Annotated in this window: 50 protein-coding genes (1 of these 50 running past the window's edge); 27 read left to right on the forward strand and 23 right to left on the reverse strand. The window is 72.4% G+C overall.

The genetic code is table 11. From position 1 onward, the window contains the following. Positions 1 to 382 precede the first annotated feature (382 nt). Positions 383 to 2227 (reverse strand): DNA helicase RecQ, encoded by a 1845-nt coding sequence (gene recQ / locus DEJ32_RS09515; protein ID WP_110901092.1) that lies wholly within the window; start codon positions 2225 to 2227, stop codon positions 383 to 385. 9 nt (positions 2228 to 2236) lie between these two features. Continuing rightward, a complete protein-coding gene (locus DEJ32_RS09520) occupies positions 2237 to 3451 on the reverse strand; it encodes a CPBP family intramembrane glutamic endopeptidase (RefSeq protein ID WP_146234121.1) in 1215 nt (404 codons plus the stop codon). Between the two features lie 36 nt (positions 3452 to 3487). On the opposite strand from DEJ32_RS09520, the gene DEJ32_RS16240 reads away from it, so the two are divergent. Further along, a complete protein-coding gene (locus DEJ32_RS16240) occupies positions 3488 to 4408 on the forward strand; it encodes an EamA/RhaT family transporter (RefSeq protein ID WP_181420635.1) in 921 nt (306 codons plus the stop codon). An 18-nt stretch (positions 4409 to 4426) separates the two neighbouring features. Here the strand turns inward: DEJ32_RS16240 and DEJ32_RS09530 are convergent, their stop codons facing one another. After that, on the reverse strand, positions 4427 to 4918 hold the full coding sequence (locus tag DEJ32_RS09530) for a GNAT family acetyltransferase (protein ID WP_110901094.1): 492 nt from the start codon (positions 4916 to 4918) through the stop codon (positions 4427 to 4429). A 103-nt stretch (positions 4919 to 5021) separates the two neighbouring features. Between DEJ32_RS09530 and DEJ32_RS09535 the strand changes: the two genes are divergently transcribed. Both DEJ32_RS09535 and DEJ32_RS16245 read left to right on the forward strand, forming a co-directional pair. Beyond that, positions 5022 to 5828 carry a class E sortase gene (locus DEJ32_RS09535; RefSeq protein WP_258368321.1) on the forward strand — a complete coding sequence of 269 codons (807 nt, stop codon included), beginning with the start codon at positions 5022 to 5024 and terminating at the stop codon, positions 5826 to 5828. Further along, positions 5825 to 6001: a hypothetical protein gene (locus DEJ32_RS16245; protein WP_181419450.1), complete on the forward strand. Its 177-nt coding sequence runs from the start codon at positions 5825 to 5827 to the stop codon at positions 5999 to 6001. The genes DEJ32_RS09535 and DEJ32_RS16245 overlap by 4 nt, the downstream gene beginning before the upstream one ends. Before the next feature lie 200 nt (positions 6002 to 6201). On the opposite strand, the gene DEJ32_RS09540 is transcribed toward DEJ32_RS16245, so the two are convergent. Both DEJ32_RS09540 and DEJ32_RS09545 read right to left on the reverse strand, forming a co-directional pair. Further along, a complete protein-coding gene (locus DEJ32_RS09540; protein ID WP_110901095.1) occupies positions 6202 to 9255 on the reverse strand; it encodes an AAA family ATPase in 3054 nt (1017 codons plus the stop codon). After that, entirely contained in the window at positions 9255 to 10424 is a 1170-nt protein-coding gene (locus DEJ32_RS09545; RefSeq protein WP_110901096.1) for an exonuclease SbcCD subunit D, read from the reverse strand. The genes DEJ32_RS09540 and DEJ32_RS09545 overlap by 1 nt, the downstream gene beginning before the upstream one ends. A gap of 110 nt (positions 10425 to 10534) precedes the next feature. Here DEJ32_RS09545 and DEJ32_RS09550 point away from each other — a divergent pair, with 110 nt between their 5' ends. After that, complete coding sequence (locus tag DEJ32_RS09550; RefSeq protein WP_110901183.1) at positions 10535 to 11047, forward strand: DinB family protein; 513 nt, start codon at positions 10535 to 10537, stop codon at positions 11045 to 11047. Between the two features lie 98 nt (positions 11048 to 11145). Here DEJ32_RS09550 and DEJ32_RS09555 read toward each other — a convergent pair whose 3' ends face one another. Further along, positions 11146 to 13299: a DEAD/DEAH box helicase gene (locus DEJ32_RS09555; protein ID WP_110901097.1), complete on the reverse strand. Its 2154-nt coding sequence runs from the start codon at positions 13297 to 13299 to the stop codon at positions 11146 to 11148. A gap of 259 nt (positions 13300 to 13558) precedes the next feature. Further along, positions 13559 to 14413 carry a PPK2 family polyphosphate kinase gene (locus DEJ32_RS09560; RefSeq protein WP_258368969.1) on the reverse strand — a complete coding sequence of 285 codons (855 nt, stop codon included), beginning with the start codon at positions 14411 to 14413 and terminating at the stop codon, positions 13559 to 13561. 64 nt (positions 14414 to 14477) lie between these two features. On the opposite strand from DEJ32_RS09560, the gene DEJ32_RS09565 reads away from it, so the two are divergent. Together DEJ32_RS09565 and DEJ32_RS09570 are read left to right on the forward strand one after the other, a co-directional pair. After that, positions 14478 to 15485, forward strand: a complete 1008-nt coding sequence (locus tag DEJ32_RS09565) for an alpha/beta hydrolase (protein WP_110901099.1) — start codon at positions 14478 to 14480, stop codon at positions 15483 to 15485. A gap of 154 nt (positions 15486 to 15639) precedes the next feature. After that, positions 15640 to 15897 (forward strand): hypothetical protein, encoded by a 258-nt coding sequence (locus tag DEJ32_RS09570; RefSeq protein WP_110901100.1) that lies wholly within the window; start codon positions 15640 to 15642, stop codon positions 15895 to 15897. Between the two features lie 88 nt (positions 15898 to 15985). On the opposite strand, the gene DEJ32_RS09575 is transcribed toward DEJ32_RS09570, so the two are convergent. From DEJ32_RS09575 to DEJ32_RS09585, 3 genes are all read right to left on the reverse strand, one after another. After that, the gene (locus tag DEJ32_RS09575) at positions 15986 to 19351 is read right to left on the reverse strand and encodes an efflux RND transporter permease subunit (RefSeq protein ID WP_110901101.1); all 3366 of its coding nucleotides are present in this window, start codon (positions 19349 to 19351) and stop codon (positions 15986 to 15988) included. A gap of 97 nt (positions 19352 to 19448) precedes the next feature. Beyond that, positions 19449 to 20147: a DUF6518 family protein gene (locus tag DEJ32_RS09580; RefSeq protein WP_110901102.1), complete on the reverse strand. Its 699-nt coding sequence runs from the start codon at positions 20145 to 20147 to the stop codon at positions 19449 to 19451. Positions 20148 to 20328: 181 nt separating this feature from the next. Further along, positions 20329 to 21768 (reverse strand): PLP-dependent aminotransferase family protein, encoded by a 1440-nt coding sequence (locus DEJ32_RS09585; protein ID WP_110901184.1) that lies wholly within the window; start codon positions 21766 to 21768, stop codon positions 20329 to 20331. A 61-nt stretch (positions 21769 to 21829) separates the two neighbouring features. Between DEJ32_RS09585 and DEJ32_RS09590 the strand changes: the two genes are divergently transcribed. The 6 genes from DEJ32_RS09590 to DEJ32_RS09615 all read left to right on the forward strand — a co-directional run bounded on the left by DEJ32_RS09590 (position 21830) and on the right by DEJ32_RS09615 (position 27778). Further along, entirely contained in the window at positions 21830 to 22495 is a 666-nt protein-coding gene (locus tag DEJ32_RS09590; protein WP_110901103.1) for a YitT family protein, read from the forward strand. An 82-nt stretch (positions 22496 to 22577) separates the two neighbouring features. Beyond that, a complete protein-coding gene (locus tag DEJ32_RS09595; protein WP_110823517.1) occupies positions 22578 to 23432 on the forward strand; it encodes a DUF4097 family beta strand repeat-containing protein in 855 nt (284 codons plus the stop codon). Next, positions 23429 to 24022 (forward strand): PadR family transcriptional regulator, encoded by a 594-nt coding sequence (locus DEJ32_RS09600; protein WP_110901104.1) that lies wholly within the window; start codon positions 23429 to 23431, stop codon positions 24020 to 24022. Before DEJ32_RS09595 ends, DEJ32_RS09600 begins: the two co-directional genes overlap by 4 nt. A gap of 238 nt (positions 24023 to 24260) precedes the next feature. Continuing rightward, positions 24261 to 26504 (forward strand): APC family permease, encoded by a 2244-nt coding sequence (locus DEJ32_RS09605; protein WP_258368972.1) that lies wholly within the window; start codon positions 24261 to 24263, stop codon positions 26502 to 26504. Positions 26505 to 26563: 59 nt separating this feature from the next. After that, the gene (locus tag DEJ32_RS09610; protein ID WP_110901105.1) at positions 26564 to 27388 is read left to right on the forward strand and encodes a hypothetical protein; all 825 of its coding nucleotides are present in this window, start codon (positions 26564 to 26566) and stop codon (positions 27386 to 27388) included. Positions 27389 to 27532: 144 nt separating this feature from the next. Continuing rightward, positions 27533 to 27778 carry a DUF3072 domain-containing protein gene (locus DEJ32_RS09615; RefSeq protein ID WP_110823514.1) on the forward strand — a complete coding sequence of 82 codons (246 nt, stop codon included), beginning with the start codon at positions 27533 to 27535 and terminating at the stop codon, positions 27776 to 27778. 155 nt (positions 27779 to 27933) lie between these two features. Here the strand turns inward: DEJ32_RS09615 and DEJ32_RS09620 are convergent, their stop codons facing one another. Then, positions 27934 to 29082: an NAD(P)-binding domain-containing protein gene (locus tag DEJ32_RS09620; protein ID WP_110901106.1), complete on the reverse strand. Its 1149-nt coding sequence runs from the start codon at positions 29080 to 29082 to the stop codon at positions 27934 to 27936. 162 nt (positions 29083 to 29244) lie between these two features. Between DEJ32_RS09620 and DEJ32_RS09625 the strand changes: the two genes are divergently transcribed. Beyond that, positions 29245 to 29451, forward strand: coding sequence for a DUF3073 domain-containing protein (locus DEJ32_RS09625; RefSeq protein WP_110823512.1), 207 nt, complete (start codon positions 29245 to 29247; stop codon positions 29449 to 29451). Between the two features lie 509 nt (positions 29452 to 29960). On the opposite strand, the gene purM is transcribed toward DEJ32_RS09625, so the two are convergent. Next, complete coding sequence (gene purM, locus DEJ32_RS09635) at positions 29961 to 31055, reverse strand: phosphoribosylformylglycinamidine cyclo-ligase (protein ID WP_110823511.1); 1095 nt, start codon at positions 31053 to 31055, stop codon at positions 29961 to 29963. 71 nt (positions 31056 to 31126) lie between these two features. On the opposite strand from purM, the gene purF reads away from it, so the two are divergent. After that, positions 31127 to 32584 (forward strand): amidophosphoribosyltransferase, encoded by a 1458-nt coding sequence (purF, locus tag DEJ32_RS09640; RefSeq protein WP_110823510.1) that lies wholly within the window; start codon positions 31127 to 31129, stop codon positions 32582 to 32584. An 89-nt stretch (positions 32585 to 32673) separates the two neighbouring features. On the opposite strand, the gene DEJ32_RS09645 is transcribed toward purF, so the two are convergent. Continuing rightward, positions 32674 to 33135, reverse strand: coding sequence for a hypothetical protein (locus DEJ32_RS09645; RefSeq protein WP_110901108.1), 462 nt, complete (start codon positions 33133 to 33135; stop codon positions 32674 to 32676). A 104-nt stretch (positions 33136 to 33239) separates the two neighbouring features. Here DEJ32_RS09645 and DEJ32_RS09650 point away from each other — a divergent pair, with 104 nt between their 5' ends. After that, on the forward strand, positions 33240 to 35816 hold the full coding sequence (locus DEJ32_RS09650; protein WP_110901109.1) for a LuxR C-terminal-related transcriptional regulator: 2577 nt from the start codon (positions 33240 to 33242) through the stop codon (positions 35814 to 35816). A 331-nt stretch (positions 35817 to 36147) separates the two neighbouring features. Here DEJ32_RS09650 and DEJ32_RS09655 read toward each other — a convergent pair whose 3' ends face one another. Continuing rightward, entirely contained in the window at positions 36148 to 36507 is a 360-nt protein-coding gene (locus DEJ32_RS09655) for a sterol carrier family protein (protein WP_110823507.1), read from the reverse strand. 57 nt (positions 36508 to 36564) lie between these two features. Here DEJ32_RS09655 and purD point away from each other — a divergent pair, with 57 nt between their 5' ends. Together purD and DEJ32_RS09665 are read left to right on the forward strand one after the other, a co-directional pair. Then, on the forward strand, positions 36565 to 37833 hold the full coding sequence (purD, locus tag DEJ32_RS09660; protein ID WP_110890732.1) for a phosphoribosylamine--glycine ligase: 1269 nt from the start codon (positions 36565 to 36567) through the stop codon (positions 37831 to 37833). Then, on the forward strand, positions 37830 to 38708 hold the full coding sequence (locus DEJ32_RS09665; protein ID WP_110901110.1) for a phosphoribosylaminoimidazolesuccinocarboxamide synthase: 879 nt from the start codon (positions 37830 to 37832) through the stop codon (positions 38706 to 38708). Before purD ends, DEJ32_RS09665 begins: the two co-directional genes overlap by 4 nt. Positions 38709 to 38824: 116 nt before the next feature. Here the strand turns inward: DEJ32_RS09665 and DEJ32_RS09670 are convergent, their stop codons facing one another. The 3 genes from DEJ32_RS09670 to DEJ32_RS09680 form a co-directional block, all read right to left on the reverse strand. Beyond that, the gene (locus DEJ32_RS09670) at positions 38825 to 40027 is read right to left on the reverse strand and encodes a GAF domain-containing SpoIIE family protein phosphatase (RefSeq protein WP_110901111.1); all 1203 of its coding nucleotides are present in this window, start codon (positions 40025 to 40027) and stop codon (positions 38825 to 38827) included. Positions 40028 to 40152: 125 nt separating this feature from the next. After that, positions 40153 to 40785, reverse strand: coding sequence for a signal peptidase I (gene lepB, locus DEJ32_RS09675; RefSeq protein ID WP_110901112.1), 633 nt, complete (start codon positions 40783 to 40785; stop codon positions 40153 to 40155). After that, a complete protein-coding gene (locus DEJ32_RS09680) occupies positions 40782 to 41312 on the reverse strand; it encodes a hypothetical protein (protein ID WP_110890736.1) in 531 nt (176 codons plus the stop codon). Before DEJ32_RS09680 ends, lepB begins: the two co-directional genes overlap by 4 nt. Positions 41313 to 41418: 106 nt before the next feature. On the opposite strand from DEJ32_RS09680, the gene DEJ32_RS09685 reads away from it, so the two are divergent. The 3 genes from DEJ32_RS09685 to DEJ32_RS09695 all read left to right on the forward strand — a co-directional run bounded on the left by DEJ32_RS09685 (position 41419) and on the right by DEJ32_RS09695 (position 43775). Then, a complete protein-coding gene (locus DEJ32_RS09685; protein ID WP_110901186.1) occupies positions 41419 to 42198 on the forward strand; it encodes an SDR family oxidoreductase in 780 nt (259 codons plus the stop codon). A 44-nt stretch (positions 42199 to 42242) separates the two neighbouring features. Then, positions 42243 to 43142 carry a VOC family protein gene (locus DEJ32_RS09690; protein WP_110901113.1) on the forward strand — a complete coding sequence of 300 codons (900 nt, stop codon included), beginning with the start codon at positions 42243 to 42245 and terminating at the stop codon, positions 43140 to 43142. Between the two features lie 66 nt (positions 43143 to 43208). Further along, a complete protein-coding gene (locus DEJ32_RS09695) occupies positions 43209 to 43775 on the forward strand; it encodes a GNAT family N-acetyltransferase (RefSeq protein WP_110901114.1) in 567 nt (188 codons plus the stop codon). A gap of 148 nt (positions 43776 to 43923) precedes the next feature. On the opposite strand, the gene DEJ32_RS09700 is transcribed toward DEJ32_RS09695, so the two are convergent. After that, complete coding sequence (locus DEJ32_RS09700) at positions 43924 to 45429, reverse strand: catalase (RefSeq protein WP_110901115.1); 1506 nt, start codon at positions 45427 to 45429, stop codon at positions 43924 to 43926. A gap of 121 nt (positions 45430 to 45550) precedes the next feature. After that, complete coding sequence (locus tag DEJ32_RS09705; protein WP_110901116.1) at positions 45551 to 46075, reverse strand: Fur family transcriptional regulator; 525 nt, start codon at positions 46073 to 46075, stop codon at positions 45551 to 45553. Between the two features lie 165 nt (positions 46076 to 46240). On the opposite strand from DEJ32_RS09705, the gene DEJ32_RS09710 reads away from it, so the two are divergent. Together DEJ32_RS09710 and DEJ32_RS09715 are read left to right on the forward strand one after the other, a co-directional pair. Next, on the forward strand, positions 46241 to 47581 hold the full coding sequence (locus DEJ32_RS09710) for an acyltransferase (RefSeq protein ID WP_110901117.1): 1341 nt from the start codon (positions 46241 to 46243) through the stop codon (positions 47579 to 47581). A 138-nt stretch (positions 47582 to 47719) separates the two neighbouring features. Next, the gene (locus DEJ32_RS09715; RefSeq protein ID WP_110901118.1) at positions 47720 to 48538 is read left to right on the forward strand and encodes a cytochrome c oxidase assembly protein; all 819 of its coding nucleotides are present in this window, start codon (positions 47720 to 47722) and stop codon (positions 48536 to 48538) included. A 242-nt stretch (positions 48539 to 48780) separates the two neighbouring features. Here DEJ32_RS09715 and DEJ32_RS09720 read toward each other — a convergent pair whose 3' ends face one another. Then, positions 48781 to 50478, reverse strand: coding sequence for a DHA2 family efflux MFS transporter permease subunit (locus DEJ32_RS09720; RefSeq protein ID WP_375342316.1), 1698 nt, complete (start codon positions 50476 to 50478; stop codon positions 48781 to 48783). Continuing rightward, on the reverse strand, positions 50475 to 51083 hold the full coding sequence (locus DEJ32_RS09725) for a PadR family transcriptional regulator (protein ID WP_258368977.1): 609 nt from the start codon (positions 51081 to 51083) through the stop codon (positions 50475 to 50477). Before DEJ32_RS09725 ends, DEJ32_RS09720 begins: the two co-directional genes overlap by 4 nt. 138 nt (positions 51084 to 51221) lie before the next feature. Between DEJ32_RS09725 and purS the strand changes: the two genes are divergently transcribed. From purS to DEJ32_RS09745, 4 genes are read left to right on the forward strand one after another with little or no spacing between them, the layout of a single operon-like run. Then, positions 51222 to 51470, forward strand: a complete 249-nt coding sequence (gene purS, locus DEJ32_RS09730; protein ID WP_110823495.1) for a phosphoribosylformylglycinamidine synthase subunit PurS — start codon at positions 51222 to 51224, stop codon at positions 51468 to 51470. A gap of 2 nt (positions 51471 to 51472) precedes the next feature. Then, complete coding sequence (purQ, locus tag DEJ32_RS09735) at positions 51473 to 52168, forward strand: phosphoribosylformylglycinamidine synthase subunit PurQ (RefSeq protein WP_110823494.1); 696 nt, start codon at positions 51473 to 51475, stop codon at positions 52166 to 52168. A 47-nt stretch (positions 52169 to 52215) separates the two neighbouring features. Continuing rightward, the gene (gene purL, locus DEJ32_RS09740) at positions 52216 to 54597 is read left to right on the forward strand and encodes a phosphoribosylformylglycinamidine synthase subunit PurL (protein ID WP_258368979.1); all 2382 of its coding nucleotides are present in this window, start codon (positions 52216 to 52218) and stop codon (positions 54595 to 54597) included. 5 nt (positions 54598 to 54602) lie between these two features. Beyond that, complete coding sequence (locus DEJ32_RS09745) at positions 54603 to 55538, forward strand: 2-hydroxyacid dehydrogenase (protein ID WP_258368980.1); 936 nt, start codon at positions 54603 to 54605, stop codon at positions 55536 to 55538. 187 nt (positions 55539 to 55725) lie between these two features. Here DEJ32_RS09745 and DEJ32_RS09750 read toward each other — a convergent pair whose 3' ends face one another. Beyond that, the gene (locus tag DEJ32_RS09750) at positions 55726 to 56886 is read right to left on the reverse strand and encodes a beta-propeller fold lactonase family protein (protein ID WP_110901122.1); all 1161 of its coding nucleotides are present in this window, start codon (positions 56884 to 56886) and stop codon (positions 55726 to 55728) included. Further along, positions 56883 to 57200 (reverse strand): chorismate mutase, encoded by a 318-nt coding sequence (locus DEJ32_RS09755; RefSeq protein WP_110823490.1) that lies wholly within the window; start codon positions 57198 to 57200, stop codon positions 56883 to 56885. Before DEJ32_RS09755 ends, DEJ32_RS09750 begins: the two co-directional genes overlap by 4 nt. A 78-nt stretch (positions 57201 to 57278) precedes the next feature. Between DEJ32_RS09755 and DEJ32_RS09760 the strand changes: the two genes are divergently transcribed. Further along, on the forward strand, positions 57279 to 57671 hold the 5' portion of the coding sequence (locus DEJ32_RS09760) for a DUF1304 domain-containing protein (protein ID WP_220032815.1). Its footprint extends 12 nt past the window's final position; only the first 393 of its 405 coding nucleotides appear in the window; it begins with the start codon at positions 57279 to 57281; the stop codon falls past the right edge of the window.

Here is a 57671-nt window from a genome sequence, read left to right on the forward strand (position 1 = left end):
GAGATGTCTCGTGGGCTCGGCGGGCGCGGTGAGCACTGCAGGGTCCGTGAGCACTGCGGGGTCCGTGAGCACTGCGCGGTCCGTGAGCACTGCGGGGTCCGACGTGCTCGGACCGGCCAGTCCAGCGGGGGCATCGAGTCGGACCGGAGCGGCCGGTGCACCAGGTACGCCCGGTGCGGACACTGCACCGCCGGACGGACGACCGGCAGCGGGGGTGACGCCAGCCGCGGCCGTTCGCCTGGCGATCGCGTCGAAGAGCGGCGTGGAGGACACAGCGGACCTTTCCCGAGGAGGAGTCGGATGTCCCGCCGATGTCGGTGCCGGCGAGTGGGACCGAGCATAGTGCGCGTATTTCACATCTGCAATACCCGACGCCCGCGACTCACCCGGCGGCGACCACGTCCAGGACCGCACGCCCGTAGGACTCGAGCTTGGCCGCACCGACTCCGGAGATCTCGGACAGCTCGTCGAGGTCGGACGGTCGTACCGCGGCGATCCCGCGCAGGGTGGCGTCGTTGAACACGACGTACGCCGGGACCCCCTGCTCGCGTGCCTGTCCGGCTCGCCACTGTCGCAACGACTCGAACAGCGGCATGGCCTCCTGCGGCATGTCCGACACGACGGCTCGGCGGGAGCGACCGGCACGCGGCGCCTTCACCGGGTCGCGACGCATCCGGACCTCGACCCGCCCGGCCAGGACGTCGGCGCTGGTCGGGCTGAGGACGAGCGTGCCGTACCCGTCGCCGGAGACCGCCACGTACCCCTGCGCCAGGAGCTGGCGTGCGACGGCCTTCCAGTCGGCGTCGGACAGGTCCTGGCCGATGCCGAACGTCGCGAGGGTGTCGTGCCGGAGTTCCTGCACGCGCGGCGACTGCTTGCCGGTGAGGATGTCCACGAGGTGCGCCACCCCGTACCGCTGCCCGCGCTCACGGTCGAGCCGCACGATCGTCGACAGCAGCTTCTGTGCGGGCACGGTGCCGTCCCAGGACTCCGGCGGCGCGAGGCACGTGTCGCAGTTGCCGCACGGCGTGGACTCCTGCCCGAAGTAGGCGAGCAGGCGCACCCGTCGGCACTCGACCGTCTCGCACAGGGCGAGCATGGCGTCCAGGTGCGCGCTGAGCTGCCGGCGGTGTGCGGCGTCGCCCTCGGACTGGTCGATCATCCGGCGCTGCTGCACGACGTCGTTCAGGCCGTACGCCAACCACGCCGTCGAGGGCAGTCCGTCGCGGCCGGCACGACCGGTCTCCTGGTAGTAGCCCTCGACCGACTTCGGCAGGTCGAGGTGCGCGACGAAACGGACGTCCGGCTTGTCGATGCCCATGCCGAACGCGATCGTGGCGACCATGACGATGCCGTCCTCGCGCAGGAACCGGGACTGGTTGCGCTCACGCACCCGGGCGTCGAGGCCGGCGTGGTACGGCAACGCGGCGATCCCCTGGTCGACCAGGGCGGCAGCGGTCCGCTCGACCGAGTTGCGGGAGAGGCAGTAGACGATGCCGGCGTCCCCGCTGTGCTCGGTGCGGATGAACGTCAGGAGCTGCTGCAGGGCGCCGGTCTTCGGCTCGATGCGGTACTGGATGTTCGGCCGGTCGAAGTCGGCGACGAAGTGGGCGGCGTCGTCGAGTCCGAGCCGGGCGGAGATCTCGCGGTGGGTCTGCGGCGTCGCGGTGGCGGTCAGGGCGATGCGCGGGACGGTCGGCCAGCGCTCGTGCAGGATGCTCAGCTCGAGGTAGTCCGGCCGGAAGTCGTGCCCCCACTGGGCGACACAGTGTGCTTCGTCGATGGCGAAGAGCGCGATACGGGCCCGGTCCAGGAGCGCGCGCGTCGACTCGATCCTCAGGCGCTCCGGAGCGAGGTAGAGCATGTCGACCTCGCCGGCGACGATCGCGCGCTCGACCCGAGCACGTTCGTCCGGCGCCTGCGTGGAATTGAGGAACGCGGCCCGGACGCCGTTCGCGGCGAGGGCGTCGACCTGGTCCTGCATGAGGGCGATGAGCGGCGAGACGACGACGCCGACGCCGTCGCGCACGAGCGAGGGCACCTGGTAGCACAGCGACTTGCCGCCGCCGGTGGGCATGAGGACGAGGGCGTCCCCGCCGGCGACGACACGGTCGATGATCGCGGCCTGCTCCCCGCGGAAGGCGTCGTACCCCCAGACCCGGTGCAGCACGTCGAGGGCGGCGGAGCGGGTGCCCGCCGACTCGGGCGCGGGCGCGGTGGGACTCATGCGACGAGCCTACGGCCGGGGGCCGACACCACCGGACTTCTCCACAGTCACCGCTGCGGACGCGGCGTGACCGGCATCGGCGGACGCACCGTGACCCGCGTCTGCGTCCGCGGCGGCACCGGCGCCGACCGGCAGGGGCTCCCGCACCGGGTCGCCGGGGGTGACCGACCCGTCACCGAGCGCCGGCGCACCGGCCCAGCCCGGGCCTCCCGGCCGGAGCCACTGCCGCCCGCCCGCCCAGGGCGGCACCGGCCCGCGGAACCGCGGGGCCTCCTGTCCCGGGAAGCGACGGTCCAGCTTCCGCCAGTGGGCCACGAGCTCGACGAGTCCCCAGTACCCGAGGGACGACGCCAGCGTGACGACGAAGCCCTGCCACGAGCCCTGCGAGCCCTCGCCGGTCAGGTCGATCTCCGACCAGCCCGGCGCCTGCAGCACGAAGATCATGATGTTGTTCAGCGCGTGCTGGAGGACCGTCGCCTCGAGCCCGCCGGTCCGGAGCACGATGACCGCCGCGACGAGCCCGAACGAGCCGACGTCGAGGATGCCCCAGATGTTGTACCCGTTCGGGACGTGCAGGACGGCGAACAGCAGCGTCGAGACCCCGACGGCGACCACGGTGCTGACGACCCGCACCGGGATCCACGAGCCGATGGTCTGCATGAGGAACCCGCGGAAGACGTACTCCTCGGCCGCCGCCTGGAACGGCACGAGCAGGACGACCAGCAGGATCGTCACCGTCAGCGTCTGCAACGACACGGTGGACTGACCGATCGCGGCGGTGTTCCAGTGCAGCCCGCCGTCGAAGGCGAACATGCCCCACGACTGGAGCAGGAACATCACGATCCCGAGCACCAGCAGCGGCAGCAGGCACCATCCGAGCCAGCCCCACCGGATCCGTAGCCGGATCGAGGACAGCAGCCCGTACGGACCGAGCCGCGCGATCCTCATCGACAGCATGATCGCCGGCAGGAGCACCACGAGGGACACGAGCGACATCGACAACACGAGCGGGTCTGTCGGGTCGAGCGCCCCCTCGGACAGCTTCGCCAGCAAGTCGTTCAGCCCCTCCGGGCCGCGCTGCACCCCGATCGGGACGAAGTAGGCGATCGCGATGACGATCTGCGACAGCACGTAGAAGCCGAGGAAGACCGCCAGGGCCACGAGCGGACGCCACCACCGCCAAGCCGCATCGACACGGGGCAACCGGTGGTAGGGAACGCTCACGCCGAGCAGGGTACCGGTCCGGGCAGGATGGGACCCGTGATCACCGTGCTGCTCGGCCTCGCCGGCGCCGTCGTCTACGGCGCCGCGGACTTCCTCGGCGGCCTCGCGTCCCGCCGGGCACGGGCGGTGTCCGTGACGGCGGTCGCCGCCGCCGTCGGTCTCGCGCCCCTCCTGGTCGGACTCGCCCTGCTCGGCGGTCGCTTCGGCGGCGAGGCCGTCCGATGGGGCGTGGTGGCCGGGGTCTCCGGCGGCGTCGGCGTGCTCCTCCTGTACGCGGCGCTCGCGACCGGACCGATGAGTGTCCTGTCGCCGCTGACGGCGGTCTTCACCGCGGTCGTGCCGGTCGCGGTCGCCCTCCTCCGCGGCACGGTGCTCTCCCCGCTCGGGGTGGTCGCGCTCGTCGTGGCGGGCGTCGCCGTCGTCCTCGTGGCGGCGGTGCCGGACAGCGGTGGTGCCCGCCTGACCGCGCGCGGGGTCGTCACGGCAGCGGCGGCGGGGTGCGGGCTCGGCGGGATCGTCCTGGCGTACGACGCATCACCGCCGGACGCGGGCGTCGCGACGCTCGTGGTGGCGCGGGTCGTGCAGGCGGTCCTGCTCGGTGCGGCGGCGCTCGTGGTCGTGCGGCTCCGGCCGGGAGGCCCGCCACACGACGCAGGGCCGGCCGGCGGCCCTGCCGGCGCCGGGTCCGGTGCCGTGCGGTCCGGACCGGGCCGGGCGCTCGTGCTCGCGGTGGTCGGGTGCGGGGTCCTCGACGCCGTCGCCAACCTGTTCATCCAGGCGGGCCTGCACTCGAGTGACGACCCGTCGACCCTGCCGGTGATGAGCGTGCTCAACGCGCTCTACCCGATCGGGACGGTCCTCCTCGCCGGGCTCGTGCTCCGTGAACGGCTCACCGCGGTGCAGGCGACGGGCATCGTGCTGGCGTTCGCCGCATCCGTCGGGCTCGCCCTGTCCTGAGAAGACTGCGAGGAATCGTCAGACTCCGGCCGCGTTCGCTCGCTCGACTCCGGCCGCATCCGGCCCCGGACCCGCATCGTCGACGACGAGCCGCTTGCCCAGCGAGACCGCCTGGTCCGGCGCGTACCCGAGGGTCTCGTAGAAGGCGATCACCTGCTCGTTCCCGGCGCGGACCTGCAGGTTCAGCTTCGGGCACCCCATGTCCGTGAGCAGCCGCTCGAACTCGGCCATCATCGCCCGTCCGAGCCCGCCGCCCTGCAGGTCCGGGCGCACCGCGAGGTAGTTCACCCAGCCCCGGTGCCCGTCGAAACCGGCCATGCCCGCGGCGACGACCTCCGGGGCACCCCCGGCAGCGCCCTCCGCGACCAGGAACAGCTCGGGCTGCACGGTGAGCTTGCGTGCGATGTCCCGACGGGGGTCGTTCCACGGTCGGACGAGCCCGCAGGACTCCCACAGCGCGACGACGGCATCGGTGTCCTCGGGACGGAACGGGCGGATGAGGTGCTCCATCTCCACCACGGTAGCGGTGGACCGCCCTGTGGATGATCCCCGCAGCGAGCCGTCGCCGTGGTCTGATAGACCTACTGCGCCGTCCACACGAACCGGAGCCCCAGTGACCTCTCACGACACGCTGCCGACGCGACGCGACGCCCGCGACGCGGCCGATGCCGAGCGGCCCCGGCGACGACGCCCCCGCCAGACCGTCTTCGGCGCGCTCGTCGCACTGCTCGCGGAGCTCCTCATCATCGCGGGAGCGGGCACGGGCCTCTACGTGGTGTGGACCGCCTGGTGGACGGACGTCGTCGCCGTGAACGAGCAGAGCGCCCTCGTGGAGACGCTCAAGCAGCCGGAGACCAAGAAGGCCGTCGGTACGGAGCACCGGGACGAGGCACCCGTGCTGTCGGAGCCGCCGGGGATGTCGACCGTGTTTGGCACCATGCAGATCCCCCGCTTCGGCGCGGACTACACGCGTCCGATCGGGGAGGGCACGGACCGCGAGCAGGTCCTCAACACGATCGGGCTCGGGCACTACCAGGACACCGCGATGCCCGGGGCCGAGGGCAACTTCGCCGTCGCCGGTCACCGTGTCACCTACGGCAAGCCGCTCAACCAGATCGCCGAGATGCAGGACGGTGACTCGATCGTCGTCCGTGTCACGGACGCGGAGAAGGAGTTCGACGTCTGGTACGTCTACAAGGTGACCGACAGCCAGATCGTCACGCCGGACAAGATCGAGACCATCGCTCCGGTGCCGAACAAGCCCGGGGTCGAGCCGGGCGCCGAGGACCGCTGGCTCACCCTGACGGCCTGCCACCCGATGTGGTCCGCGGCCGAGCGGTACATCGTGCACGCGAAGATGGACTACTGGATGCAGGCGTCGGACGGCACGCCGAAGGAACTCTCGGAGACGGCCAAGTGATCTTCCCCCTCGTGTGGCGCCTCCTGCCCGGCCCGACTGCGCTCAAGGTGCTCGAGCTGCTCGTGCTCCTGGTCGCGATCGTGTTCGTCCTCTTCACGTGGGTGTTCCCGTGGATCGCGGCCGACATCCTGCCGCCGCCCGACGGCACCGTGGACGCGCCCCACTCCCCCTGACCGGCGGACGATCACCGGGCGGACGGCTGACTGGTGAGCAATGACCGGCCGGCGCTGACTGGCCGGCGCTGACTGGTGAGTCTTGACCGGCCGGCGCCGACCGGCCGACGCTGGACGGCTGGCGCTCACAACGGCTGGCGCTCAACGGCTGATGTTGAGCGGCCGGGGCTGACCGCGTTGCCCGACAGGGGTCCGGCCGGTCAGACGGTGGTGGTGACGCGGGAGCCGCCTCCGGGCGTGCGTCGGACGGCGATCCGCTCGGGGATCCGCTGCTTGAGCTCCTCGACGTGACTCACGATGCCGACCTGACGTCCGCCCGCGGTCAGCCGGGACAGCTGTCCGATGACGTCGTCCAGGGTCTCCGGGTCGAGGGTGCCGAACCCCTCGTCGACGAACAGCGTGCCGAGCGACACCCCGCCCGCCTCCGCCTGCACGACGTCGGCGAGCCCGAGCGCCAGGCACAGCGAGAACGTGAAGGTCTCACCACCGGACAGGCTCCTCGGGTCCCGGGTGCTGTCCGTCAGATGGTCGCGGACCGCCAGTGCCAGGCCGGTCCGCCGGGCTCGGGTTCCGGTCTCCCGTTCGTCCGACGTCTCGAGTGCGAACCGTCCGGCGAGCATCGCCCGCAGCCGGTCGTTGGCTGCTGCGACGACGTCCTCGAACCGCCGCATGAGCACGTAGGTCCCGAGCGTGATGCCGGTCGGGTTCGCGGTCGGTGCCGCGGTGGCGATGTCGGCGAGACGGACCACCGCGCGGCTCTCGGCGCTCGTGGTGTCCCGTGATCGGACGGCCCGTGCGAGGTCGGCGGCGCACCGCTTCGCAGCGGCGGCACGCCCGGCCGCGGCTGCTGCGGCTCGGGTGGCGTCGTCGAGGGCGGCGGCAGCGGCATCCCGGGCGCTCCGGGCGGCGTCGAGGTCGAGCACGACGCTGCCCTCGCCGTCCTCGCGCGCCGTCGTGGCCGCCAGGTCCTCCGCTGCGGCGACGACCGCCGGCTCCGCGAGTCCGGCCTCGACCACGGCCAGCTCCCGGTCCGCGGCGGCCACGAGCCCGCGGAGTCGATCCGCCTCGGTGCGGTCGAGGGCGGCGGCCCGTGCGGAGCCGACGTCGGTGAAGCCCTGCGCCTGGACGGCGGCGTCGACCTCGGCCTTGCGGTCGGCGACGTCCCGCTCGGCGGCGGTCACGCGGTCGTCCAGGTCCGCCACGGTACGGAGCACGGCGGCCACGGCCTCGACCCGTCCGACCAGGTCGGCCAGGGTCTCGTCGACGCCGGGGTCGATGGCGGTCCTCGCTTCCGACCCGGCACCTGCTGACTCGGCCTCGATGGCGACCGCGAGCACGGCCTGTCTCGCCGCCTGCACGCGCTGCTCGTCGTCGGCGATGCGAGTGCGGTCTCCCTCGATGCGGTCGGCGAGGACCCGACTGCGCGTGACGAGGTCGTGGTGGTCCTCCTCGAGCGACCGGGTCGCCCGGTCGTGGGCCTGCAACCGACGCTCGTGCTCCTCGACGGCGTCGGCCGCGGCACGGGCTGCGTCGAGGCGGGCCTCCGCGTCGCTGCGCTGCCGAGCCACGGACGCGTCGTCGTGGTCACCGACGGCGTCGGTGAGACGGACGAGCTCGGCACTGGCGACGGCGTGCTCGGCCGTCGCGGCGGCGAGGGCACGCTCGGCGTCAGCGCGGGCCGCAGCGGCGCGGTCGATCTGATCGGCGCTCGGGTGGTCCTCCTGCGGCTGCGCCACGGCCGGGTGCTCGACCGCACCGCAGACGGGGCAGGCGTCGCCCGGGGTCAGCGCCGCGCCGAGTTCACCGGCCAGGCCGGCGATGCGGCGAGCCCGGAGGTCGTTCTCGACCGAGAGTGCGCCGGACGCGGTGGCGGCCGCCTCGGTGACGGCGGCTGCGGTGTGCGCTGCGGTGTCGGCAGCGGCGGCCCGTGCGGCGAGCAGACGCGCGAGTTCCCGTGCGGTCGCGACCGCGCGTGCAGCAGCATCGGCATCGGCCGCGGTGTCGGCTGCCTGGCTCGCCGCGAGGACGATCGCGGCGCGTTCGTCCGGTCGGGCAGCGAGCGCCTCCGCGGCGGCACCGATCCGGGTGCGCGTCCGTTCGAGCTCCTCGACCGCGGTCCCGACCACGACCGTCCGGTCGGCGAGGGTCCGCTCGAGCTCGACGAGGTGCCGGACGTCGGCGAGGACCGCCGCGAGCCGGTCGTGGGTCGCCCGGGGTGCCGGATCGGTGACCTCGTGCCGGTCGCGGACCGTCGAGCGCTCGCCCACCAGCGCGGTGAGGCGGTCCTCCGCCGACGCGGCGCCGTCCGCGACCGCGACGACCACGGCGGCGTGGTCGGCGAGGACGAGGGCGGTCCGGTGCTCGGCGACGGCCTGCGCTCCGGCGGCGACGGCGTCCTGGCGGGCGAGCAGGTCACGGCGCCGGTCGACGGCCACCTGGCGCGCGGTCAGGTCCTGCAAGTAGGCGACGGTGTGCTGTGCGGTGGCCGCGGCGCGTGCGCGGGCGTCCTCGTGCGCGGCCGCGGTCCGGTGCAGCACGGCCACGACGTCGCCGGCGGTCGACTCGTCGGCGTCGTCGTCCCCGGAGGCCTGGCTGAACCGGCCGAGCGCGTCGCGCACCCGGGCGTCCGCCGCCTCGACCTCGGCGACCGCAGCTCGTCGCCGCGCCGCGAGTTCGTCGGCGGTCCGGTCGTAGACAGCGGTCCCGAAGAGCGACTGCAGGAGCTTCCGACGGTCCTCGCCGGGAGCGCGGAGGAACTTCGCGAACTCCCCCTGGGGCAGCACGACGGTCTGCAGGAACTGGTCGCGGTTCAGTCCGACGACGCGGGCGACCTCGGCGCCGATCTCCGGCGCCCGGTGGGACAGCGGTTCGCCGACCAGGTCCGACGGGTCGGCGAGTCGCCAGAGCTGCGCGGACGCCTGCTGCCGGATCGTGCCGCTCCCCCGTTGCTTCGGACGGTCGTAGGGCGGCGTGCGACGGACGCGGTACACGCCCGCACCCGTCTCGAACACCAGGTCCACGAAGGGCTCGACGGCGGGGTCGGCGTGCTGGCTGTGCAGTCGATCGGCACTGGCGTCGCTGCCGGCGAGTCCGCCGAAGAGCGCGTACACGACCGCGTCGATGATCGTGGACTTCCCGGATCCGGTGGGGCCCTCGAGCAGGAACACCCCGGACGCGGCGAGCGAGGCGAAGTCGATCGAGACGAGGTCCGGGTACGGGCCGACGGCGCGGAGGTCGAGGCGGTGCAGGTACATCAGCGTGCTCCCTGCTCGGCCAGGGCGGCCGCGGCGGACTCGTAGGCGTCCCGCAGGATCCCGAGCTCCACGTCGTCCGGACGGCCGCCGGTGGCGTAGGTCACGAAGTCCGCGGCGACCTCGACCGGGTCGGACGTCGCGCTGACGGCTCGCGCCGGTGTCCGGTCGGGGACGCCTGCGGGCTCGTGCGTGATGGCGAGGGCGTGCGGGAAGCGGTCCTTCACCCGGGCGTAGAGACGCTCCGGGTGCACGGTGTCCGTCACCGCGACCCGCACCCATGCGTCAGCGTGCTCCGCGAACACCCCGGACTCGATCTGGGCGATGCTGCCGCGCACGTCGAGGAGCCGGCGCGGTACGGGCGTCGGGAGGAGGTCGACCGTCACGGCCCCGTCGGCCGCGAGGTCGACGAGCGTCACGGACTTGGTGTGGTTCCGCTCGCCGAACGAGAAGGCCAGGGGGGATCCGGCGTACCGGATACGGTCGCCTGCACCGACGCGCTGTGGCCCGTGCAGGTGTCCGAGGGCGACGTAGTCCACGCCGTCGAAGGTGGACTCGGCGACCCGGTCGACGCCCCCGACGCGGATGTCCTGCTCGCTGTCGCTCGGCAGCGCGCCGCCGACGAAGGCGTGCGCGACGACCACCGACCGGGTGCCGGGGCGTTCCGCGAGGTCGCGCCGCACCCGGTCCATCGCTGCGCCGACGACGGCCTGATGCGAGCGGGCGAGCGGCTCGTCGGGCACGGGCGCGAGGGCGTACCGCACCATGTCGGGCTGGAGGTAGGGGATGCCGTACACCGCGACCGGACCGCCGCCGTCGTCGGTGTCGACCAGCACCGGCTCCGCGAGCCGGGACGGCTCGGCGAGGATCCGGACCCGGTCGCTCATGACGCCCGCACCGAATCCGAGTCGGACCGCGGAGTCGTGGTTGCCCGGGGTCACGACGACGGTCGCCGTCTCCGCGAGGTGTTCGAGGACGTGGGAGAGCATGCGGACCGCCTCGACCGGCGGGATCGCCCGGTCGTAGACGTCCCCCGCGACCACCACGAGGTCGACCGACCGCTCGCGGACGACCTGCACGAGGTGGTCGAGGAACGCCGCCTGGTGCTCCAGCAGGTCCGCACCGAGGAGGGTGCGCCCGAGGTGCCAGTCGCCGGTGTGCAGGATCCGCATGTGAGCCACGGTAACGGCCGCCGGGGACATCCCGGACGCCCACGCTGACCCTGTGGAGGACCGGACGACCGCGGGCACCGGTGGACGACCGGCGGCGTACGGTCGGACACATGACCACTCCCGCCGAACTCCTCGTCGAAGCGTTCTCCCGCGTGCCCGAGACCGTCGGACGCGCCGTCGACGGCCTGTCGGAGGACCAGCTCGCGTCCCGACCGGCCGCCGGGGCGAACACGCTCGCCTGGCTCGCCTGGCACATCGCCCGCGGTCAGGACGCCCAGATCGCCGCCCTCGCCGGTAGTGAACAGGTGTGGACGGCGGACGGCTGGGTCGAACGCTTCGGTCTGCCCTTCCCCGCCGAGGCGCTCGGGTACGGCATGTCCCGCGACGACGTCGGTCGCGTCCGCGCGTCGGCGGCACTCCTCACCGGCTACCTCGACGCGGTGCACGCGCGCACGGTCGCGTACCTGCAGACGCTCTCGCCGGAGGACCTCGAGACCGTCGTCGACGACTCGTACGACCCGCCCGTGACCGTCGGTGTGCGGCTCGTGAGCATCCTCGACGACTGCGTCCAGCACGCCGGCCAGGCCGGCTACGCCCGGGGCGTGCTCTTCTTCAACCGCTGACGCGCTGCGTCGTCGCCCGCGTCGCGCTTCGCGCACGGACGACGGACGGGAGGCCCGGTACCAGCTGGTACCGGGCCTCCCGCCAGCTCGTGGTCGCGTCAGCGCGCGGCGAGTTCCGCGATGATGCGGTCGCCGGGGCCGCTCTCGACGAGGTCCGCCTCGATCTCCGCGTGCTCGAGGATGCCCTCGATCTTGCGGCGACGGCCGCGCGGGACGATCGTGACGACGGTGCCCTCCTTGCCGGCACGACCCGTACGGCCGGACCGGTGCATGTACGCCTTGTAGTCGTCCGGGGCGTCGGCCTGCACGACGAGCGAGACGTCGTCGACATGGATGCCCCGGGCCGCCACGTCGGTGGCGACGAGCACGTTCACGCGGCCACTGGTGAGCAGCTGCAGGTTGCGGGTGCGTCGCGACTGGTTGAGGTCGCCGTGCAGCGAGGTCGCGCGGATGCCGGCGTCCTCGAACTGGTCGGCGAGACGCTCGGCGTAGGCGCGGGTCCGGGCGAAGACGATGGTCTTGCCCTCGCCGGCGACGAGCTCCTCGAGGACGCGGTCCTTGTCGCGCTGCTCGACCACGAGCACGCGGTGGTCGATGGTCGAGGACGCCTGGTCCTCACCCGCGACCTCGTGCACGCTCGGCTCGTGCAGGAACTCCTCCACGAGCGCCGCCACCTGGGTGTCGAGCGTCGCGCTGAACAGGAGCTTCTGCGCGCGGTTGCCCTGCGGGGTGACCTCGGCCGTCGCGGAGAGGATCTCCTGGACGGGCTCGAGGAACCCGAGGTCGCACATGTGGTCCGCCTCGTCGAGGACGGAGATGATGACCTCGCTGAGGTCGAGCGTCCCCTTCTTCATGAGGTCCTGGACACGGCCCGGGGTGCCGACGATGATGTCGACGCCACGCTGGAGGGCACCCTCCTGGCGGCCGTAGGGCACACCGCCGTAGATCTGCGTCGTGAACAGGCCGACCGACCGGGCGATCGGCTGCACCGTGCGGTCGATCTGCAGGGCGAGCTCGCGCGTCGGGGCGAGGATGAGCGCACGGGGGGCGCGGCCCATCTTGCGCTTCGTGCCGCCGCCGTGCTCCATGAGCTTCTCGACCAGCGGCGCACCGAACGCGATCGTCTTGCCCGACCCGGTGCGGCCTCGGCCGAGGACGTCCTTGCCGGCCAGGACGTCGGGGATCGTCGCCGCCTGGATCGGGAACGGGCTGCTCGCACCGAGTTCGGCCAGCGCGCGGGAGATGTTGCCGCCGATGCCGAGGTCGCCGAAGGTCACGCCCTCGACGTCCGCGGCCACGATCGACTCGGCCTGGAGCTTCTCGAGCTTGACGTCGTCGGCCGGGACGAAGTGGCCGCGGGGAGCGTCGTCACGACGCGGGGCGCGGTCGCGGTCGTCACGGTCGAAACGACGGGGCGCACGCTCATCGCTGTCACGACGCGGGGCGCGATCGTCACGGTCGAAGCGACGCGGAGCACGCTCATCGCTGTCACGACGCGGGGCGCGGTCGTTGCGGTCGAACGATCGCGGCGCACGGTCGTCACGGTCGAAGCGACGCGGAGCACGCTCGTCACGGTCGAAGCGACGCGGAGCACGCTCGTCGCTGTCACGACGCGGCGCACGGTCGTCACGGTTGAAGCTGCGCGGCGCACGGTCGTCACGGTTGAAGCTGCGCGGCGCACGCTCGTCGCTGCCACGACGCGGAGCACGCTCGTCACGGTTGAAGCTGCGCGGCGCACGCTCGTCGCTGCCACGACGCGGCGCACGATCATCACGGTCGAAGCGACGCGGAGCACGCTCGTCGCTGTCACGGCGCGGCGCGCGGTCGTCACGGTTGAAGCTGCGCGGTGCGCGGTCATCGCGATCGAAGCGACGGGGGCCGTGGTCATCGGCGTCACGACGCGGAGCACGGTCGTCACGGTTGAAGCTGCGCGGGGCGCGGTCATCACGGTCGAACCGACGCGGCGCACGCTCGTCGCGGTCCGAACCGCGCGCGGGGCGGCCCGCACCGCGCGGCTCCCACGCAGGGCGGCTGCCGCGGCTGTCGCGCGGCTCCCAGTTCGGGCGCTCGCCCGAGGACGGACGGGAACGACGCTCGTCGGCGTCCCAGCGCTGCTTCTGGCGGGGAGCCGTCGGCTCGGCAGCGCGGAAGCCGCGGTGCTTGGCGCTGCGAGCGGCAGGGGTGCCGTTCGGGTGACGCGTGCGGTCGGTGCGGTCGGCGCGGGAGTTCGCGCCCTTGTCGTACGGGGCCATGTGTTCTTTCCGGGGTGCAGACGTACCACGCAGCCCGGCAGCGACATCGGCGGGGGCGGCTCGTGGAGAGGTGGTTCATCGCAACGTCGATCGACGCGATTCCAGCCCTCGAACTACACAACACCCAAACACGTCCGCGGCTCGCGGCCGCGGTGTCGAAGGCCGACCGATCGAGCATACGCGACCCGGCCCCGTCAGACCAGCCCCGTCGACCGGTGGGATCGGAGGCGGAGGTGGGACGGGCCTCCCGGCGGTTGGGTCAGGACTCGGCGAGCCGCTGGCGCTGCTCGGCCACGTCGAAGTCCGCCGCGGGCCACGAGAGGTGCATGTCCTCGAGGGCGCGCAGCAGGAGCTGCTGGACGGCGAGACGGGCGTACCACTTGCGGTTCGCCGGCACGACGTACCAGGGAGCCTCCGGTGTCGAGGTGCGGTCGAAGACCACCTGGTACGCGTCCTGGTAGTCGTCCCAGAGCAGGCGGTCGTCGATGTCGCCCGGGTTGAACTTCCAGTGCTTGTCCGGCCGGTCGAGGCGGTCGCCGAGTCGTTCGCGCTGCTCGTCCTTGGAGATGTGCAGCATCACCTTGACGACCGTCGTGCCCTGCTCGGTGAGCCGGCGCTCGAAGTCGACGATCGCGCCGTAGCGTCGCTCGACCTCGTCCGGCTCCGCCGAGTGCCGGACACGCTGGACCAGCACGTCCTCGTAGTGGGAGCGGTCGAAGACGCCGAGCTGTCCCGCGTCCGGCAGATGCCGTTCGATGCGCCAGAGGAAGTCGTGCTCGCGCTCCTCGGCGGTGGGCGCCTTGAAGCCCGCGTAGCGCACGCCGTTCGGGTCGACCGCGCCGACCACGTGCGAGACGATGCCGCCCTTGCCCGCGGTGTCCATCGCCTGCAGGACGAGCAGCACCCGGCGCTGGTCCGCCGCCGTCGCCGCTGCCCAGAGCCGTTCCTGCAGGGCCGCCAGGCGGGAGGCGCCCGCGGCGAGCGCTTCCAGCCCGTCGATCTTGCGGCCGGGGAACCCCGGTGTCGCGTCCGGGTCGACGGTGTCGAGCCGGAACCCGGGGCCGACGCGGAGGAGCGACTCGGGGTCGGCGTTCCAGGACTTCTGACGGCTCACGGGTCCTCCTGTGGATCTCGTGCCCATCCTGGCACCCCGACCTGCCCATGTACCGTGGCTGGCGATGAAGTCCGGCCGCCGTACCCTGCTCGCGCTCGTCGCCGCGGCCGCGGTCGTCGGCGCAGCGGCGTCGTGCACCGTCGACGGGACCGGGGACGGGAACAGCACCGTCACCGCCGACCCCGTCATCTACCCGCTGTCGCTGGAGTACCACGGCATCGACGTCGTGCCGGACGTGCCGTACGGGCAGGATCCCCTGCAGCAGCTCGACGTGTGCCTGCCGGCCGACAGTCCGCCCGAGAGCACCTCGACGCCCACCCCGACGCCGACCGCCCGGGCCGCCGAGGAGCCGGACCGCGTCGAGGTCGGTTCCCGCCCTGCGGTGATGATGATCCACGGCGGCAGCTGGTCCCACGGCGACAAGGCCACGGCGGCGTACCGGTCGGTCTGTCAGTTCCTGGCGTCCGAGGGGTTCGTGACGTTCAACGTCGACTACCGCCTCGCACCGACCGACCCGTTCCCGGCCGGTCTCGACGACGTCCGTCGCGCGCTCGACTTCGTCTTCCGGCCGACCACCCTGCAGACGTACGACGTCGACCCGGACCGGGTCGGGGTGTTCGGTGGCAGCGCCGGCGGCAACCTGGCCGCGCTCCTGGCCGTCGAGGACCACGAGTCGAGCGCGTACGCCGACGGCTCCCGCATCCGGGCGGTCGTCGACCTGAGCGGGCCGACCGACCTCACCGTCCGGTCCACCGGGGCGGACGGGGTCGCTGCCTCGTTCCAGCGGAAGCAGTTGCTGTACCTCGGGTGCGAGTCGTACCGGTCGTGCCCGGCGGCCGGACGAGCGTCGCCGATGTACCAGGTGACGCAGGAAACCGCGCCGTTCTTCATCGGGCACTCCACCGACGAGTTCATCCCGCTGTGGGAGTCGCAGCGCTTCGCGACGACCCTGCGCGACCACGGCGTCCCGGTGACGTTCGTCGCTGTGCAGGGGTCGGCGCACTCGATCGCGCAGCTCGACCGGGCGATGAGCCGCCGGGTGACGGCGTTCCTGCGCGACAACCTGAGCTGACGCTGACGCTGACGCTGACGCCGACGCCGACGCTGACGCCGTCCGGCCCCCCTGACCGTTCCCCGGGGTGACGTGCTCCGGGGTGACGTGCCCCGCACGGGTGGCACCCGGAGCGGGACTGTCGATGATGTCGACGGATCGTCAGGCTTGGCGGGTGACGCACACCTCGATCTCCGCCCCGGCCGCCCCCGCCGTGCGTGCCCGCACCGGCAGCTGGACGTCGGTCCGCACGGCCGCGGAACTCCTGCTGGGGCTCTCCTTCTTCGTCACGGTGGCGTCCGGTTGGTACGGCGCCGCCGTCGGGCAGGCAACCGTGGTCACACCGGTCGCGGCGGTCGTGTTCCTCGTCACCGTGACGTGCGTGCTGGTGTCCTGGTTCCGCGAGCTCGACCAGGACTCCGACGGCCGCTGACACCGTCTGCATGCCGTCGGCCGCACGGTCGCACGACCCGATGCACGCAGGGGCACGCCGCCGCATGAGCGGCGACGCGCCCCGCTGATCACGCCTCGGCGCGAGCCGCCTTCCGCTGCGCCCGACGCTCACGAGCACCCTCGACCAGGGCGTACAACGCCGGCAGCACGACGAGCGTCAGCAGCGTCGACGACACCAGACCACCGATCACGACGAGGGCCAGCGGCTGGGAGATGAACCCCGACTTGCCGGTGAGCCCGATCGCCATCGGCAGCAGCGCGAAGATCGTCGCCAGCGCGGTCATCAGGATCGGTCGGAGGCGTCGGGTCGCGCCCTCGAGCAGGGCTTCCCGCACCGGCAGTCCTCGTCGCCGGTACTGGTTCACCAGGTCGATGAGGACGATCGCGTTCGTCACGACGATGCCGACGAGCATGAGCAGCCCGATGAGCGACGCGACACCGATCGGGACGCCCGAGATGACCTGCAGCAGGATCGCACCGGTCGCGGCGAACGGCACCGAGACCAGGAGCATGAGCGGCTGGAGCAGGCTCCGGAACGTGGCGACCATGATCACGTAGACGATCAGCACGGCGACCACGACGGCGAGGCCGAGCTGCGAGAACGCCGACGACTGGCTCGCGGCGACACCGCCGATGGAGGCGCTCGCACCGCGCGGCAGGTCGAGTTCGTCGACCGCCTTCGTGACGGACTGCACGGCCGCCCCGAGGTTCGTCGCGTCCGGTGTGACGGTGATCGTGGCGGTCCGGGCGGCGTTCGTCGTCGTGACCGTCGTGGGCCCCTCGGACTGCTCGACCGTCGCGACGTCCGTCAGCGGCACGGTGCCGGTGCTCGTCGGCACGTCGAGTGAGCGCAGTGCCGCGACGGTCGTCGGCGGGTCCGGGTTCGCGATGTACACGTCGAGCGTGGCGTCGTCGATCTCGATGCTGCCGGTGTCACGTGGCGACACCGCGGCGGCCACGAGTCCACCGACCTGGGTCTCGGTGAGTCCGAGGTCGGCGGCCTTCGCCCGGTCCACCCGGACGGCGAGGAAGGGCTCCGCCGCGGACAGGTTGCTCGTCGCGCCGGTGGTGCCCTCGACCGAACGCATGGTCGCGAGGACCTTGCGTGAGGCGGTCTCGAGCTGCGCCTGCGTCGGGGCGGTGACGTCCACCTCGATGTCGCTGCTGCCGCCGAACCCACCACCGGACGAGGCGATGGTGATCTCGCCCACGCCGTCGATGGCGTCGAGCCGCTTCCGGGCGTCGGCCTGGATCGTCGGCTGGTCGGCTTCCGCGTCGGTGGTGACCGCGTACTGCACGGAAGCCGATCCGCCGCCGCCGAACGCGGCCTGGATGGACTGCCCGCTCGTGCCGATGGTGGTCTGGACGGTCTCGACGCCGCGGACGTCCTGCAGTTCCCGCTCCACCTGTCGTGCGGAGTCGGACTGGACGTCGAGGCTCGAACCGGCCTTCAGGTCCTGGGTCACGGTGAAGGTGTTCTGCCCGGAGTCCCCGAGGTAGTTCGTGGTGACCAACGGCAGCGCGGCGGCCGTGCCACCCAGGACGACGACGGCGAGCAGGACCACGACGACCGGCGCCCGGACGGCCCAGCGGAGCACCGGGAGGTACACGCGACGGAGACGGTCCGAGGTGCCGGCGTCGTGCAGGTCCGCGGCGGACGCGAGCGCGGCCTCGGACGTCGGACGGACGGCGGGCTCGTCGGCACGCCCCACGGCGTGCGCGGTCTGCTCGTCCCGCTCCGCTGTGGCCTGTTCGACTGTGACCTGCTCCGCTGTGGCCTGCTTCGCCTTCTTCGGGCGCAGCCACCAGTACGCGAGCACCGGGACGATCGTGAGCGACACGAGCAGCGAGGCCACGAGCGCCAGGGTGACGGTCACCGCGAACGGCCGGAAGAGCTCCCCGACGAGTTCCGCGACGAAGGCCACGGGGAGGAACACCGCGACGGTCGTGAGTGTCGACGCGGTGACGGCGCCGGCGACCTCGCGGACGGCGTCGAGCACGGCCTGCGCTCGGTCGACGCCGGGGCGCATGTGCCGCTTGATGTTCTCGATGACGACGATGGAGTCGTCCACCACACGGCCGATCGCGATGGTGAGCGCGGCCAGCGTGATGATGTTGAGCGAGTAGCCCGCTGCCTGCATGCCGATCGCCGCGAGGAGCACCGACGTCGGGATCGAGACCGCCGTCACGAGGGTGGACCGCACCGAGAGCAGGAACACCAGGATGACGACGACCGCGAAGGCCAGGCCGAGCAGTCCCTCCTCGGCCAGGGAGTCGATCGACTGCTGGATGTAGGGCGCCTGGTCGAAGACGACGGTGAAGCGCGGGTCGCCCTCGATCTTGGCCTCGATGCCGGGCAGCGCGTCACCGACGACGGTCGACACGTCGACGGTGTTGGCCTCCTGCGTCTTCGTGATCGAGATCGTCAGGGCCTGCTCGCCGTCGACGCGGCTGATCGACGTCCGCGGCGACTCCTTGATCGCGACCTCGGCGACGTCGCCGAGGGTGGTGTCGGTCGGGGTCGCGGCAGGGGTCGCGGCCGCGTCGGTGGGTGCGGCGTCGGTCGCGCCACCGGTCGTCGTCCCACCCGGGGTCGTCGCACCGGCAGCGGGCCCACCGGCGGCGGGTGCACCGGCGCCGGGTGCGCCGGTCGTGTCGGTCGACGTGGTGTCCGCCGCGTCCGATCCGCCCGAGCCGGACGAGTTGGTGAGGGGCAACGCGCGGATGTCCTCGAGCGACGCGATCCGCTCACCGGTCTGCACCGAGAGGGTCGACCCGTCCTCGGTGATCGTGCCACCCGGGATCAGCGCGCCGTTGTCGTCGAGGGCGTCCGAGATCGCCGTCTGGCTGAGCCCCCGGGCCGCGAGCTCGTCCTCGTCCGGTGTGATGACGACGCGACGCCCGGGGTTGCCGAACACGTCGGCCTGTCGGACCCCGTCGAGCTTCTCGAGGTCGGGGATCGCGGTCGCCTGCAGCCGGTCGACCAGCTCCTCCTGGTTGCCGGACGACGAGACCGCGACCTGCAGCACCGGCAGGTCGTCGAAGGACCCGGTGATGATCTGCGTCTGTACGGAGTCGGGGAGCGAGAGGGCGTTGACCGCGGTCTGGATCTTGTCCTCGGCGCTGGCCAGGTTCGAGCCGTAGTCGAACGAGGCGGAGACGACGCTCTGCCCGGTGGACGACGTCGCACTCGTCGACTCGAGGTCGGGCACGACCTGGATCGCCTGCTCGATCTTCGTCGAGACGTCGTTCGACACGACCTCCGGCGTGGCCCCCGGGTAGGCGCTGACGATGGCGACCTGCGGGAACTCGACGCTCGGGATGAGTTCCTGCTTGAGGCTCGACAGGGCGACGCCACCGAAGACGGCCACCACGATCGTCACGAGGGCGATGAGGGCGCGGTTCCGGAGACTGAAGACGGAGAGGAGGTGCACGCCCTGATCCTCGCAGCCCGGTCCTGCATCCACCCAGCCGAAGTGCATCCTGGGGATGAACGTGCAGGTACCCGGACGTGTGGCGGGGACCTCCCGGTCAGGCGGCGCCGAGCAGGGAGTACACGGCGAGCACGCCGACCGAGCCGACGACGCCGACCCCGAGCGCGACCGCACGGCCGATCGGCGACCGGGCCAGCGCGATGCCGGCGACGAGGACGCCGACCCCGACCACGATCTGGACGACCCACGTGGCGGTCCCCGTGGTCGCGGCGACCTGCAGCAGGGCGCGGGCGCCCTCGCCGATGAGGACCGCAGCGGTCACACCGGCGGCGGCACCCCGCCAGCGGCCGTCCGGAGACCGGAGCGCGACGGCGACGGCACCGGCGAGCAGCCCGGCGGGCAGTGCCATCACGACCCAGAAGTTGGTGATCGACAGCGAGTCCGGGTAGCCGCGGAGGTTCGTCGTCGCCCAGTAGCCGATGTGCATGAGCTCGAGCAGCACGACGCCGAGCGCCATCGCGAGCGCGGTCCGCAGCCGCGGTCGGACACTCCCCCGAGCGACCCCGGCGGCGAGCACGAGCAGCACGGCGACGACGAACCACGGCCCGGCCGCGTTGGAGATGGACGCCAGCCCGGGCACCGCCTGCCCGAAGCTCGTCGCGACGCCGGCGAGCACGGCCCCGGTCACCGCCATGGTGAGTCGGGCGACCGGCGGCACGGCACTGCCGCTCGGGTGCCCGGGAGCGGACGGCGACGCGGCCCGGGCGACACCGGGAGAGGACAGGGTGCTGTTCATGGTCTCGATGCTGGCGTGCCCGTCCGCTCGTCACATCACCCGGGAGGGGCATGGGCATCCTCCGCAGGAGTGACGCGGCCGACCGCGGACCACGGACGCGGACGTCCGTGCACCACGGACGCGGCCGACCGCACACCGCAGACCGCAGACCACAGACCACAGACCACAGACGCGTGCGTCCTCAGACCACCGCCGCCGACGACCCCCGCGCGCCCACGGTCGCCCCGCCCACCCGTGACCAGGACCGCGCGAGGGCGTCGACCACGCGCTCCCGTTCCTCCGCGGTCAGGGTGAACGGCACGCGCAGCGACCGCTCGAACCCGCCGTCCGGCCCGAACACGCCCCCGGACGCGAGCACGACCCCCTCGGACCGCGCCGCGAGGACCAGCGCGGTCGACACCGGACGCCCGAGCCCCACCCACGTGGTCAACCCGCCGGCCGGCGACGGGACGTCCCACTCCGGCAGCCGTTCCCGCAACGCGGCGACGAGGCCGTCGCGACCCGCGCGCAGGGCCGGACGCCGGGCCTCCAGGACGGCCGCCGTCTGCGGGACCAGTTCACGCGCGACGAGTTGGTCCAGCGTCGGCGTCCCGAGGTCGCCCGTCGGCCGCGCGAGGAGCAGGCGGTGCAGGAGCTCCGGAGCAGCCCGGATCCAGCCGATCCGCAGCCCGCCCCAGAACACCTTGTCCGCCGAACCGACCATCACGACCTCACCCGGCGCCCCGGCGGCCAGCGGGGGCGCGGACGGGCCGTCGATGCGGAGCTCCCCCATCGTCTCGTCGGCCACGACGACGGTGCCGACGGCCGCGGCGGCCTCGAGCAGGACGCTCCGCGTGGACGTCGGCATGGTCGCGCCCGTCGGGTTGTGCAGCTCGGGCATGACGTAGGCCATCGTCGGCGCCGAGCGGCGCAGGGTCGCGTCGAGCACGCCCTCGTCCCACCCGCCGCGTGGGTCGACGGGGACCGACACCAGCCGACCACCGGCAGCGCGGAGGGCCTCGTGCGCGTGCGGGTAGGTCGGCGACTCGACGAGCACCGGGTCACCGCGCCCGACGAGCACCCGCGCCAGCAGCGCGATCGCGTGTTGGGCGCCGACGGTGACGATCACCTCGGAGGGCGAGGTCGGCAGCCCCCGGGCCGTGTACCGCTCCGCGATCGCCGCGCGGAGGCCCGGGTCCCCGACGGTGTCGAACCCGATCCCGGCGAGCGCCGCCGGCAGGTGCCGCATCGCGCGTTCGACGGCCTCGGCCACGACCGGGGCGCTCCGCAGGGCGGCCTTCCGCAGGTCGAGCACGTCCGCGGGCACGACGCCGCCGAACTCCTCGGGGTCCGGGCGCCCCTCGAGCGGCAGGCGGACGACGCTGCCCGACCCGCGGAGGGACGTCAGGAAGCCGTCGACGCGGAGTCGTGCGTACGCGTTCGCGACGGTGGTGCGGGAGACGCCGAGTGCGGCCGCGAGCCCGCGTTCGGCGGGCAGGCGAGCGCCGTGCGGGATGCGCCCGTCGATGACGAGGACCCGCACGGCGTCGGCGAGCGCCTCGTACGCCGGGGCGTCGGAGCCGGCACGCCAGTGCGTCAGGAGTACGGCGGCGGAGCGGGCACTGAGGAGGACGGGGGTCACGGGGTCCACAGTAGGACGATTGGCTCTCGACCAGCAGGCCAATCTGTTCCAAGCTCGAACCGTGTCCCGCTCCTCCACCGTGTCCCTCCGTCTCGTCCAACTCCTCGTCGGCCTGTTCCTCTACGGCGCCTCGGTCGCACTGCAGGTCCGCGCGGTCGTCGGCGTCTCGTCGTGGACCGTCCTCACGCAGGGCCTGGAGAACGTCCTGCCGTGGTCGTTCGGCGTCATCACGGTCGTGTCCAGCCTGGTGATCCTGCTGTTCTGGATCCCGCTCCGGCAACGACCGGGGATCGGCACGCTGCTCAACGCCCTCGCGATCGGTCCGGCGGCCGACCTGGTCCTCTGGCTGGTCCCCGAACCGGCCGGCCTGGTCGATCGCGTCCTGCTGTTCGTCGGGAGCATCGCCCTGCTCGCGGTCGCGACGGCGTGCTACATCGGCGCGGGCTTCGGCACCGGCGCACGGGACGGCCTGATGGTCGGGCTGCACGAACGGTTCGGCTGGCCGGTGTGGGTGGCGCGCACGGTCGTGGAGGTCACGGTCGTCGTCGTCGGCTGGCTGCTCGGCGGGGACGTCGGCGTCGGCACGGTGGTCGCCGCGTTCGCGATCGGTCCGCTGGTGCAGCCGCTCATGCCGCTGTTTCGCCGGTTCCCGTGGAGCCCCGGCCGGGAGGTCAGGCCCGCTCCCGCCCCGCTGGTCGCTGACCGTCTGCCCGACGTCTCGATCTGACCCTGGCGTCTGCGCAGGACGCGATGTATCGTGTCGCGAAAGACGCGATACATCGCGTTCCGTCCGACACCGAGGAGCAGTCATGGCACAGGAGAAATGGCTCGTCGACGAGCCGAAGGTCATCGACACCGGGATCGTCCGCGCACTGCGGGTGGGCCTGGTCGGCGGGCAGGTGGACGTCGTCACGCACGACGAGCCGACCGCGCGCGTGGAGATCCACCAGGTCTCCGGCAAGCCCATCAAGGTGGAGATCGAGGGCGACACCCTGACGGTCGACCACCCCCAGATGCGCTGGGACGACCCCCTCGGCTTCCTCAAGTCCTTCCGCGGCGGCGGCGCCCGCGCAGACGTCAGCATCCTCGTGCCACGGGACGTCACGGTCACGCTCGGGGTCGTCTCCGCCGGCGTCCTGCTCTCCGGCACCGAGCGCGGCGCGGTGCTCAACAGCGTCTCCGGGGACGTCGTCGTCGACGCGGTCATCGGAGACGTCCAGGTCCACGCGGTCTCCGGCACGACCACGATCCGCGACCAGGTCGGCACCGTCACGCTCCGGACGGTCTCGGGCGACGTCGTCGCCACCGGCGAGATCCGTCGGTTCTCGGCCGACGCCGTCTCGTCCGCCGTGGTGCTCGACCTGCACGGCACCCCGGACAGCGTGAAGGTGAACACCGTCTCCGGCCCGGTCGACGTCCGACTCGAGCACGGCACGGCCTACACGAGCACGATCACCACCGCCACCGGCCGCCTGCAGTTCGACGACGCCGAGCTCCGCGGCACCCGCGGCACGTACACCCGGACCGACGGGGAGCTCTCCGGCTCGTACGTCGACATCCGGGTCAACTCCGTCTCCGGCGACGTCGCGATCGTGCACGGCCCGGCCCCAGTCCCGGCCGCCGACACCACCCCGACCGCCGACGAGCAGGGCGGTGTCGCATGAGCCCCGTCTTCGCGCACGGACACCTGCGCCTGTACCTGCTCGTCCTGCTCGCCGACCACCCGATGCACGGCTACGAGGTCATCACCGCGCTCGGCGACCGCTTCGGCGGCACCTACGTCCCGAGTGCCGGCACCGTGTACCCGCGGCTCGCCAAGCTCGAGGAGGACGGCCTGGTCACGAAGACCTCCGACGGCCGGAAGACCGTCTACGCGATCACCGAGGCCGGTCGCGCCGAGCTCGACGCACGAGCCGACGAGGTCGCCCAGCTCGAGAACGGTGTCGCGGACAGCGTGAAGTCGCTCGCCGCCGGCGTCCGCGCGTCGGTCGGCGCCGCGATGGAGTCGCTCCGCGCCGACCTCGCCGCCGCGCAGCACAGCGGCCCGACGGGGGCCCCGGGTGCCGCCGGCGCCGAGCCGGCACCGGTCGCGGGGTCCGGCGGCCGGACCCTCCGCGACGCCGAGATGGCGGTCGCCGTGTTCCGGCAGCAGCTCCGTGCCGACCTGCGTCGCCGCGCAGCCCGCGGCACGCTCGACGACGCTGCGGTCCAGCGCCTCCGTGACGGCCTGGAGGCCCTGCGCGGGTCGTTCTGACGCGACCGGACACCAGGACGACCGGTCCGGCGGGGCGGACGCGGTCCGGGCCTCCCGGCCGTCACCGGAGCACCGACCGTCGAACCTGTCCGTTCCTTCAGAGAAGGACAGGAGAACCCCTCCGATCCGCGACGATCCGCGGATCGGAGGGGTTCTCCGCGTCCCGTCCGCTCGTGGGGGAATACGGTTCCGGCCTCCGGTGTTGCGTTCGCCCCGCCAACGAGTAAGTTCGTCGCTCGTGACCAACGAGACCCGGTCGTTGAAAGCCCGACTGATCGGCGACCCGCTCCCCTCCGAGAAACTCGAGGGGCAGCTCCTGCCGAAGCACCTGGCGCTCCCCATCTTCGCCAGCGACCCGCTCTCCTCCGTGGCGTACGCACCGCAGGAACTGCTCATGATCCTGCTGCTCGGCGGGATGGCGTTCCTGACGTTCGCCCCCTGGGTGGCCGCGCTCGTCGTGCTGCTGCTCGTGGTCGTCGTCGCGTCCTACCGGCAGCTCATCAAGGCGTACCCGTCCGGGGGCGGCGACTACGAGGTCGCGCACCGGAACCTCGGCGAGAAGGCCGGGCTCGTCGTCGCGAGCGCCCTCCTCGTCGACTACGTGATGACGGTCGCCGTGTCGGTGGCCTCCGGCGTCGACAACATCATCTCGGCGCTGCCGATGCTCAACCCGTTCCGCGTGGAGCTGGCGCTCCTGTTCGTCGTGCTGCTGGCGGCCGCGAACCTCCGCGGCGTCCGCGAGTCGAGCAAGGCCTTCGCCGTCCCGACCTACCTGTTCGTGGCGAGCGTCTTCCTGATGGTCGTGACCGGCCTCGTCCGCATCGTCGCCGGGGACGCGCCCGTGGCCGAGTCCGCCGGCTACACCGTCGAGAACATCGAGCACACCACGCAGGCGGCCTTCATCCTCCTGCTCCTCCGGGCCTTCGCGTCCGGCTGTTCGGCGCTCACCGGTGTCGAGGCGATCGCGAACGGCATCCCGGCCTTCCGCCGCCCGAAGATCAAGAACGCGCAGCAGACCCTCGTGCTCATGGGCGGCATCGCGATCGTGCTGTTCGTCGGCCTCATCACGCTCGCCCTCGTCTCCCGCGTGCACTACGCCGAGAACGCGTGCGACCTGCAGGGCTTCGCGGACTGCGCGGCGACACCGCAGCGCTCCCTCATCGCCCAGATCGCCGCGGCCACGTTCGGCAACAACTCGGTCCTGTTCTTCGTCATCCAGGCGACCACGGCGGCGGTGCTGCTCCTCGCCGCGAACACGGCCTTCAACGGGTTCCCGCTGCTCGGTTCGATCCTGGCGCGCGACTCCTACGCCCCGAAGGCGCTGTCCACCCGCGGTGACCGGCTCATCTACTCGAACGGCGTCATCGTGCTCGCGCTCGTCGCGGCCGCACTGCTCATCGTCTACCGGGCGAACGTCACGAGCCTGATCCAGCTGTACATCATCGGCGTGTTCGTCTCGTTCACGCTCGGGCAGAGCGGGATGGTCAAGCACTGGGTGAGCCTGCTCCGCGCCGACCGTGCCGGCACCGCCGGGGAGCCGGTGCACCGCGGGCCGGTCATCCGCAGCCTCACGATCAACTCGATCGGCGCCACCTTCACGTTCGTGGTGCTCGTCATCGTCACCATCACGAAGTTCACGCACGGCGCCTGGCTCGTCTTCGTGATCATGCCGGTGCTGTTCGTGCTCATGCTCGGCGTGAACCGCTACTACCGCGACGTCTCGCACGAGATCGCGGCCGACGCGGAGACCGAGTTCGGCGCCACGGGCGACCACGCCATCGTCCTCGTGAACAAGCTGCAGAAGCCGGTGCTGAAGGCGCTCGACTACGCCATCGCCGCGAAGCACGCCGACCTCGAGGCGGTGCACGTCGCCATCGACGACGCCGAGGCCGCGCGCCTCCGGGAGCAGTGGGCCGAGCACGGCATCGAGGTCCCGCTGACGATGGTGCCGAGCCCGTACCGCGACATCTCGATGCCCCTCATCAAGTACATCAAGGCGCACCGGCTCGAGCACGGGTCCGAGGTCGTCACGGTCTACACCCCGGTGTTCATCGTCGGCCACTGGTGGGAGGGGCTGCTGCACAACCACCGCGGCCGCCGCATCCGCAAGAAGCTGCTGCTCATGCACGGCGTCACGGTCGCGCTCGTCCCGTGGCTGCTCGACTCGTCGGAGCTGCTCTACGGCAAGCGCTCCCGCCCCTTCCCCGGGCAGGACCGCCGCGGCGAGCCCGTCCGACCCGCCCTCCGCCGGTCGCCGCACGGCGTCTTCCGCTCGGAGGCCGAGGAGGACCGGCTCATCCGCTCCGCCCAGCGCAACAGCCTGGAACCGCAGAAGCTCGCGAACGCCAGCACCCCCTCGCGCCGAGCGACGCGACCGGCCGGCCCCGCGGAGGGCGTCGACCCCGCGACCTGCACGGGTGAGATCCGATCCCTCGTCCCGACCGCCCCGCCGGTCCCCCACGCGCCGGCCGACCGCGTCTGAGCCGAGCACGGTCGGACGATGACCCTGCGTGACGGTGTCCGGTCGTACCATGTGACCCCATGACCACCGTGCCCGAGGACCTCCGTACCTTCGCGACCTTCGACGGACACGGCGGCAAGGTCTCGAAGCGCGTCGAGGTGCTCGACCACCGCCCGCCGGTCTCGCCGGACGGCCGCTACGACGGGCTCGTCGCGGTGCGCGGCGAGCACCCGCTCGGCGCGCTCGACGAGCGCGCCGCCGACGACTCCGCCGAACTGACGCGCGGCGTCGCGAGCATCGGCTGGGTGGACCCGGCCACGCTCCGGGACTGGTACCGGCCGGACCGGGTCGTGGTGAGCCTCCTGGACGCCCGCCGCTCCGGGCTGGAGCCCGGGGTCTACGCCGACTCGCGAGGGCGCGGCCGGGTCCGCATCGACGGCCAGGAGGCCCACCTCGGCTCCGACGGGCGGCCCGCGTTCCGCGCACTGGCCGGGACGGCGGAGGCCCCGAAGGTCGACGTCCCACTGCCGATGGACCAGGCCGTGCGGCTCGTGGTCGTGACCGTCGCGCGGCGCGACGGCGACGACCTGGGCGGGACAGCACCGGCGCACCGCACGTCGACCGGTGCTGCCGGCGTGGAGGTCGTGACGACGCCCGTGGCGCCGCTCCTGGCCCCCGGCGAGTACCCGGAGTACGCCGACGACGTGCCGGGGCTGCCGCCGCGACCCGCGTCCGGACGGGTCCGCGTGAGCGCCTCGGTGCTGCTGGACGGGGCCCTGCACCCGGTGGACCGGCTCGACGAACAGGCGAACACGCTCTGGATCGAGCGGGGCGGCCGGGTCGTCCCGATCGCGGCGAGCGACGTCGGCGGAGACCTGGTGCGGTACACGGCGACGCCGGTCTGACGCGGGACTGGCGCCGAACTGACGCCGAACTGACGCCGACTCGACGCGGGACTGGCGCCGGTCCGGCGTCGCCTGTCCGTTCGCCGGTCGTCGGGGGACGCTGTGCTGCGCGGGACGTCGGGGGTGCGGCGTACGGTCACGCTCATGAGTGATGCAGACCAGAACCAGCCGGAGACCCTCGGCGGCGAGCGCCCGGACCCGTCGACCACCGCGAGCAAGGACCCCGAGCAGTGGGTGACCGGTGACGAGCCGATGACCGGCCCGCAGCGCAGCTACCTCGACACCCTCGCGCGCGAAGCCGGCGAGGAGCTCCCCGCCGACCTCAACAAGGCCGAGGCCTCGGAGAACATCGACCGCCTGCAGCAGAAGACCGGCCGCGGCACCAACTGAACCGCAGGCGTTGCTGTACGGCGGTCCGCATCCCAGCGGGCCGCCGTCCGGCATCTCCGTCGCGATCGCCGTCCCCGTCGCGGTCAGGGTCGACCGGGACTGCCGGACGGAGCCGCGAGGCGCCCGGCGCCAGCGGTGCGGTCCACCGCTGTCGGTCACGCCCGAGCGGGTGACCGCTCCCCGTCGTCCGCGGCCAGCACCGCCAGGACCTGGCGGGCGATCCGACGACCGGCGCGGTTCGCACCGATGGTCGACGCCTGCGGGCCGTACCCGGCGAGGAAGAGGCGCGGTTCGGCTCCGGCACGCCCGTCCTCCACGACGACCCCACCGGCCTCGGTCCGCAGGTGCAGCGGCGCGAGGTGCCGGAGGTCCGCGCGGAACCCGGTCGCCCAGATGACGGCGTCGGCGTGCACGTGCTCACCGGTCGCGGTCTCGACGCCGTCCGCGTCGAGCCGGACGAACATCGGCTCGGGCTGCAACAGCCCACGCGCCAGGCCGCGTCGGATCCGCGGTGAGACCGGGAGGCCCGTCCCGCTGACGATGCTCGGCAGCGTCCGTCCCGCCTTCGCTGCCCGGTCCTGGTCCTCGACGGCCGCCACGGCGGCGCCGAGCGCGAGTTCCGGGTCGTCGGACCAGACCACGGGACGACGGGTGAACCACCGCGTGGTCCGGGCGACGCCGTCGAGCTCGAGCAGGAAGCCGATGGCGCTCGTACCGCCACCGACGACCACGACGTCCTGCCCCGCGAACTCCGACGCGTCGCGGTAGCCCGTCGTGTCGAGCTGCCGGCCCCGGAACACGTCGCGACCCGGCACCCACGGCACGAACGGTGTGCCCCACGTACCGGAGGCGTTGACGACCACCTCCGCGCGGATCACCCCGGTGGTCCCGTCGTCGTCGCGGGTCTCGACCACCAGCGCGGGCGTACTACCAGCCGGACCGGACTCGACCTCGCGGCGGACCGCCGTGACGGCGACGGGGCGACGCACCCGGAGGTCGTGGTGCTCCTCGAACCGCCGGTAGTACTCCGCGACGACGTCACGGGCCGGACGTGAGCGGTCCGCGTCGTCGAAGTGCAATCCCATCTCGTGCATGCCCGGCAGGTCGTGGACTCGGTGCGCGAGGCCGAGACGGAGGGCCTCCCAGCGGAACTGCCACGCGCCTCCCGTTCCCGGAGCACGCTCGAGGACGACCAGGTCGCGGCCGGCGGTCAGTCCGGCGCGCTGGAGGTGCCAGGCGACGGAGAGGCCTGCCTGGCCCGCGCCGATCACGACGACACGGGCGTGTTGGTCGGCGGTGCGCATCACCCTCGATTCTGCTGTGCTCGGGACGCGCCGGGCGAAGTCGGCAACGGGGTACATGGTAAAGTGGCCGACAGATTTCAAACCACGAACCGTCTGTTCTTCCCGGGTGCACACTCGTCGCCCGCCGAGACCGGACACGAGCCGACACAGAGGGGGTCACGCATGGGGCGCGGCCGTCAGAAGGCGAAGCACACCAAGGTCGCCCGGGAGCTGAAGTACTTCAGCCCGGACACGAACTACGGTGCTCTCGAACGCGAACTCTCCGTCGCACAACAGTCGGACGAGCCCGACTACGTCGACCGCTGGGCCGACGAGTTCGGTGACGATGGTGACCTGGAGAACCAGACGGACACGAACAAGTCCGCCTGACCTCCCGGTCTGACGACGCCGCGCTCCTCCGGGGCGCGGCGTCTCGTCGTGCCCGGGCGAATGCGTCGTCGCGCCTCCGCCGCGGCACGCCGTGCCGGCCTCGCCTCCGCCGGGGTTGCACGATCTGCCGCCGCGCGGGCATCCGCCGGGGTTGCACGGTCTGCCGCCGCACGGGCCTCCCCCGGAGTTGCACGACCCGCCGCCGCACGGGCATCCGCCGAGGTTGCGCGATCTGCCGCCTCCGCGCGCCGGTGGCGGCCGCTTCTGCGACCTCGACGGAGCGCGCACGGCGGGTCGTGCGACCTCGACGACGCCCGGGCACGGTGAGTCGTGCGAACGCGGCGACGCCTCGACGACGCGCGGCACCGAGGAGGTTCCGCAACTCGCCGTGCGTCGGACGTCCCGGTTCCACGAACGCGGGATCTCGCGCGCCGAGGTTCCGTGATTCTGGAACCTCGGGGAGCGGCTGCCGGGCGGGGCCGCCGCGGGGCGGTACCGGGCGGGGCGCCTCAGCCCGCGTAGGACCCCACGAGGCGCACGGCCCCGCCGTCGACGCCCTTGGCGCCCTGCTCGAACCCGGTCAGGTCGCGCGCACCGGTCGACACCGAGCCGACCGTCCACGCGGGCAGTCCGGCTGCCCCGAGGGTCGCGATGACCTCGTCCGCCGCGGCACCGGACACGACGGCGAACATGCCGATGCCGAGGTTCCAGGTGCCCTCGGTGTCCTCGATCGGGGTGCCGGCCAGGTCGGCGAGCACGCGGAACACCGGCAGCGGCTGCCAGGTGGACCGCTCGACCTCGACCCAGGACCCGACGGGCAGCACGCGCGCCAGGTTCGCCGCGATGCCACCGCCCGTCACGTGCGAGAGCGAGTGCACGGCACCGGGGTGCTGCTCGATCAGGTCCAGCAGCGGGGACGTGTACAGGCGGGTCGGCTCGAGCAGGGCCTCCCCCACCAGGCCGCCGAGCTCCGGCAGCGTGTCCGTGTAGCCGATGCCGCGCTGGCCGAGGACGTGCCGGACGAGCGAGTACCCGTTCGAGTGCAGTCCGGAGGACTCGATCGCGATGACCGCGTCGCCGTCCTGCACGAGGTGCGCGCCGAGCTGCGAGCCGGCCTCGACCGCGCCGACGGCGGCACCGGCGACGTCGTAGTCGTCCGGACCGAGCAGGCCGGGGTGTTCCGCGGTCTCGCCACCGACGAGCGCGGTGCCCGTGGCCGCACAGCCGCGGGCGATCCCGGCGACGATGTCGGCGATCCGGTTCGGCACGACCCGGCCGCAGGCGATGTAGTCCGTCATGAAGAGCGGCTTCGCGCCGACCACGACGATGTCGTCGACGACCATGCCGACCAGGTCCTGCCCGATGGTGTCGTGCTTGTCGATGGCCTGCGCGATCGCGACCTTCGTCCCCACGCCGTCGGTCGAGGTCGCGAGCAACGGGCGCTCGAAGTCCTTGAGGAACGAGACGTCGTAGAGCCCGGCGAAGCCACCGACGCCGCCCAGGACGGACGCGTTGTGCGTCGCCGAGACGGCGGACTTCATGAGCTCGACGGCCAGGTCACCGGCGGCGGTGTCGACACCGGCCTCGGCGTAGGGGTTGGGCATACGTCGTCCTCCGCTGGGCATGGCAGACTTGTTCGGTACCACCCGATCCTACGGTCTGGAGCACCCCGCGAATGTGCGGCATCGTCGGCCTCGTTGCGCAGGGGCCTGCAAACCAATCCATCTACGACGCACTGCTCCTCCTGCAACACCGGGGACAGGACTCGACGGGCATCGCCACCGTCGACGGGCACGTGCACCACATGCACAAGACCCGCGGTCACGTGCGCGAGGCCTTCCGCACCCGTGACATGCGGGCGCTCCTCGGGACCATGGGTCTCGGCCACGTCCGGTATGCCACCCGTGGCGCCGCGACGAACGAGGAAGAGGCCCAGCCGTTCTACGTGAACGCGCCCTACGGCATCGTGCTGGTGCACAACGGCAACCTGACGAACACGCGTGAACTCACGCGGGAGCTGTTCGACATCGACCGCCGGCACCTCAACACGACCTCGGACACCGAGCTGCTCGTGAACGTCCTCGCGCACGAGCTGCAGGGCCAGGTCCGCGGCAAGCACCTGGACCCGGGGCAGGTGTTCGACGCCGTCGAACGCGTGCACGAGCGGGTCGAGGGCTCGTACGCCACGATCGCGACGATCGCCGGGCACGGCCTGCTCGCGTTCCGCGACCCGTTCGGCATCCGTCCGCTCATCCTCGGGCACAAGTTCGACGACGCGGGGAAGAGCGAGTGGGTCGTCGCGAGCGAGTCCCTCGTGCTCGAGTCCGGCGGCTACGACATCGTCCGTGACGTCGCTCCCGGCGAGGCCGTCTTCATCGAGATGGACGGCACGATGCACGCCCGACAGTGCGCGAAGGACCCGCGGCTCGTCCCGTGCGCCTTCGAGTACGTCTACCTGGCCCGTCCGGACTCCGTGATGAACGGCATCTCGGTCTACGACGCCCGTCTCCGTCTCGGCAACCGCCTGGCCGACACCATCGAGCAGTACGCGCCGACCGGTGACATCGACGTCGTCATGCCGATCCCGGACTCGTCCCGACCGGCAGCGATGCAGGTCGCGCAGAAGCTCGGCATCGAGTACCGCGAGGGCTTCTACAAGAACCGCTACGTCGGCCGGACCTTCATCATGCCGGGCCAGGCGGAGCGCAAGCGCAGCGTCCGACAGAAGCTCAACGCGATGTCGTCCGAGTTCAAGGGCAAGAACATCCTCATCGTCGACGACTCGATCGTGCGCGGCACGACGAGCCGCGAGATCGTCGAGATGGCCCGTGCCGCCGGCGCGAACGAGGTCACCTTCACCAGCGCCGCGCCGCCGGTCCGCTACCCGCACGTCTACGGCATCAACATGCCGACCCGTGCCGAACTGATCGCGCACGACCGCAAGATCCCCGAGATCAACACGGTGCTCGGCAGCGACCACCTGATCTACCAGGAGATCGGCGACATGCGCGACGCGATCATCGAGGGGTCCGACGTCCCGGACCTCGAGATGAGCTGCTTCACCGGTGAGTACGTCACCGGCACGGTGTCGCCGGAGTACCTCGCCTGGGTCGAGGCGAACCAGCTCAGCTGACGTCGGTCCGGAGCGTCGGGACCACGGACTGGAGGCCCGTCACCAGCTGGTGACGGGCCTCCAGTCCGTGTGTGGTCGCGACCGCAGCCTCAGCGCTCGAGGTGCCCCTGGTCGTCCGCAGTGGGCTCGGCCGTCGCACCGGTCGGGGACGCCGGGCCGGTGGCGGGGCCGTCGTGGTCCTCGAGCTCGCCGTCGACCGTCTCCGGGACCGGGTCGACCGTGACCCGCTCGGCGGTCAGGCTCGCCGCTCGACGGGACGACACCCGGTCGAGGACGACCGCGACGAGCGCACCGACGAGCATGCCGATCGAGACGCCGTAGAGGCCGAAGTACCCGACGAGCCCGGCGAAGCCCGTCGTCTCCTGCTGGTCGCCGCGGTCGAGGCTCATGGTGAGCGCGACGACGACGACCGTCACGAGGAAGCCGAGCACGGCGCCGCCGAGGATGAAGACGCTGAAGCGTGGGGCGCGTCGGATGGTGACCTGGTCCGGGGAGGTGACCACGTCGGGTGCCGGGACCGGACGCTGGTCGGGTCGATCGGTGTCGCTCACCGTCCCATTGTCCCCCACCTTGGGAGGAGGCTCGCGCGGCAGTTCATCCACTGGACGCGAGATGATGGTCCGGTACCGCGGGGTTTCGAGACGGGAGGTGCGCGATGGTCGACGAAGCCGACCCGGGTGACCGCCGTCCGACGCGGGCTCCCGCCCGGTTGTCATGGCCGGTGCTCCGCCGCCGAGAGGAAGACCGGGCCGTCGCGGTCGTCGCCGATCACCGGTGGAGCGTCGCGCTCGTCGGTGCGCCCGGACTCGGGAAGACCACCGTCGCCGCCCGCGTCACCGACCGCGTGGTCCGACGAGCGCCGGACCCGGCACCCCTGGTCGTGCCGATCACCGCGGTCGCCGCCGGTTCCTCGATGCCGTTCGGTGCGGTCTCGGACCGGTTCGGCGACGTGCTCGGCGACGACCTGACGGAACCCGTCCCGGCCGAGGAACTCCTGCGCCGCGCGGCCCGGGCGGAGGGTCGGGAGCTCGTGCTGCGGGTCGACGACGCGGACCTGCTCGACGCGCTGTCCGCCCGCTACGTCGCGTGGCTCGTGCGCGACCACGGCGCGCGGCTCGTCCTCACCTGCCGCGACTTCACGGCGCTGGCCGAACCGCTGCGGGCGCTCTGGCAGGACGACCTCCTCGAGCGGATCGACCTCGTGCCGCTCGACGTGGACGAGACGTCCGCGCTCCTGGAACGCGCGCTCGGTGCCCCGCTGGAACCCGCCTCGGTGGAACAGGTGCACCGGGCGACCGAGGGCAACCCGCTGTACCTGCGCGAGGTGGTGCGTGCCGGTCTCGCCTCCGGCGCGCTCGAGCACACCGCGCTGAGCTGGTACTGGCGCGGGCGGGTCACCGCGTCCCACAGCCTGGCCGACATGTACCGGACCGAACTCGCCGCGCTCCCCGGCGACCTGCGCGACGTCGTGGAGATCGTCGCGCTCGCCGAGCCGATCCCGGTGTCCCGCCTGCTCGCCCTGGTGCACGGGAGCGACCTGGACCGGGCGGTCGGTCTCGGGTTCGTGCGGATGGACTCCACGGGCACCGGCAGCCCGGTCGCACGGTCGTCCCACCCCCTCGTCGGCGACGTCGTCCGGGCCCTGGTGCCCGTCGCCCGACGGACCGCCCTGTTCGCGCGGGCCAACGCCTTCCGCACCGACCGGCAGGAGGGCGCACCGCCGGCGGCACGTCTCCGCGCGATCCTGTGGGCGCTCGAGTGCGGTGTCCTGCCGCCCGTCGACCAGTTGCTCGACGCAGCGCGGATCGCGAACGGCCTCCAGGAGCACGAGAGCACGATCGCCCTGACGTCCGCCATGCTCGGGGCGGTCCTCACGCCGACGGAGCGGGTCCGCACCCACTGCCTGCGCTCGCTCGCCCACGGGTACAGCAGCGGACGCGAGGCCGGCCGGGTCGACGCCGAAGCCGCCTGGGGCCTCGCCACGTCCGGCGTCGACGTCGACGACGTCGCGGTCGTTGAGGCGTGCGAGACACTCGCCAACCTCCGGCAGTTCCACGACGACGACGCCGCGTCCGCCGTGACGCTGACCGAGATCGCCGTCGCGCACGTCGGCCCGGCCGCGCGCGAGCAGCTGCGCGTCCTGCGGCTCTCGCACCTCGGGTGGGGCGGCGAATTCGCCGAGATCCGACAGGAGATCGAGCGCGCCGGGGTCCTGCACGCCCCGGCGATCCCGCGGTCCTTCCTGCCCATCGCCGCGTGCGCCGTGATGGCCCTCGGCACCGGTGGGCGGCTGGACGACGCGATGCGACTGGCCCACGCCTGCCTGGCGACCGCCACGGTCCACCTCGAGGACTCGCCGTGGACCGTGGGGGAGGTCGTGTCGGTGCTGCACCAGGTCCAGGTGTGGCGCGGGGACATCGCCGAGATGGTGACGCAGGTCCCGCTCATCCGGGCCGACCCGTTCCTCAAGTACGACTTCACCCTCGAGCTCTTCGGCATCGGGAACCGGGCGCTCGGGGAGCGACGGTGGTCCGACGCCGTGACGGCCTTCACGGCCGCGTGCGAACGGTACGAGGTCATCGACCCCGGCGGCTTCTCGGCCTACGCGTGGTCCCGTCTGGCCATGTCCCAGGCGTACGCCGACATGCCGGACGCAGCAGCCGAGTCCGTGGAGCGGGCGCGGACCACACCGCTCCGTGCGATGCGCATCCTCGGCGACCAGATCGAGACGACGATCGCGTGGACCGAGGCGCTGCTCGGGAACCCGTCCGGGCTCCGGCGGGCCGACGAGATCATCGCGCGCGGGACGGCTGCGGGCGCGTGGACCCACGTGCTCTACGCGCAGACCCTGCACTACGCGATGGACGCGATGGCCGGTCGGGACACCGCCGCGTCCCTCGCGCGGATGCAGGACGCGGCCACCCGCGTCGACGGGCCCCTGGCCGCGGCGATCACCGGGTACGCCGACGCCCTGCGGTCGGGCGACCGCGCGTGGATCGCCAGCGCCCAGGCCGACCTGGCCGCGTGCGGCATGGCCGTCACCGCGGGCCGGACGAAGCAGCCGCTCACGAAGCGCGAGTACGAGGTGGCCGAGCTCGCCGCCCAGGGGTACTCGAACCGGCGGATCGCGGACCGACTCGGGTTGTCGGTCCGGACGGTGGATGCACACATGTCGCGCGTGTTCGCGAAGTGGGACATCCGCGCACGGTCGGAACTCGTCGAACTCGTCTGAACACAGAACGAGCCGAGGATGGACCGGGCCGGGCACGGAACGGCGCGCGCACGGAACGGCCCGCGCACGGAACGGTCTGAGCAGGACGGAACGGTCTGGGCAGACCGCAGAAGAAGTTGCGGGATGCAGCACGACTCGCCGCTGCCGTTGACACACGGCGCCCGGTTTCGCGTAGCGTGGAATGCGTCGCCGGGTTCGGACCCGTTCGGGTCGGGTCCGAATCCCGGCGGCTTCACCAAGGCTAGAGAAGCGTGTGCACGGTCCACATCGGTAGGACCTACCTAATTCCCCCGGGTACCGAGACCGACGGGCGTGTCACCATGCCGCCGGGTCAGGGCAGGCGGACCGGCAGGAACGCGGCGATGTCGGCCCGCGAACCGGACGCGCTGACGCGGCGGGTGGTCTCCGGGTCGTCCCAGTGCTGCCGACCCGTCGCGAGCGCGAGCCACGTCGTCGCGTCCGTCTCGACCACGTTCGGCGGCGTGCCCCGCGTGTGCCGCGGTCCGGGCACGGCCTGCACCGCGGCGAACGGCGGGACCCGCACCTCGACGCTGTTGCCGGGCACGTCCTCAGCCAGGCGCTGCAGGGTCCAGCGGACGGCCGTCGCGATCGAGGAGCGGTCGGTCGCGCCGGCGGTGACGGCGTCGAGCGCGGCCCGGCCGACGGCGTCGTCGATGGTCTTCGGCGGCATCCCCACAGGCTAGCCGGTGCACTACGGACGGCTCATCGGGCTCGGTAGGGTGATCGGGTGCGAATCCTCGTCCTCGGTTCCGGTGCCCGCGAGCACGCGATCATCACGGCCCTCCTGGCAGAACAGGCCGGGCACGTCATCACGGCAGCGCCGGGGAACGCCGGCATCGCCGCCGACGTGGAGACGGTGTCGCTCGACCCCACGAACGGCGCACTCGTGGCGGAGTACGCGCTCGAGAACGACGTCGAACTCGTCGTCGTCGGACCGGAAGCGCCCCTCATCGCCGGCGTCGCCGACCCGCTCCGCACCCGCGGCATCCCGGTGTTCGGTCCCGGCAAGGCCGCCGCGCAGCTCGAGGGGTCGAAGGCCTTCGCCAAGCGCGTCATGGCCGAGGCCGGCGTCCCGACCGGACGTCCCGTGTCCGCCGGCACGGTGGACGAGGCAGTGGCGGCGCTCGACGAGCTCGGTGCTCCGTACGTCGTCAAGGCGGACGGGCTCGCGGCGGGCAAGGGCGTCCTGGTGACCGAGGACCGCCAGGCGGCGATCGACCACGCGACCTACTGGCTGCAGCACGGACACGTCGTGGTCGAGGAGTTCCTCGACGGGGAAGAGGTCTCGCTGTTCTTCCTCAGCGACGGGCACGACGTCCGACCGCTGTCGCCCGCGCAGGACTACAAGCGACTGTCCGACGGTGACCTCGGACCGAACACCGGCGGCATGGGCGCGTACTCGCCGCTGCCGTGGCTCGACGACCGCTGGGGATCCGAGCAGGCCTTCGTGGACGAGGTCACCGAACTGGTCGCCCTGCCCACCGTCCGCCAGCTCGAGCACGAGGGCACGCCCTTCGTCGGACTGCTCTACTGCGGGCTGATCGTCACCGAGCAGGGCGTGCGGGTGATCGAGTTCAACGCCCGCTTCGGCGACCCCGAGACCCAGGTGGTGCTCCCCCGCCTCGCGACCCCGCTGAGCGGCCTGCTGCTCGCCGCCGCGTCGGGGCAGCTCGGCTCCACGCCGCGACCGGAGTTCCGCGACCAGGCGGCCGTCACGGTCGTCCTGGCCAGCGAGGGCTACCCGGAGAGCCCGGTCACCGGCCGGACGATCACGGGTGTCGACGCCGCGAACGCCCGCGACGGCGTCGCCGTGCTGCACGCGGCGACGGGCGCCCTCGACGGCGACCTCGTCGCGACCGGCGGCCGGGTGCTCAGCGTCGTCGCCACCGGCGCCGACTTCGCCGAAGCGCGCGACCGCGCCTACGCCGGCCTGCACGACATCACGCTCCCCGGCGCGCAGTTCCGCACCGACATCGCCGCGAAGGTCGTCCGATGAGCGCCGCCCCGGACGTCCAGGGCTGGCGACACGTCTCCTCCGGCAAGGTCCGCGAACTGTACGTGCCCGCGTCGACGGCCGACGTCGCCGGTGCCACCGAGCTGCTCCTCGTCGCGTCCGACCGCGTGAGCGCCTACGACTTCGCGCTCGAGCCGCCGATCCCGGGCAAGGGCGAGCTCCTCACCCGGTTGTCGCGCTTCTGGTTCGACCAGCTGCGTGACGTCCCGAACCACCTGCTCACCCCGAGCGGGACGACGACGCCCGTCCCGGCATCCGTCGAGGCACGCTCCATGCACGTCATGCCGCTGCGGATGTTCCCCGTGGAGTGCGTCGTGCGGGGGTACCTGGTCGGCAGCGGCTGGGCCGAGTACCAGGAGACCGGCAGTGTCTGCGGTGTACAGCTGCCCGCCGGGCTGGCGAACGGTGACCGCCTGCCGGAGCCCATCTACACGCCCGCGTACAAGGCCCCGCAGGGTGAGCACGACGAGAACATCTCGTTCGAGCGCACCGAGGAACTCGTCGGCCCCGCGGACGCCGCATCGCTGCGTGACCTGTCCCTCGCCGTCTACTCCGAGGCGGCGGCGATCGCCCTGCAGCGCGGTGTGGTCATCGCGGACACGAAGTTCGAGTTCGGCCGTGACGCCGACGGCCTGATCCGGATCGCGGACGAGGTCCTGACGAGCGACTCGAGCCGCTACTGGGACGCAGCGGCGTACGAGTCGGGCAACCGGACGGACTCGTTCGACAAGCAGATCGTCCGTGACTGGCTCAGCGCGAACTGGGACCGCACCGGCGCCCCGCCCGTGCTGCCGGACGAGGTCGTCGAGCGGACGGCCGCGCGCTACCGCGAGCTGATCGAGCGCCTCGGCGCCTGACCGCGTACCGCCCGGCGGGAGACCGACCGGGCAGGCGGCTGATCGGGCAGGCAGCCGATCGAGCAGGCAGCCGGCCGCGCTGCCAGCCGGTCACGCTGCCATCCGGTCAGGCCGGGTCAGGCGTCGCGGGACACGACCACGACGGTCAGGTCGTCACCCGGGTCGTGTTCGAGCGCCCGGCCCCGGACACCGGCCAGGAACGTCGACAGGTCCGGCGACTTCCGGTGGAGCGCACCGAGCCGGGAGAGCGACGCCAGGGTCGAGTCCCACAGCTCGAGGGCGCCGTCGCTGACGAGCAGCAGGGTGTCACCCGGTTCCAGGACGAGTTCCCCCGCCGCGCGGTCCATCCCGATCGGGTGCAGGCCGACCGGCAGGTCGAGCGACCGCAGCACGGTCTCGGTGCCGTCGGCGTGCAGGTGCAGGACGAGTCCGTGCCCGGCGTCGACGAACGCCAGCCGACCGGTCGCCGTGTCGAGCCGCCCGTGGAACAGGGTCGCGAAGGCCTCGGCGGCGCTGAGGTCCGGGGCGACCTGCTCCTCGAGCCCGGCGACCGCGGTGGACGGGTCCTCGTGCCGGCGGGCGATCAGGGCGCCGCGCATGCCGGCCGCGAGCAGTCCGGCGGCCATGCCCTTCCCCATCACGTCCGCGATGGTGAGGTCCACCGTGCCGTCGTCGATGCGCCAGTCGTGGAAGTCGCCCGACACGATGCCGTGCGGGATCGACGTCCCGCCGATGGTCCAGCCGGGCAGGTCGACGGTGTGCGGCTGCAGCCCGGAGAGCACCGTGCGGAGGCGGTCGTCGTCGAGACCGGTGGCGAGTTCGCGCTCCGCCCAGACGCCGAGTTCCTCGAGCAGGGCGACGTCCTCGGGGGCGAGGGCACGCGGGCTCGGGTCGATCAGGCAGAGCGTCCCGACCTTGGTCGCGTCGGCACCGACGTGCAGCGGCACCCCGGCGTAGAAGCGGACGTTCGGGTCGTTGTTCACCATCGGCAGGTCGGAGAAGCGCAGGTCGTCGCGTGCGTCCGGCACGACGACGGGGCCGTCCTGGTCGAGCGTCCGGCCGCAGAACGTGTCCACGAGGGGCGTCGACCCGGGGAACACCTGGTCGGACTGCTGCGACTTGTGGAAGAGCACGTCGTCGCCGGCGAGGTTGAGGAAGGAGCCGGAGACACCGAACGCCTCTCGGGCGATCCGGGTGATGCGCTCGAACCGTTCTTCCGGGCCGCCCTGCACGACGTCGAGTGCGGCGAGCAGCGCAGCACGACGAGCCGCGACGGGAGCGGAAGCGGGGATCGTCTGCTCGACGTGCTCGGTGCTCATGCGACCACGCTAACGCGGATACCGGACAAGCCCTCTCGGAGTTCACGGAACGCATGACCCCAGTCGACGGGCCACGCGCACGACTCCCCCGGCACCGCGCACCGCGCACCGCGCACCGCTCGCGCTCAGTCGGCGTCGGGGACCGCGTCCCACTCGTCGCCGTACCGCGACAGCACCGACCAGCGGTCGACCGGCCAGGTGATCACGAACGCCCGACCGACGACGTCCTCGACCGGCACGTTGCCGTGCACGCGCGAGTCGGCGGAGTTGTACCGGTTGTCACCCATGACCCAGACACGGCCGTCCGGCACCGTGATCGAGAAGTCCTCGCCGGAGACCCGGTTCACGTCCGCCGGCAGGCGCACGTACGGCTCGTCCACCGCGTGCCCGTTGACCGACAGTCGGCCCTGGGCGTCGCAGCACTCGACCCGGTCGCCCGGCAGCCCGATCACGCGCTTGATGAGGTCCTCGCCCTGCCCCGGGGCGAGCCACGCGTTCGGGTCGCGGAACACGACGACGTCACCGCGCTCGAGCGACATGACGTCGGGCACGAGCTCGTTCACGAGGACCCGGTCCCCGACGAGCAGGGTGTCCTCCATCGACTCCGAGGGGATGTAGAACGACCGCACCAGGAACGCCTTCACCAGGAAGGACACGACCAGCGCCGCCACCACGATCACCACGAGGTCGCGCAGGAACCGGGCCGTGGACCGGCCACGGGTCTGCTCGGTCGCGGCCGACGGATCTGTCTCGCTCAATGGGTGACCACGACCTTCACGACGGAGATGACGAGCGCGACGGCGGCGAGCACGAGGCCGCCCCAGAGCCCGAGGAACGACGGCTGCTTGCCGCGGAACCGCTGGAGGAACACCCCGACCAGGCCGATGCGGACGACCAGGATGACGACCGCGGCGGTCTGCGCCCACTCGGCCGGTACCCACCCGATCCACGCGGCCGCGTAGAGGACGGCGGGGATGAGTCCTGAGGTCGCGATCGGGTTGGCGTTCCGGGTGATCACCGCGACGGACTCCCGCCGCGCCGTGTCGTCGGCGGTGTCCCCGATCGCGTGTGCCACGAGGTGCGCGAGCACGTGTGCGAGGTACGTCAGCACCGCCGTCGCGAGCACGGTGAGCACGGCGGCTCCGTGGTGGATCTGCTCGGGCGAGACCGCGATCGCGACGGCGAGCACGGTGATGTTGCCGTAGATGTACGACGACATCCGGTCGCGGACGTGCTCGACCGGCAGGTCCTGGGGGCGTGGGCGACCGCGGCGTTCGGAGGGCATCGGTCCATCTTGGCCCGTCCCCGTCGGGTCGGACCGACGAGCGACCGGGTTCGATGCCAGGGTGGACCGGACCGCGCACCGACGCACGGTCGGGACGGAGGCCCGGATGACGAACCGCAGAGCACTCGCCCTGGTGACCGGGGTGGGCCGCCGCGCCGGCATCGGTGCCGCCATCGCGACCCGTCTGGCGGCGGACGGCTGGGACCTCGCCCTGAGCTGGTGGGGTCCGTACGACGAGCGGGTGCACGGAGCCGCGGACCCGGAGGGGGTGGACGCGGTCGTGTCGGAGTGCGAGGCCGCGGGGGCTGCCGTGACGCGCCTCCCGGTCGACCTGGCCGACGCCGAGCAGGCGGCCGCGCTCGTCGGCCGGGCCGAGGCGGAGGCGGGCGCTCCGGTGACCGCGGTCGTCATGTCGCACTGCGAGTCGGTGGACTCGGACTTCGCGACGACCACTGTCGAGTCGTTCGACAAGCACCTGGCCGTGAACGTGCGGGCTCCGTTCCTCATCGTGCAGGCGTACGCGCGACGGCTCCGCGAGGGGGCCGACGCACCCCTCGACCGGCGACGCGTGATCGCCCTGACGAGCGACCACGTCGGCTTCAACCTGCCGTACGGGACGAGCAAGGGCGCGCTCGACCGACTCGTCGTCGGTGCCGCGATCGAACTCGGGGACGCGCGGGTCAGCGCGAACACGATCAACCCGGGGCCGAACGACACCGGGTGGATGACCGACGAGATCCGGCAGGCCGTCGTGGACCAGACCCCGCTCGGACGAGCGTCGACGCCTCGAGACACGGCCGCGCTCGTCGGCTTCCTGTGCGGGCCGGACGGCGGGTGGGTGAACGGGCAGCTGCTGAAGACCGACGGGGGCTTCAGCGCGAAGTGACGCCTTTCGTTGACGTGTCACCATGATCGGCGCACACTGAGGACATGCACTCGCAGGACCTCCTCGCCGCAGACACCGGGATGGGCGCCGTCACGCTCCGGGTCGCCGACCTCGACGCGATGACGGCGTACTACCGGGACGGCGTCCGTCTGACGGTGCTCGCGCAAGAGGGCGGCCGCGTGGTGCTCGGCCGTCCGGCTGCCGCGGACGCCCCGGGAGGACTCACCGTGCCGGTCCTGGTCCTCGAGCACGAGCCGGCGCTCCGGAACGCCGGCCCGGGGCAGGCCGGCCTGTTCCACACCGCAGTGCTCTTCGACACCCGGGCCGACCTCGCCGCCGCCCTGTACTCCGTCGCCACCGGCTACCCGCAGTCCTTCACCGGCAGCGCCGACCACCTCGTCAGCAACGCCTTCTACTGCACGGATCCCGAGGGCAACGGCGTCGAGCTCTACTGGGACCGCGACCGGACGCAGTGGTCGTGGACGCACGGCTCGGTCGACATGGACACCGTGTACCTCGACCCGAACGCCTTCCTGCAGGAGCACCTGACGGCCGAGGCGCTCGAGCACGCCGGAGCACGACCGGGCCGCGTCGGCCACGTGCACCTGTCGGTCGGTGACGTGGCGTCGGCGAAGGCGTTCTACGTCGACACGCTCGGCTTCGAGACCACCGCGGCGATGGGCGGGCAGGCGTTATTCGTCAGCGCCGGCGGGTACCACCACCACATGGCGATGAACACGTGGAACTCGCGCGGGGCCGGACGGCGACAGCTCGCCCTCGGGCTGGGCCTCGTGCGCATCGAGGTGCCGGCCGCCGACGACCTCGGCGCGCTCACCGCCCGGATGCGCGACGCCGGCGTGCAGACCGCGGACGACGGTCGGACGGTCGCGTTCGAGGACCCCTGGGCGAACCGCATCGAGGTGACGACCGCCGGTCGCGGGTGAGTCCCGACCCACCGGCGGCGAGCCCGGCCCGCGCGGGCGGCCAGGCGCACCCGGCAGGATGGTGCGATGACTGACGACATCCGGTGGGAGGTGGTCGAGGAGAGCGCACTGACGCTCACCGACCACGAAGCGATCGCGGCGATGCTGGCGCAGGCCTTCCCGAGCTGGTCGCACTGGTACGTCGGCGGCCGGAGCTGGGCGGGGATGCAGCCCGAACGCCGGGTGGTCGGTCGCACCGAGGACGGCGTCGTCCTCGCCCACGTCGGCATCCGGCGGATGTTCGTGACGGTCGGCGGCGAGGACGTCCTGGTCGGCGACACCGGCCTGGTCGGGGTCGCACCGCGGCTGCAGGGCACGGGCGTCGGTCGCGAGCTGATGGACCGCGTGCACGACGTCCTCGACGGCCTCCGCGTGCCGTACGGGTTCCTCGGCGCGGGTGAGGACCGGATCCCGTTCTACGCACACATGGGCTGGCACGAGTTCCCCGAGGCGGTCGGCACCTTCAGCGCCTTCACGGCGGACGGCGCCGGCGTCTCGGAGACCGAGCAGGGCGGGTGGATGGTCCGTCCGGTCACGGCCCGGCTCGAGGACTGGCCGGAGGGACCGATCCTCCTCAACGGCCAGCAGGTCTGACGCCGGGGCACCGGACGCAGCCGGACACACGGGAGGCGCGGTGCGAGTCGGACTCGCACCTGGGCCCCCGCCGGCCGGTACCGGAGCGTCGCGCCAGCGGCGGTCCGGCCGTGACCGGCGGGGAGCCTCCCGGCGGTTCCCGCGTCGACTACGCCTCGACGGCGACCGCCTCCGCGTCCTCGTTCGAGCCCGGAGCGGTCGGCACGACGGCGGCGCGCACACGGGCACCGAGGTCGGGGTCGACGTTCGTCCAGTAGGCGAAGACGCGCTCGCGCAGGTCGTCACGCGTCACCTTGGAGACGTGTCCGGCGATGTTGCCGACCAGACGCTCGCGGGCGGCGTCGTCGAGCACCTCGCGGTAGAGCGTGCCGGCTTGACCCCAGTCGTCGTCCTCGGGGTGCAGCGTCGCGGCGGAGCGCTGGAGGGCGCCGTCGGCCTCCCACCCGGGGACGTCGTCCGTCGCGTTCGGGTCGGCGTGCGCCCCACCGAGCGTGTTCGGGGCGTACACCGGCACCTCGGCCTTCTGGAAGTCGAAGCGCATGGCGCCGTCCTTGGAGTACGAGTGCACCTCGTTCTTCGGGGCGTTCACCGGCAGCTGCGCGTGGTTCGTGCCGACGCGGTAGCGGTGGGCGTCCGCGTAGCTGAAGATGCGCGCGAGGAGCATCTTGTCCGGGCTCGCCGCGATGCCGGGCACGAAGTTCGACGGGGCGAAGGTCGCCTGCTCGATCTGCGCGAAGTAGTTCTCCGGGTTGCGGTTGAGCTCCATCGTGCCGACCTCGATGAGCGGGTAGTCCGCGTGCGGCCACACCTTCGTCAGGTCGAACGGGTTGAAGCGGTAGCTCGCGGCGTCCTCGTACGGCATGACCTGCACCTTGAGGGTCCAGCGCGGGGTGTCACCACGCTCGATGGCCTCGTACAGGTCGCGGATGTGGAAGTCCGCGTCCTCGCCGGCGATGCGGTCGGCGTCCTCCTGCGTCAGGGTCGCGTGGCCCTGCTCGGTGAGGAAGTGGTACTTCACCCAGAAGCGCTCGCCCGCGGCGTTGATCCACTGGTAGGTGTGCGACCCGAAGCCGTCCATGTGGCGCCACGACGACGGCAGACCGCGGTCGCCCATGAGCCACGTGACCTGGTGCGCCGACTCCGGGGAGAGGGTCCAGAAGTCCCACTGCATGTCGTGGTTGCGCAGGTGCGAGCCCGGCAGGCGCTTCTGCGAGCGGATGAAGTCGGGGAACTTGATGCCGTCGCGGATGAAGAAGACGGGGGTGTTGTTGCCGACGAGGTCGTAGTTGCCCTCTTCGGTGTAGAACTTCAGCGCGAAGCCACGGGGGTCGCGCCAGGTGTCGGGCGAGCCCTGCTCACCGGCGACGCTCGAGAAGCGGGCGAGCATCTCGGTCTGCTTGCCCGGCTGCAGGAACGCGGCGCGGGTGTACTGCGACACGTCCTGCGTGACGGTGAAGGTACCGAAGGCACCGCCGCCCTTGGCGTGGACGACGCGCTCCGGGACGCGCTCGCGGTTGAACTGCGCGAGCTTCTCGACCAGGTAGTGGTCGTGCAGGGCGAGTGGGCCGTCGGCCCCGACACCCATCGAGTGCTGGTCGCTGGAGACCGGGGCCCCGCTGTTGGTCGTGGTGGTGGGCGTGTTCTGGTCGGACACGGTTCCTCCTAGGTGGAACGGTTGGATCGGTCGGGGTGGCTCGGGTTGGTCTCGGTGGGCGGCGCCGGACAGCGGGCGCGCCTGAGGGGGGCCTGCCGGGAGGCCCGTGCGACGTGGGCGGTCAGCCCACGCCGGGTGCGGCGACGGGAGGCGCAGCCGCGGAAGGCGTGGTCGCGGGAGGCGCGGCTGCAGGAAGCACGGCACCCGTCGGCTCATCGGCCCCGTCCGCCTGTTCCGCCGCAGCGCACTGCTCGCAGATGCCCCAGTAGGTGACCTCGGCGGTGGTGACCGCGAAGCCGTGTGTCTCCGACGGGGTCAGACAAGGTGCGTGACCGACGGCGCAGTCGACGTCGCCGATCGCGCCGCACATGGTGCAGACGATGTGGTGGTGGTTGTCGCCGGTCCGGCGTTCGTACCGGGCGGGGCTGCCGGCCGGCTCGATCCGACGGACGAGCCCGGCGCCGGTCAGCGCGTTGAGGACGCCGTAGACCGCCTGGTGGCTCGTCGTCGGTAGTTCAGCGGCGAGCGCGCTGACCAGGTCGTCCGCCGTGGTGTGCGGGGACGCCTCGATCGCCCGGAGTGCCGCGAGCCGAGGAGCGGTGACCCGGAGTCCGGCTCCGCGGAGGAGTTCGGTGTCGTCGACCATGCGGAGCCTTTCTCTTGCAGCGTTCAAGACAACGCTCACAGTACACGGCGGATACGCTTCCGACGCCAACGCTACATGCGCGTTGCGGAATACGATGTGTCACGATCCGGTCGCGATCAGCTGAGCATCACTCGACGAGGGTGGACCGGCCGGTAGCGTCCAGCCATGTCCATGCAGCAGGCCGGCGCGACGCCGACGAACACCGCTCAGGACGTCCGGGGGACCATCGCGCAGCGGGACCTGGTCGTCGACCTCATCCGGACGGCCTGCGTCGTCCTCGTCGTCGTCGTGCACGTGACGATGGTCGGGGTCGGGTCGGACGAGTCCGGCATCCGGGTCACGAGCCCACTGCAGGAACTGCCCTGGTACGTCGGGGCTACCTGGGTCGGCCAGGTGATGCCGCTGTTCTTCGTGGTCGGCGGGTTCGCGAGCGCCGTCGGATGGCGCAGCACCGTCGCCCGGGCCGGTCACGGCGGCGACCCAGCCCGGGACTTCGTCGCGACCCGGCTCGTCCGGCTGTTCCGCCCCGCGGTCCCGCTCTTCGTGGTGCTCGCCGTCGGCCTCGGCATCGCCACCGCGGTCGGGACGCCCGCCGACCTGCTCGGCGAACTCGCCTTCGGCATCGGGTCCCCGCTGTGGTTCCTGGCGGCGTACGGCATCACGCAGTGCTGCGTCCCGGTCATGGCCCGGCTGCACGCGCGTGCGCCGTGGCGGACCCTGCTCGCGCTGCTCCTGCTCGCGGCCGCGATCGACTCGGTCCGCCTGGCGTCCGGCATCGCCGAGGTCGGCTTGCTCAACCTCGGCCCGGTGTGGCTCTTCGCCCAGCAGCTCGGGTTCCTGTGGGTCGACGGCTGGTTCGCCCGACGGTCCCGGCTCCTGCTGCTCGGCATCGCCGGCCTGGCGTACGCCCTGCTCGTGCCCCTGACGTCCGTCGGCCTCTGGGCACCGGACATGCTGCAGGACCTCAACCCGCCGATGCTCCCGCTGGCGTTCCTCGCCGTCGGGCAAGCGTGCCTCGTCCAGCTCGTGCACGCACCCCTGACGCGACTCATGGCGACCCGCCCCGCACAGGCCGTCGTGTTCCTGCTCGGCCGCGACGGCATGACGATCTACCTCTGGCACCTGCCGCTGTTCATCCTGCTCAATGGGGTCGGCCTGCTCGTGGGGCTGCCGTTCCCCTCGCCGGGTTCGGGCGTCTGGTGGGCCACCCGCCCGGTCGCGGTCGTCGTGCTCCTCGCCGCCACCCTCGGTGTCGCCCGCCTGGTCCGTCGCGCCGACCGGCCCCTCCCCCGCCTGACGCCCGGGTCGGACCGCCCGGCGTGGTCCGTGCTGGCGGCCGGCGCCGTGTGCACGATCGGTCCCGCGTTCGCGGTCATGCAGCTCCACCTCTCCTTCCCGCTGGCGCTCGTCGGAGGGGTCGCGATCCCGCTGGGCGTGTGGCTCCTCACGCGCACGGTGCCGGCGGAGGAGGCGGCGACGCCGGTGCCGAGCGCGGGGCGCATGTAGGGATCCTCATACGCCGGGGCCGTGTCGGGCCTCCCGGCCGGAGGAGGATGACTCCCGCAGCGCGACCCCGGGAGGCACCCCACGCCGTCACCCTCCGAGTTCTGGAGCACCTGGCACGTCGACCCCCTGGCGACGGCGCTGGTCGTCGTCGCGGCAGTCGTCTACGGCCGCTGGGTCCTCGCCGCCCGCCGCCGCGGCGCGCGCTGGCCGTGGTGGCGGACCGCGGCGTTCGTCGCCGCGCTCGGCCTGTTCGCGACGCTGCAGTCCGGCATCGTGGGACAGGACGACCGCCAGCTCCGGTGGGCGTTCGTCCTGCGGCTCGCGACGCTGTTCTTCGCGGTGCCCGCGTTCGCCGCGGCGGCCGGCCCGCTCGCGCTGCTCCGGACGGGAGGCCCGACCCGCCTGTCCGGGGCCGCCGACGCCGTCCTGCGGTCCCGTCCGGCACGGCTGCTCGGCAACGCGATCGTCGCGCCCCTGGTGGCCCTGGCCGTGTTCGGCGTCCTGCTCACCCCGCTGGCGGGCGTGCTGCGGCAGTCGTTCTTCAGCTCCGAAGCGGTGACCGTCCTCGTCCCGGTGCTGGGCTTCCTCCTGTTGGCACCGCTGTCCGAGGTCGGGGTGCTCCACTCCTCCGCCTTCGCGACCGCCGAGTTCCTGCTCGCGTTCGTCGAACTCGTGCTCGATGCCGTGCCCGCGGTCGTGATGCGGGTGAGCGGCCACGTGCTGGACGGTGCCGGCCGGACCACCCTGCACGTGCCGTGGACACCGTCGCCCCTGCAGGACCAGCACCTGGCGGGCGACCTGCTGTGGTTCATCGCCGAGGTCGCGGACGTCCCCGTGCTCATCGCCCTGTTCGTCCGGTGGCAACGCTCGGACCGCCGCGAGGCCAGGGCCGTGGACGACCTGACGGACGAGCAGATGGCGGCGCTGACGCGGGAGCACCTGCGGCGTCGATCCTGACGGGGGCAGTGGGTCCCGCGCTGCCGGGCTCCCGCGGCTCCACGCCCCGCGGCTCCCGCGGCTGCGCGCCCACGGCCGCGCGCTCCAGGGCCGCGCCCCTCGGCTCGGCCGCTGCGCGTCCGGCTGTTCCCCGCCGCCGTGGTCCCGCGGCGCCGTGGCCGCGCCGCCGGCACGACGGAGCCCCGGCCCCTCGTGCGAGGGACCGGGGCTCCGGTGGCGCGACGAGCGCGGGCGTCGTGCGGCTAGGCGCCCGCGTGCTTGCCGTGGTGCTCGGTGGTGGCGAGCTCCTCCTCGGCGGTGGTGGGTGCCGGCGACGAGGCGTGCGCGGCGACGTGGTCCCGCTCCCCCGTCGTGGGACGGCCGCCCGCGACCTGGCCGCCGCCGACCTGACCGCTGTCGGCCTGTCCGGCCTCGACCTGTCCACCGTCGGGCTGCGTGGCGACCGCGCCGGTCTGCTTCCACGCGGCCGTCTGCTTCGGCTTCGTCAGGAACAGTGCCGCGACGATCGCCGCGATGAGCACGACGGCCGGCAGGACCAACGACTGGCCCATCGCCCGCGAGAACGGGTCGAGCAGGAAGCCCGGCAGGGACCCCGTCTGCTCGGCGCTGATGCCGGACCCACCGGACCGGCTGGGGAACTCCGCGCGGATGCGGGCCTCCATGAGGGCAGCGATGCCGGCGGAACCGAGCACCGCACCGATCTGACGGGTGGTGTTGTAGACGCCCGAGCCGGCGCCAGCGAGCCGCGGCGGCAGGTTGCGCGTGGCGGAGACGGAGAGCGGTCCCCACATGCAGGCGTTCGCGAGCCCGAGGAGCGCGCTCGGCAGGAGCACCCAGCCCCAGTCGGCGTTCGCGGCGATGAGGGCGCCGAACCAGAACAGCCCGCCGGAGAAGCAGGCGAGGCCGAACGAGGCGACCCAGCGCGGGCTCCAGATGTTCAGCCGCTTGCCGACGTAGGGCGCGAGCGCGGCCGAGAGGACGGCCTGCGGGACCAGGAGGAGCGCGGCCTGCGTCGGCGAGAACCGGAGCACGTCCTGCGCCCACAGCATGATCGGCAACGCGAAGGACGCGATGGCGACACCGACCGCGGTGATCGCGATGTTCGCGAGGGTGAAGTTGCGGTCCGTGAACAGGCCGAGCGGGAGGAGCGGCTCCCCCTTCTGCACGCCCTGCCAGACGACGAACGCGGCGAGCACCACGATGCCGGCGATGATGAGCGACCAGACGGAGATCGGACCGGTGATGGTGCCCCAGTCGTAGGTCTCGCCCTCCTGGATGCCGAAGACCAGCAGGAAGAGCCCGACCGCGGACAGCACGACGCCGAGCAGGTCGAAGCGGTGGCGGTTCGTGGCGAAGGACGGCACGAACTTCTGCGCGAGGACGAACGCGACGACGCCGACGGGGACGTTCACGAAGAAGATCCACTCCCAGCCGAAGCCGTCGACGAGCAGGCCGCCGAGGATCGGGCCGACGAGCGAGGCGACACCGGCGACGGCACCCCACAGGCCCATGGCGGCACCGCGGTTCTGCGGCGGGAAGATACGGGTGATGACGGCCATCGTCTGCGGGGTCATCATCGCGGCACCGAGGCCCTGCACGACGCGGGCGAGGATGAGCACCTCGATCGAACCGGCGAGCCCGCACCAGAGGCTGGCGAGCGTGAACACGACGAGGCCGACCTGGTACAGCACCTTGGGGCCGAACCGGTCGCCGAGGCGACCGGTGATGAGGAGCGGGACGGCGTACGCGAGCAGGTACGCACTCGTCACCCAGATGACGGCGTTGATGTCGGCGTCGAGGGCCTGGGAGATGGTCGGCGTCGCGACCGAGACGATCGTCGAGTCGACGAGGATCATGAAGAAGCCGACGACGAGTGCCCAGAGCGCTGGCCACGGCTTCTTGCCGTGCTCCAGGTCGGCGGCGGCGGAGGCGGATGTCATCGAGTGGTGTCCTTGCTGTTCTGGAGGTGTTCGTCGGGGAGGGCCGGGCCCTCCCAGGGGATCTGACCGCTGTCGAGGCGGTCGGCGATGGCACTGAGCCACTCGAGTTGCGCGGTGAGCATGGCACGCGCGTACGACACGTCGAGCCAGTAGCGCTCGGCGAGGCCCTTGGCCTGGAGGCTCGTGGCGGCGTCGTCGTACCCGTCGCGCTGCGTGCGCAGTGCGGCGATGCGCGCCCGGAGCGCGGCGACCACGTCCTCGACGGGGAGGTTGTCCACGTGGGACACGGCGAGCCCGAACTGCGGGTACTCGTCCGCCGGCTCGGCGACCATGCGGCGGAGGCCCGCCTCGAGCGCCGTGCGTCCGGCGTCCGTGATCGCGTAGGTGGTCCGTTCGGGCCGGTTGCCCGCACGGTCGGTGCCGACGACCTCGGCGTACCCGAGGTCCGCCAGGCGGCCGACCTGGTGGTACAGCGTGCCCGGTCGGACCTTGACGTTCCGGTCCTCGCGACGCTGCAGCATCGTCTGGAACATCTCGTAGGGGTGCATCGGTGCCTCGGCCAGCAGGCCGAGCGCCGCGAACGCCAGTGGCGTCAGGTCGGGCACGGGACCTCCGGTGTTCGATGCCGATTGTTCGAAGTGGAACATACGCCTTCGAACAGTCATCCACAACTGCTCCGGCGGGTCGTGGGCGGCACCTAGACTGTTCCTGTCCCCACCCGACCCCTGTGCTGGAGTGAACACGTGCCAACGATCGTCGTCGAGGTCATGCCGAAGGCCGAGATCCTCGACCCCCAGGGCAAGGCGGTGGGCAACGCCCTCGCCCGCCTCGGCAAGAACGACCTGACCAACGTCCGCATCGGCAAGCGATTCGAGGTGTCGGTCGACGGCCCCGTCGACGACGCCAAGCTCGCCGAGGTCCGTGAGATCGCGGTCGACGTCTTCTCGAACGCCGTCATCGAGGACGTCGTCTCCGTGAGCGTGGTCGAGTGACGATGCGCATCGGGGTCATCACCTTCCCCGGCTCGCTCGACGACCGCGACGCCCAGCGCGCGGTCCGACTCGCCGGTGCCGAGCCCGTCGCGCTCTGGCACGGTGACCACGACCTGCAGGGCGTCGACGCGATCGTCCTGCCCGGCGGATTCTCGTACGGCGACTACCTCCGTGCCGGCGCCATCGCCGCGAAGGCCCCGATCATGGCCGAGGTCATCGACGTCGCCGGCAAGGGCATGCCCGTGCTCGGCATCTGCAACGGCTTCCAGATGCTCGCCGAGGCCCGCCTGGTGCCCGGCGCCCACACCCGGAACGCCCACCAGCAGTTCATCCGGCGCGACCAGGTGCTCCGCGTCGAGAACGCCGACACCGCCTGGACCGCGGGCTTCGACGCGCAGCAGGAGATCACCATCCCGCTGAAGAACGCCGACGGCCGGTTCGTCGCCGACGCCGACGAGATCAAGCGCATCGAGGACAACGGCCAGGTCGTGTTCCGCTACGTCGGCGTGAACCCGAACGGGTCGATCGACGACATCGCCGGCGTCTCGAACGAGCGTGGGAACGTCGTCGGCCTCATGCCGCACCCCGAGCACGCGACGGAGCCCGGCTTCGGCCCGGACACCCGCGCTGCCATGGCCTCCGGCACGGACGGCCTGACCTTCTTCACCTCCGTGATCGAGCGCGCGCTCGTCAAGTGACCGCGACTCCAGCGCCCGCGACTCCAGTGACAGGGAACGACAACACCGTGACCACGCCCGTCCGCCCGAAGCCCGACACCGTCCAGGACGCCGCCGAGACGCCCGACAAGGAGCAGCCGTACGCGGCCCTCGGGCTCAAGGACGACGAGTACGCGAAGATCCGCGAGATCCTCGGCCGCCGCCCCACCTCGGGCGAGCTGGCGATGTACTCGGTCATGTGGTCCGAGCACTGCTCGTACAAGTCGAGCAAGAACTACCTCCGCCAGTTCGGCCAGAAGGTCACGCCGGAGATGAAGAAGAACCTGATGGTCGGCATGGGCGAGAACGCCGGTGTCGTCGACGTGGGTGACGGCTGGGCGGTGACCTTCAAGGTCGAGTCGCACAACCACCCCTCCTACGTGGAGCCGTACCAGGGCGCTGCCACCGGTGTCGGTGGGATCGTCCGCGACATCATCTCGATGGGCGCACGTCCGGTCGCGGTCATGGACCAGCTCCGCTTCGGTGCCATCGACCACGAGGACACCGCCCGCGTCGTGCACGGTGTCGTCGGCGGCATCTCGTTCTACGGCAACTGCCTCGGCCTGCCGAACATCGGCGGCGAGACCTACTTCGACCCGGTGTACCAGGGCAACCCGCTCGTCAACGCCCTCGCGGTCGGTGTCCTCCGTCACGAGGACCTGCACCTGGCGAACGCATCCGGCGCCGGCAACAAGGTCGTGCTCTTCGGTGCCCGCACCGGTGGCGACGGCATCGGCGGCGCGTCGATCCTGGCGTCCGACACCTTCACCGAGGGCGGCCCGACCAAGCGTCCCGCCGTCCAGGTCGGCGACCCGTTCGCCGAGAAGGTGCTCATCGAGTGCTGCCTCGAGCTGTTCCAGAAGGAGCTCGTCGAAGGCATCCAGGACCTCGGCGCCGCGGGCATCTCGTGCGCGACCTCCGAGCTCGCGAGCAACGGCGACGGCGGCATGCACATCTCGCTCGACGACGTCCTACTGCGCGACCCCTCGCTCACGGCAGAGGAGATCCTCATGTCGGAGAGCCAGGAGCGCATGATGGCGGTCGTCCGCCCCGACAAGCTCGACGCCTTCCTACAGGTCGTCGGCAAGTGGGACGTCGAGACGAGCGTCCTCGGCGAGGTCACCGGCACCGGCCGACTCGTCATCGACTGGCAGGGCCAGGAGATCGTCAACGTCGACCCGCGCACGGTCGCCGTCGACGGTCCGGTGTACGACCGCCCGGTCGCGTACCCGACCTGGATCGACGCACTGCAGGCCGACGGCGCCGAGTCGCTCGACCGCCCGGAGACCGGCCCCGCCCTCAAGGCGCAGGTCCTGCAGCTGCTCGGCTCCCCGAACCTGTCCTCGAAGAACTGGGTCACGAACCAGTACGACACCTACGTGCTCGGCAACACGGCGCTGTCCTTCCCCGACGACGGCGGCATGGTCCGCGTCGACGAGGAGACCGGCCTCGGCGTCGCGATCGCCACCGACGCGAACGGCCGCTACTGCCAGCTCGACCCGAAGCAGGGCGCTCGACTGGCCCTCGCCGAGGCGTACCGGAACGTCGCCGTCACCGGTGCCGTCCCGGCCGCCGTGACCGACTGCCTGAACTTCGGCTCCCCCGAGAACCCCGAGGTGATGTGGCAGTTCTCCGAGGCCGTCGAAGGTCTCGCGGACGGCTGCATGGAGCTCGGCATCCCGGTGACCGGCGGCAACGTCTCGTTCTACAACCAGACCGGTGACACCCCGATCCACCCGACGCCCGTCGTCGGCGTGCTCGGCGTGATCGACGACGTCGCCAAGCGGATCCCGTCCGGCTGGCAGGACGACGGCCACAACATCTACCTGCTCGGCACGACGAGCCTCGAGCTCGACGGGTCGGCCTGGGCCGGCACCGTGCACGGGCACCTCGGCGGTCGCCCGCCGGCAGTGGACCTCGGGCGCGAGAAGGCGCTGGCGGAGCTCCTGGCCGCCGCGGCCGACGAGCAGCTGCTCACGAGCGCACACGACCTGGCGGACGGCGGCCTCGGCCAGACCCTCGCCGAGTCGGTCCTGCGCTTCGGCCTCGGCGCCCGGGTCGTGCTCGACGAACTCGAGTCCCGCGACGGCGTCGACACCGCGACCGCACTGTTCTCCGAGTCGACCGGCCGCGTCATCGTGACCGTGCGCCGCGAGGACGACGTCCGCTTCCAGGGCCTCTGCAACGGCCGGGGCTACCCGGTCCTGCGCATCGGCGTGACCGACGCCGCGTCGGGCTCGCTCGAGGTCCAGGGTGCGTTCGAGGCGACGATCGACGAGCTCCGCGACGCACACCGCGCCACGCTGCCGTCGCACTTCGGCGACGTCATCCAGGAGAACGTGACCGAGGGCTACGTGGGCCGCGGCCCGCTCGACTCGCACGGCGCGTTCTCGCCCCGCACGGACGCCTGAACCCGGTGCCGATCGTCACGCTGCCCTTCCAGGAGCTGGTCGACCGGTTCGGTCCGGTGCCCGACGGCATCGAGCTGGACGTCTGGGACGTCGAGGCGCCGTACCCCCGGGCCGAGCAGGTCGCCATCGCCTTCCTGCCGTTCTACTTCGGTGGACGGCACCGGTGGCAGTACGTGCACGACCTGCCGAACCTCGAGCTGCTGCAGCTGCCGAGTGCCGGGTACGAGTGGGCGATCCCGCACGTGCCCGGTCACGCGCACCTGGCGAACGGCCGCGGCATCCACGACGACGAGACGGCGGAGCTCGCGGTCGGCCTGGCGCTGACCTCCCTCCGCGAGATCGCGGCGTTCCAGTTCGACCGGGTCGAGCAGCGGTGGGACTCGCGGGAGACCCGGTCTCTCGCCGACCGTCGGGTCACCGTCGTCGGCTACGGCGCGATCGGCTCCGCCATCGCCACCCGGTTCGAGGCGTTCCGCACCGAGGTCACCGTCGTCGCGCGGACGGCCCGGATGCAGGACGGTCGCCAGGTGCACGCCTTCGGCGACCTGCCGGAACTCGCCCGCACCACGGACGTCCTCGTGCTCATCGCACCGCTCACCGACGAGACCGAGGGACTGGTGGACGCGGAACTCCTCGCGGCACTGCCCGACGGCGCCCTCGTGGTGAACGTGGCGCGCGGCAAGGTCGTGGACACGGACGCCCTCGTCGCCGAGCTGCGGTCCGGCCGGCTCTCGGCGGCGCTCGACGTCACCGACCCGGAGCCGCTCCCGGCCGACCACCCGCTGTGGACGACGCCGAACACCGTGCTCACGCCGCACGTCGGCGGCAACACGGATCTCAGCGTGCCGCGGTCCCTCGACCTGGTGCGCCGGCAGGTGTCGGCGCTGGCCGAGGGCCGGCCGTTCGAGAACCTCATCGAGGTCCCCGTCCACCCGGGCTGAGCCTCCAGGCGGACGCGGCCGCGCCGGCCTCCCGACAAGCGCGACCCGAGCCTCCCGGCGGCCTCGGGCGGGCCCCGCAGACGTGACCGCCGCCTCCCGTCGGACGCGGCCGATCGCCCGATGGGCGCGACTCGCGCCCCGGCTGATGCGGCCGACGTCCCCGGACGCGACCCGAGCCTCCCGGCCCTCAGCGCTCCTGGAGCGGGATGATGCAGGTCGGGCTGCCGACCGCGATCTGCCCGACGGCGTCGCCCGGCACACCGTCTGCACCAACCGGCAGCACCGCGACTGCGTCGGACATCTGGTTGGCGACGAGCAGGTACCCGGGTACGCGGGCGAAGTGCCGCGGCCACACGCCGCCGGCCGACGCCGACCCGACGAACCGGAGCCCGCCGTCGGACGCGTCGAACACGACGATCTGGTCCCGCCCCCGGACGGCCACCGTGACGAGGCCGTGCTCGTCGACCTCGACGTGGCTGAGCAGCGAGGTGTCGACCGGCCCGTCGAAGGCGGCGGCAGCGCAGACCTCGCGGAGCGAGCCCGACTCGTCTCGCCGCATCCGGTACACGCGACCGTCGAGCTCGCCGGCGACGACGAGGTCCCCGTCGAACCAGGCCATGTGTCGTGGTCCGGATCCGGGCGTCAGGTGGTGGACGCGCAGCGGCTCGATCGACACCGAGGCGGCATCGGCCACGACGCGGAACTCGTGCAGGGCATCCCCTCCGAGGTCGGCGACCAGGACGGTCCCGTCCGGCGTGGCGATCGACTGGTGGGCGTGCGGGCCCTCCTGGCGGTCCTCGACCGGTCCGGTCGCGTCGGGCAGGAGCACGGTGGCGACGGCTGCGTCCGGCAGCGCCGCGGACACCCCGGTCCCCCGGCCGGCGATCCCGTGCCCCGAAGCCATGCCGTCGGCAGCGGGAGCCGTGGCCGTGGTGCCGCCGACGATGCCGTCACTGGCGGAGACGGAGGCCGCGTAGGACTCCGCTGCCTCGAGCGACACCGCGGTGACCGTGCCCGAGACGTAGTTCGTGACGACGAGTGCCCCGGACGGGTCGACCCGGACGTGGCACGGCGCGTCCCCGCCGGCGGGCGCGTCCCACAGGTGCTCGAGAGCGGACCCGGACCGGCGGAACGCGTGGACCCCGCCGTCGGTCGTCTCCGACACGGCGTAGACGCGGTCCCCCGACACGGCGAGGAAGGACGGGTCGTCCAGCACCGCGACGGTCGAGGCGACGAGGGTGGCCTCGCCGGCGGACTGCCCGGGACCGACGATCGAGATGCCCGTCGCGTTGCCCCCGCCGGTCGCCGTGTAGGACCCGACGAGCAGGTGCAGGTCGGGCAGGGTCACAGCTCGCCGACCGCGATGCGCTCGTGGTGGTGGATGACCTCGGCGACGATGAAGTTGAGGAACTTCTCCGCGAACGCGGGGTCGAGGTGCGACTCGGCCGCGAGGGACCGCAACCGTGCGACCTGGATCTGCTCACGCGAGGGGTCGGCCGCCGGCATGCCCGCCGCGGCCTTGAGGTACCCGACCCGCTGCGTGTACTTGAAGCGCTCGGCGAGCATGTGGATCACGGCGGCGTCGATGTTGTCGATGCTCTGCCGGATGCTCTGCAGTTCGGCGACGGCGTCCTCGTCGTTCGTGCTCGGGGCCTCGTTCATGCCCCGAGCCTACTGACCGAGCGCGGCCGGGACGAGGGGCGGACCCGAGTACCCATCGACTGCTGAGATGATGTCCTCATGACGGTTCTGCTCGCCATCTCCGGCGTCTTCGCGGTCCTGGCGGGCCTCGTGCACGTGTACATCTTCTTCCTGGAGTCCGTCGCGTGGACGAGCCCCCGGGTACGCCGCATCTTCGGCATCGCTTCCGACGCCGACGCGCAGGCCACCCGCGCGATGGCGTTCAACCAGGGCTTCTACAACCTGTTCCTCGCGATCGGCGCGGTCCTCGGCGTCGTGCTCGTGCTCGCGGACAACGGCGCGACCGGCTGGACGCTCGTCGTGTTCTCGTGCGCGAGCATGCTCGGTGCCGCGGTCGTCCTTGCGGGAACCGGCCGCAAGTACCTCAACTCCGCGTTCGTGCAGGGATCGTTCCCGCTCATCGCCCTGCTCTTCGCGTTCCTCGCGTCCACG

The sequence above is a fragment of the Curtobacterium sp. MCPF17_046 genome, assembly GCF_003224295.1.
Taxonomy (GTDB): Bacteria; Actinomycetota; Actinomycetes; order Actinomycetales; family Microbacteriaceae; genus Curtobacterium.

Excerpts from the sequence above, each read along its gene's own strand:
- recQ (WP_110901092.1), bottom strand. The coding sequence starts at position 2,227 with ATGAGTCCCACCGCGCCCGCGCCCGAGTCGGCGGGCACCCGCTCCGCC.
- DEJ32_RS09530 (WP_110901094.1), bottom strand. The coding sequence starts at position 4,918 with ATGGAGCACCTCATCCGCCCGTTCCGTCCCGAGGACACCGATGCCGTC.
- DEJ32_RS09540 (WP_110901095.1), bottom strand. The coding sequence starts at position 9,255 with ATGTACCTGCACCGCCTCGACCTCCGCGCCGTCGGCCCGTACCCGGAC.
- DEJ32_RS09545 (WP_110901096.1), bottom strand. The coding sequence starts at position 10,424 with ATGCGGATCCTGCACACCGGCGACTGGCACCTCGGGCGCACCCTCCTC.
- DEJ32_RS09550 (WP_110901183.1), top strand. The coding sequence starts at position 10,535 with ATGACCACTCCCGCCGAACTCCTCGTCGAAGCGTTCTCCCGCGTGCCC.
- DEJ32_RS09555 (WP_110901097.1), bottom strand. The coding sequence starts at position 13,299 with ATGGCCCCGTACGACAAGGGCGCGAACTCCCGCGCCGACCGCACCGAC.
- DEJ32_RS09565 (WP_110901099.1), top strand. The coding sequence starts at position 14,478 with ATGAAGTCCGGCCGCCGTACCCTGCTCGCGCTCGTCGCCGCGGCCGCG.
- DEJ32_RS09580 (WP_110901102.1), bottom strand. The coding sequence starts at position 20,147 with ATGAACAGCACCCTGTCCTCTCCCGGTGTCGCCCGGGCCGCGTCGCCG.
- DEJ32_RS09595 (WP_110823517.1), top strand. The coding sequence starts at position 22,578 with ATGGCACAGGAGAAATGGCTCGTCGACGAGCCGAAGGTCATCGACACC.
- DEJ32_RS09600 (WP_110901104.1), top strand. The coding sequence starts at position 23,429 with ATGAGCCCCGTCTTCGCGCACGGACACCTGCGCCTGTACCTGCTCGTC.
- DEJ32_RS09610 (WP_110901105.1), top strand. The coding sequence starts at position 26,564 with ATGACCACCGTGCCCGAGGACCTCCGTACCTTCGCGACCTTCGACGGA.
- DEJ32_RS09615 (WP_110823514.1), top strand. The coding sequence starts at position 27,533 with ATGAGTGATGCAGACCAGAACCAGCCGGAGACCCTCGGCGGCGAGCGC.
- DEJ32_RS09620 (WP_110901106.1), bottom strand. The coding sequence starts at position 29,082 with ATGCGCACCGCCGACCAACACGCCCGTGTCGTCGTGATCGGCGCGGGC.
- DEJ32_RS09625 (WP_110823512.1), top strand. The coding sequence starts at position 29,245 with ATGGGGCGCGGCCGTCAGAAGGCGAAGCACACCAAGGTCGCCCGGGAG.
- purM (WP_110823511.1), bottom strand. The coding sequence starts at position 31,055 with ATGCCCAACCCCTACGCCGAGGCCGGTGTCGACACCGCCGCCGGTGAC.
- purF (WP_110823510.1), top strand. The coding sequence starts at position 31,127 with ATGTGCGGCATCGTCGGCCTCGTTGCGCAGGGGCCTGCAAACCAATCC.
- DEJ32_RS09650 (WP_110901109.1), top strand. The coding sequence starts at position 33,240 with ATGGTCGACGAAGCCGACCCGGGTGACCGCCGTCCGACGCGGGCTCCC.
- DEJ32_RS09655 (WP_110823507.1), bottom strand. The coding sequence starts at position 36,507 with ATGCCGCCGAAGACCATCGACGACGCCGTCGGCCGGGCCGCGCTCGAC.
- DEJ32_RS09665 (WP_110901110.1), top strand. The coding sequence starts at position 37,830 with ATGAGCGCCGCCCCGGACGTCCAGGGCTGGCGACACGTCTCCTCCGGC.
- DEJ32_RS09670 (WP_110901111.1), bottom strand. The coding sequence starts at position 40,027 with ATGAGCACCGAGCACGTCGAGCAGACGATCCCCGCTTCCGCTCCCGTC.
- DEJ32_RS09680 (WP_110890736.1), bottom strand. The coding sequence starts at position 41,312 with ATGCCCTCCGAACGCCGCGGTCGCCCACGCCCCCAGGACCTGCCGGTC.
- DEJ32_RS09685 (WP_110901186.1), top strand. The coding sequence starts at position 41,419 with ATGACGAACCGCAGAGCACTCGCCCTGGTGACCGGGGTGGGCCGCCGC.
- DEJ32_RS09690 (WP_110901113.1), top strand. The coding sequence starts at position 42,243 with ATGCACTCGCAGGACCTCCTCGCCGCAGACACCGGGATGGGCGCCGTC.
- DEJ32_RS09695 (WP_110901114.1), top strand. The coding sequence starts at position 43,209 with ATGACTGACGACATCCGGTGGGAGGTGGTCGAGGAGAGCGCACTGACG.
- DEJ32_RS09705 (WP_110901116.1), bottom strand. The coding sequence starts at position 46,075 with ATGGTCGACGACACCGAACTCCTCCGCGGAGCCGGACTCCGGGTCACC.
- DEJ32_RS09710 (WP_110901117.1), top strand. The coding sequence starts at position 46,241 with ATGTCCATGCAGCAGGCCGGCGCGACGCCGACGAACACCGCTCAGGAC.
- DEJ32_RS09720 (WP_375342316.1), bottom strand. The coding sequence starts at position 50,478 with ATGACATCCGCCTCCGCCGCCGCCGACCTGGAGCACGGCAAGAAGCCG.
- purQ (WP_110823494.1), top strand. The coding sequence starts at position 51,473 with ATGCGCATCGGGGTCATCACCTTCCCCGGCTCGCTCGACGACCGCGAC.
- DEJ32_RS09755 (WP_110823490.1), bottom strand. The coding sequence starts at position 57,200 with ATGAACGAGGCCCCGAGCACGAACGACGAGGACGCCGTCGCCGAACTG.